The 57,671-nt window shown below is 31.2% G+C and carries 56 protein-coding genes and 2 pseudogenes (1 of these 58 running past the window's edge); 5 read left to right on the top strand and 53 right to left on the bottom strand.

All coding sequences use genetic code 11. The features are described 5' to 3' along the window. From buk to T473_RS0110440, 8 genes and pseudogenes are all read right to left on the bottom strand, one after another. A protein-coding gene (gene buk, locus T473_RS0110475) for a butyrate kinase (RefSeq protein ID WP_024621866.1) crosses the window boundary here: on the bottom strand, nucleotides 1–172 show its 5' end (the start). It extends 905 nt beyond the left edge of the window; the window shows 172 of its 1,077 coding nt (coding positions 1–172); it begins with the start codon at nucleotides 170–172; its stop codon lies beyond the left edge, outside the window. Nucleotides 173–393: 221 nt separating this feature from the next. Then, a pseudogene (locus T473_RS16630) lies at nucleotides 394–965 on the bottom strand (indolepyruvate oxidoreductase subunit beta). Between the two features lies 1 nt (nucleotide 966). Next, nucleotides 967–2,751, bottom strand: coding sequence for an indolepyruvate ferredoxin oxidoreductase subunit alpha (gene iorA, locus T473_RS0110465; RefSeq protein WP_024621865.1), 1,785 nt, complete (start codon nucleotides 2,749–2,751; stop codon nucleotides 967–969). A 29-nt stretch (nucleotides 2,752–2,780) separates the two neighbouring features. Next, entirely contained in the window at nucleotides 2,781–4,112 is a 1,332-nt protein-coding gene (locus T473_RS0110460) for a pyridoxal phosphate-dependent aminotransferase (protein WP_242825912.1), read from the bottom strand. A gap of 203 nt (nucleotides 4,113–4,315) precedes the next feature. Then, nucleotides 4,316–6,046, bottom strand: coding sequence for a sigma 54-interacting transcriptional regulator (locus tag T473_RS0110455; protein ID WP_278246359.1), 1,731 nt, complete (start codon nucleotides 6,044–6,046; stop codon nucleotides 4,316–4,318). A gap of 229 nt (nucleotides 6,047–6,275) precedes the next feature. Further along, on the bottom strand, nucleotides 6,276–7,751 hold the full coding sequence (gene spoIVA / locus T473_RS0110450) for a stage IV sporulation protein A (RefSeq protein ID WP_024621862.1): 1,476 nt from the start codon (nucleotides 7,749–7,751) through the stop codon (nucleotides 6,276–6,278). 412 nt (nucleotides 7,752–8,163) lie between these two features. Then, complete coding sequence (locus T473_RS0110445; RefSeq protein WP_024621861.1) at nucleotides 8,164–9,702, bottom strand: M4 family metallopeptidase; 1,539 nt, start codon at nucleotides 9,700–9,702, stop codon at nucleotides 8,164–8,166. Nucleotides 9,703–10,419: 717 nt separating this feature from the next. Further along, nucleotides 10,420–11,187 carry a glucose 1-dehydrogenase gene (locus T473_RS0110440; RefSeq protein ID WP_024621860.1) on the bottom strand — a complete coding sequence of 256 codons (768 nt, stop codon included), beginning with the start codon at nucleotides 11,185–11,187 and terminating at the stop codon, nucleotides 10,420–10,422. Nucleotides 11,188–11,530: 343 nt separating this feature from the next. Between T473_RS0110440 and T473_RS0110435 the strand changes: the two genes are divergently transcribed. Both T473_RS0110435 and T473_RS0110430 read left to right on the top strand, forming a co-directional pair. Beyond that, complete coding sequence (locus T473_RS0110435) at nucleotides 11,531–11,716, top strand: hypothetical protein (protein ID WP_024621859.1); 186 nt, start codon at nucleotides 11,531–11,533, stop codon at nucleotides 11,714–11,716. Nucleotides 11,717–11,811: 95 nt separating this feature from the next. Next, entirely contained in the window at nucleotides 11,812–12,252 is a 441-nt protein-coding gene (locus T473_RS0110430) for a hypothetical protein (RefSeq protein ID WP_024621858.1), read from the top strand. A 304-nt stretch (nucleotides 12,253–12,556) separates the two neighbouring features. Here the strand turns inward: T473_RS0110430 and T473_RS0110425 are convergent, their stop codons facing one another. From T473_RS0110425 to T473_RS0110250, 36 genes and pseudogenes are all read right to left on the bottom strand, one after another. Then, nucleotides 12,557–13,567, bottom strand: coding sequence for an NAD(P)H-dependent glycerol-3-phosphate dehydrogenase (locus T473_RS0110425; RefSeq protein WP_024621857.1), 1,011 nt, complete (start codon nucleotides 13,565–13,567; stop codon nucleotides 12,557–12,559). 57 nt (nucleotides 13,568–13,624) lie between these two features. After that, nucleotides 13,625–14,242, bottom strand: coding sequence for a glycerol-3-phosphate 1-O-acyltransferase PlsY (gene plsY, locus T473_RS0110420; RefSeq protein ID WP_024621856.1), 618 nt, complete (start codon nucleotides 14,240–14,242; stop codon nucleotides 13,625–13,627). Nucleotides 14,243–14,270: 28 nt separating this feature from the next. Then, nucleotides 14,271–15,596 (bottom strand): ribosome biogenesis GTPase Der, encoded by a 1,326-nt coding sequence (der, locus tag T473_RS0110415; RefSeq protein WP_024621855.1) that lies wholly within the window; start codon nucleotides 15,594–15,596, stop codon nucleotides 14,271–14,273. A gap of 24 nt (nucleotides 15,597–15,620) precedes the next feature. Continuing rightward, nucleotides 15,621–16,949, bottom strand: coding sequence for a DUF512 domain-containing protein (locus tag T473_RS0110410; protein WP_024621854.1), 1,329 nt, complete (start codon nucleotides 16,947–16,949; stop codon nucleotides 15,621–15,623). Between the two features lie 173 nt (nucleotides 16,950–17,122). Beyond that, a complete protein-coding gene (locus tag T473_RS0110405; RefSeq protein WP_024621853.1) occupies nucleotides 17,123–17,323 on the bottom strand; it encodes a capping complex subunit for YIEGIA in 201 nt (66 codons plus the stop codon). After that, the gene (locus tag T473_RS0110400) at nucleotides 17,324–18,262 is read right to left on the bottom strand and encodes a YIEGIA domain-containing protein (RefSeq protein WP_024621852.1); all 939 of its coding nucleotides are present in this window, start codon (nucleotides 18,260–18,262) and stop codon (nucleotides 17,324–17,326) included. 94 nt (nucleotides 18,263–18,356) lie between these two features. Then, the gene (locus tag T473_RS0110395; protein ID WP_024621851.1) at nucleotides 18,357–19,289 is read right to left on the bottom strand and encodes a YIEGIA domain-containing protein; all 933 of its coding nucleotides are present in this window, start codon (nucleotides 19,287–19,289) and stop codon (nucleotides 18,357–18,359) included. 198 nt (nucleotides 19,290–19,487) lie between these two features. After that, nucleotides 19,488–20,780 (bottom strand): HAMP domain-containing sensor histidine kinase, encoded by a 1,293-nt coding sequence (locus T473_RS0110390; protein ID WP_024621850.1) that lies wholly within the window; start codon nucleotides 20,778–20,780, stop codon nucleotides 19,488–19,490. Between the two features lie 145 nt (nucleotides 20,781–20,925). Beyond that, nucleotides 20,926–21,618 (bottom strand): winged helix-turn-helix domain-containing protein, encoded by a 693-nt coding sequence (locus T473_RS0110385; protein WP_024621849.1) that lies wholly within the window; start codon nucleotides 21,616–21,618, stop codon nucleotides 20,926–20,928. 14 nt (nucleotides 21,619–21,632) lie between these two features. Then, nucleotides 21,633–22,343 carry a peptidoglycan editing factor PgeF gene (gene pgeF / locus T473_RS0110380; protein ID WP_024621848.1) on the bottom strand — a complete coding sequence of 237 codons (711 nt, stop codon included), beginning with the start codon at nucleotides 22,341–22,343 and terminating at the stop codon, nucleotides 21,633–21,635. 1 nt (nucleotide 22,344) lies between these two features. Next, nucleotides 22,345–22,803 (bottom strand): transcriptional regulator NrdR, encoded by a 459-nt coding sequence (gene nrdR / locus T473_RS0110375; RefSeq protein WP_024621847.1) that lies wholly within the window; start codon nucleotides 22,801–22,803, stop codon nucleotides 22,345–22,347. A gap of 19 nt (nucleotides 22,804–22,822) precedes the next feature. Further along, the gene (locus T473_RS0110370; RefSeq protein WP_024621846.1) at nucleotides 22,823–23,086 is read right to left on the bottom strand and encodes a YlmC/YmxH family sporulation protein; all 264 of its coding nucleotides are present in this window, start codon (nucleotides 23,084–23,086) and stop codon (nucleotides 22,823–22,825) included. Between the two features lie 141 nt (nucleotides 23,087–23,227). Then, nucleotides 23,228–24,001, bottom strand: coding sequence for an RNA polymerase sporulation sigma factor SigG (gene sigG, locus T473_RS0110365; RefSeq protein WP_024621845.1), 774 nt, complete (start codon nucleotides 23,999–24,001; stop codon nucleotides 23,228–23,230). Between the two features lie 88 nt (nucleotides 24,002–24,089). Next, the gene (gene sigE, locus T473_RS0110360) at nucleotides 24,090–24,812 is read right to left on the bottom strand and encodes an RNA polymerase sporulation sigma factor SigE (RefSeq protein ID WP_024621844.1); all 723 of its coding nucleotides are present in this window, start codon (nucleotides 24,810–24,812) and stop codon (nucleotides 24,090–24,092) included. A gap of 16 nt (nucleotides 24,813–24,828) precedes the next feature. Continuing rightward, complete coding sequence (locus T473_RS0110355) at nucleotides 24,829–25,671, bottom strand: sigma-E processing peptidase SpoIIGA (RefSeq protein ID WP_024621843.1); 843 nt, start codon at nucleotides 25,669–25,671, stop codon at nucleotides 24,829–24,831. A gap of 231 nt (nucleotides 25,672–25,902) precedes the next feature. Beyond that, nucleotides 25,903–26,616, bottom strand: a complete 714-nt coding sequence (locus T473_RS0110350; RefSeq protein WP_051365902.1) for a LytR/AlgR family response regulator transcription factor — start codon at nucleotides 26,614–26,616, stop codon at nucleotides 25,903–25,905. Between the two features lie 176 nt (nucleotides 26,617–26,792). Continuing rightward, the gene (ftsZ, locus tag T473_RS0110345) at nucleotides 26,793–27,938 is read right to left on the bottom strand and encodes a cell division protein FtsZ (protein WP_024621841.1); all 1,146 of its coding nucleotides are present in this window, start codon (nucleotides 27,936–27,938) and stop codon (nucleotides 26,793–26,795) included. A gap of 173 nt (nucleotides 27,939–28,111) precedes the next feature. Beyond that, a complete protein-coding gene (locus T473_RS0110340; RefSeq protein WP_024621840.1) occupies nucleotides 28,112–28,456 on the bottom strand; it encodes a small basic family protein in 345 nt (114 codons plus the stop codon). Between the two features lie 104 nt (nucleotides 28,457–28,560). After that, entirely contained in the window at nucleotides 28,561–29,226 is a 666-nt protein-coding gene (locus T473_RS0110335; RefSeq protein WP_024621839.1) for a DUF881 domain-containing protein, read from the bottom strand. A gap of 3 nt (nucleotides 29,227–29,229) precedes the next feature. After that, the gene (locus tag T473_RS0110330; RefSeq protein ID WP_242825911.1) at nucleotides 29,230–29,913 is read right to left on the bottom strand and encodes a DUF881 domain-containing protein; all 684 of its coding nucleotides are present in this window, start codon (nucleotides 29,911–29,913) and stop codon (nucleotides 29,230–29,232) included. A gap of 31 nt (nucleotides 29,914–29,944) precedes the next feature. Continuing rightward, the gene (locus T473_RS0110325) at nucleotides 29,945–30,694 is read right to left on the bottom strand and encodes a cell division protein FtsQ/DivIB (protein ID WP_029791693.1); all 750 of its coding nucleotides are present in this window, start codon (nucleotides 30,692–30,694) and stop codon (nucleotides 29,945–29,947) included. A gap of 274 nt (nucleotides 30,695–30,968) precedes the next feature. Continuing rightward, nucleotides 30,969–32,182, bottom strand: a pseudogene (murG, locus tag T473_RS16625) (undecaprenyldiphospho-muramoylpentapeptide beta-N-acetylglucosaminyltransferase). A 17-nt stretch (nucleotides 32,183–32,199) separates the two neighbouring features. Beyond that, nucleotides 32,200–33,333 (bottom strand): stage V sporulation protein E, encoded by a 1,134-nt coding sequence (spoVE, locus tag T473_RS0110315; RefSeq protein WP_024621836.1) that lies wholly within the window; start codon nucleotides 33,331–33,333, stop codon nucleotides 32,200–32,202. Between the two features lie 50 nt (nucleotides 33,334–33,383). Further along, entirely contained in the window at nucleotides 33,384–34,748 is a 1,365-nt protein-coding gene (gene murD, locus T473_RS0110310; protein WP_024621835.1) for a UDP-N-acetylmuramoyl-L-alanine--D-glutamate ligase, read from the bottom strand. A 17-nt stretch (nucleotides 34,749–34,765) separates the two neighbouring features. Next, a complete protein-coding gene (mraY, locus tag T473_RS0110305) occupies nucleotides 34,766–35,731 on the bottom strand; it encodes a phospho-N-acetylmuramoyl-pentapeptide-transferase (RefSeq protein WP_024621834.1) in 966 nt (321 codons plus the stop codon). 134 nt (nucleotides 35,732–35,865) lie between these two features. Then, nucleotides 35,866–37,236: a UDP-N-acetylmuramoyl-tripeptide--D-alanyl-D-alanine ligase gene (locus tag T473_RS0110300; protein ID WP_029791692.1), complete on the bottom strand. Its 1,371-nt coding sequence runs from the start codon at nucleotides 37,234–37,236 to the stop codon at nucleotides 35,866–35,868. A 292-nt stretch (nucleotides 37,237–37,528) separates the two neighbouring features. After that, nucleotides 37,529–39,502, bottom strand: a complete 1,974-nt coding sequence (locus T473_RS0110295) for a stage V sporulation protein D (RefSeq protein WP_024621832.1) — start codon at nucleotides 39,500–39,502, stop codon at nucleotides 37,529–37,531. Between the two features lie 11 nt (nucleotides 39,503–39,513). After that, on the bottom strand, nucleotides 39,514–39,888 hold the full coding sequence (locus T473_RS0110290; RefSeq protein ID WP_024621831.1) for a hypothetical protein: 375 nt from the start codon (nucleotides 39,886–39,888) through the stop codon (nucleotides 39,514–39,516). A gap of 222 nt (nucleotides 39,889–40,110) precedes the next feature. Next, nucleotides 40,111–40,344, bottom strand: coding sequence for a hypothetical protein (locus T473_RS0110285; protein ID WP_024621830.1), 234 nt, complete (start codon nucleotides 40,342–40,344; stop codon nucleotides 40,111–40,113). Between the two features lie 3 nt (nucleotides 40,345–40,347). After that, nucleotides 40,348–40,851, bottom strand: coding sequence for a P-loop NTPase family protein (locus tag T473_RS0110280; RefSeq protein WP_024621829.1), 504 nt, complete (start codon nucleotides 40,849–40,851; stop codon nucleotides 40,348–40,350). Then, nucleotides 40,841–41,275, bottom strand: coding sequence for a MarR family winged helix-turn-helix transcriptional regulator (locus T473_RS0110275; RefSeq protein ID WP_024621828.1), 435 nt, complete (start codon nucleotides 41,273–41,275; stop codon nucleotides 40,841–40,843). Before T473_RS0110275 ends, T473_RS0110280 begins: the two co-directional genes overlap by 11 nt. A 243-nt stretch (nucleotides 41,276–41,518) precedes the next feature. Continuing rightward, a complete protein-coding gene (locus T473_RS0110270) occupies nucleotides 41,519–41,842 on the bottom strand; it encodes a DMT family transporter (RefSeq protein WP_024621827.1) in 324 nt (107 codons plus the stop codon). Continuing rightward, nucleotides 41,842–42,390: a TetR/AcrR family transcriptional regulator gene (locus tag T473_RS0110265; protein ID WP_024621826.1), complete on the bottom strand. Its 549-nt coding sequence runs from the start codon at nucleotides 42,388–42,390 to the stop codon at nucleotides 41,842–41,844. Before T473_RS0110265 ends, T473_RS0110270 begins: the two co-directional genes overlap by 1 nt. A 110-nt stretch (nucleotides 42,391–42,500) precedes the next feature. Continuing rightward, nucleotides 42,501–43,883 carry an MATE family efflux transporter gene (locus T473_RS0110260; RefSeq protein ID WP_024621825.1) on the bottom strand — a complete coding sequence of 461 codons (1,383 nt, stop codon included), beginning with the start codon at nucleotides 43,881–43,883 and terminating at the stop codon, nucleotides 42,501–42,503. Further along, nucleotides 43,883–44,389, bottom strand: coding sequence for a MarR family winged helix-turn-helix transcriptional regulator (locus T473_RS0110255; protein WP_200865890.1), 507 nt, complete (start codon nucleotides 44,387–44,389; stop codon nucleotides 43,883–43,885). The genes T473_RS0110260 and T473_RS0110255 overlap by 1 nt, the downstream gene beginning before the upstream one ends. A gap of 269 nt (nucleotides 44,390–44,658) precedes the next feature. Next, nucleotides 44,659–45,507, bottom strand: coding sequence for a flagellin N-terminal helical domain-containing protein (locus tag T473_RS0110250; RefSeq protein ID WP_024621823.1), 849 nt, complete (start codon nucleotides 45,505–45,507; stop codon nucleotides 44,659–44,661). Between the two features lie 496 nt (nucleotides 45,508–46,003). On the opposite strand from T473_RS0110250, the gene T473_RS0110245 reads away from it, so the two are divergent. After that, entirely contained in the window at nucleotides 46,004–46,312 is a 309-nt protein-coding gene (locus T473_RS0110245) for a hypothetical protein (protein WP_024621822.1), read from the top strand. 112 nt (nucleotides 46,313–46,424) lie between these two features. Here the strand turns inward: T473_RS0110245 and T473_RS0110240 are convergent, their stop codons facing one another. After that, on the bottom strand, nucleotides 46,425–47,267 hold the full coding sequence (locus T473_RS0110240; RefSeq protein WP_024621821.1) for an isocitrate lyase/PEP mutase family protein: 843 nt from the start codon (nucleotides 47,265–47,267) through the stop codon (nucleotides 46,425–46,427). Between the two features lie 140 nt (nucleotides 47,268–47,407). Here T473_RS0110240 and T473_RS0110235 point away from each other — a divergent pair, with 140 nt between their 5' ends. Further along, entirely contained in the window at nucleotides 47,408–48,115 is a 708-nt protein-coding gene (locus T473_RS0110235) for an ArsR/SmtB family transcription factor (RefSeq protein ID WP_024621820.1), read from the top strand. 122 nt (nucleotides 48,116–48,237) lie between these two features. Here the strand turns inward: T473_RS0110235 and T473_RS0110230 are convergent, their stop codons facing one another. The 5 genes from T473_RS0110230 to T473_RS0110210 all read right to left on the bottom strand — a co-directional run bounded on the left by T473_RS0110230 (nucleotide 48,238) and on the right by T473_RS0110210 (nucleotide 52,355). Next, the gene (locus T473_RS0110230; RefSeq protein ID WP_024621819.1) at nucleotides 48,238–48,921 is read right to left on the bottom strand and encodes a TVP38/TMEM64 family protein; all 684 of its coding nucleotides are present in this window, start codon (nucleotides 48,919–48,921) and stop codon (nucleotides 48,238–48,240) included. A gap of 146 nt (nucleotides 48,922–49,067) precedes the next feature. Then, nucleotides 49,068–50,057: a sulfurtransferase gene (locus tag T473_RS0110225; protein ID WP_024621818.1), complete on the bottom strand. Its 990-nt coding sequence runs from the start codon at nucleotides 50,055–50,057 to the stop codon at nucleotides 49,068–49,070. Between the two features lie 126 nt (nucleotides 50,058–50,183). Then, a complete protein-coding gene (rsmH, locus tag T473_RS0110220; RefSeq protein WP_024621817.1) occupies nucleotides 50,184–51,119 on the bottom strand; it encodes a 16S rRNA (cytosine(1402)-N(4))-methyltransferase RsmH in 936 nt (311 codons plus the stop codon). Beyond that, nucleotides 51,120–51,875, bottom strand: a complete 756-nt coding sequence (lgt, locus tag T473_RS0110215) for a prolipoprotein diacylglyceryl transferase (protein ID WP_024621816.1) — start codon at nucleotides 51,873–51,875, stop codon at nucleotides 51,120–51,122. Further along, on the bottom strand, nucleotides 51,876–52,355 hold the full coding sequence (locus T473_RS0110210) for a VanZ family protein (protein WP_024621815.1): 480 nt from the start codon (nucleotides 52,353–52,355) through the stop codon (nucleotides 51,876–51,878). Nucleotides 52,356–52,789: 434 nt separating this feature from the next. Between T473_RS0110210 and T473_RS0110205 the strand changes: the two genes are divergently transcribed. Then, nucleotides 52,790–53,359, top strand: a complete 570-nt coding sequence (locus tag T473_RS0110205; RefSeq protein ID WP_024621814.1) for a hydrolase — start codon at nucleotides 52,790–52,792, stop codon at nucleotides 53,357–53,359. A 699-nt stretch (nucleotides 53,360–54,058) separates the two neighbouring features. On the opposite strand, the gene yfmH is transcribed toward T473_RS0110205, so the two are convergent. From yfmH to T473_RS0110190, 3 genes are all read right to left on the bottom strand, one after another. Further along, the gene (gene yfmH, locus T473_RS0110200) at nucleotides 54,059–55,345 is read right to left on the bottom strand and encodes an EF-P 5-aminopentanol modification-associated protein YfmH (protein WP_024621813.1); all 1,287 of its coding nucleotides are present in this window, start codon (nucleotides 55,343–55,345) and stop codon (nucleotides 54,059–54,061) included. 14 nt (nucleotides 55,346–55,359) lie between these two features. Next, nucleotides 55,360–56,622, bottom strand: coding sequence for an EF-P 5-aminopentanol modification-associated protein YfmF (yfmF, locus tag T473_RS0110195; RefSeq protein ID WP_024621812.1), 1,263 nt, complete (start codon nucleotides 56,620–56,622; stop codon nucleotides 55,360–55,362). 454 nt (nucleotides 56,623–57,076) lie between these two features. Continuing rightward, the gene (locus T473_RS0110190; protein WP_024621811.1) at nucleotides 57,077–57,445 is read right to left on the bottom strand and encodes a phage holin family protein; all 369 of its coding nucleotides are present in this window, start codon (nucleotides 57,443–57,445) and stop codon (nucleotides 57,077–57,079) included. Between the last annotated feature and the right edge of the window lie 226 nt (nucleotides 57,446–57,671).

Below are 57,671 nucleotides of genomic sequence, written 5' to 3'. Positions count from 1 at the left end.
ATTTTAAAACAGAATCTTTTCTCATCTCAAATTGATCAAATACTTTTTCATATTTATCTACTTCTTCAGAAGAATACTCTATAGAACTCGACATCTTCAAAATATCATTATCGTAAACAGCTATTTTTGTAGATGTTGATCCTGGGTTTATGGCTAAAATTCTATATGACATATTTCTACTCCCTTTCAGTATTAATTAAGATATTCTAATTCAAATATATTTATTTAAGATATATTTGAATTAGAATTTATCTATATATTTTTTTAAAGAATACTTTTTATTATTTAACGCTGCATATTATTTTCATTATTTAATGTAGAATATATATTTTTATTATTTATACTACATATATTTTTAATAAAATGCTACATATACTTTATATCTATTAATTACTAAACAGCTAATTCCTTCCCTAAATTAAAGGCCTTTATATTAATATCTATAAATTTTTCTTTTACATTTTCTCTAATAATTTTTTCCCAATTTATATCTTCTAACTTCATTTTTTTACCAGACTACCTAAAAGAATTATGTTCATAACTTTAGAGTTACCTAGTTCTACAGCTTTTTCTCCAGCATCTATAATTGCAGCATTTAGTCTCTTTAACTCTTCATCGATATCTTTTTCAAGGTACTCTGCAGCTCCTGTCAAAACTGGTATCGAATTTATCCTAAAGTTATTTGAAATAATATGCCCATCTGGCTTTAGATACTCAACCCATCTAAGAGTTTCCATCTTTTCAAAAGAAACTAGAATATCTGCTCCTCCAACCTCTATAACTGGGGAGAAAACTTCTTCACCATATCTAACTTGAGAAGATACTGATCCTCCTCTCTGGCTCATACCATGAATTTCGCTCATTTTCACATCGTATCCAGCTTCTAATAGACCTGTAGTTAAAAGCTTACTTGCAAGGATTGTACCTTGACCGCCAACACCTACCAAAAGTATACTCTTAGTCATATTAATTCTCCTCCTTAACTATTGCGTCTTTTGGACAAACTTGTGCACAGACATTACATCCAACACACTGTTCTCTATCTATATTTGATTTTTTCTTCTCGTGATCAAATACTACTGCTGGACAACCTGTCTTAGTGCACATCTTACAACCTATACAAAGATTGTGGTCTACTCTATTTTTAGTAGTAAACAGAGGTTTGAACTCCTCTTTATCTTCTTCAGAGAATTTTTTAAGAGCACAAGGCCATCTAGTAATTATTACTGAAGGTTCATCTAGTGCGAGTGCCCAGTCAAGCGTATCATTTACTTCTTTTAGTATATTTGGATCTATAACTCTTATATGTTTAACACCGCAAGCTTTCACCATTGCTTCTATATCAACTTCTGTAGTTGGATCTCCTTGAAGAGTATATCCTGTTCCTGGATTATCTTGATGACCAGTCATTCCAGTTATTCTATTATCTAGAATTACAGATACTGAGTTTCCTTTATTGTAAACTACATCTAAAAGTGAATTGATTCCTGTGTGGAAGAATGTAGAATCACCTAAAACTCCTACGACTCTCTTTTTATTGTCTTTGTTCATATTAAATACCTTTTGAGCTCCATGTCCGGCACTCAAACTTCCACCCATACATATAATCCAGTCAAGTGCGTTATAAGGACCAGCAAATCCTAGAGAATAACATCCAATATCTCCTGAAACAACTACATTCTTTCTTTTTCCTAGTGCATAGAAAAAACCTCTATGTGGACATCCTGCACAGAAACTCGGAGGTCTTGGAACCACTAAATCTTTCTTGTAATCCACAGTCTCATTTGACTCCCCGTATAAAGATTTTCTTATAACATCTGGAGTCATTTCACCATAAGGAGGGAATAGATCCTTGCCTATACAGTCGATTCCATTTGCTCTCAATTGTTCTTCTATAAACGGATCATTTTCTTCTATTACATAAATTTTACCTACTTTGTTAGCGAATTCCTTAAGTTTCTCAATAGGCATAGGATTAGTAAATCCTAACTTCATATATGAAACACTGTCTCCAAATACCTCTTTTGCAAAGTTATAACACATCCCCGAAGTTACAACCCCTGTTTCTGAACTATTCATCTCAGAGAAATTTAGATTTGTTTTATTAGCAAAATCGTAGAGTTTTTTAGATCTCTCCTCTACAATTACTCTTCTTTTTTGAGCAATTGCTGGAACAGTAACAGTTTTTTGAACATCTTTTATGTATTCTTTTATTTCTACTTCTTCTCTATCGTAACAATCCACACCACTCTTAGAATGAGCAAGTCTTGTAGTTGTCCTAACTAAAACTGGTGTATCAAATTCCTCACTTATTTCATAAGCAACTTTTATCATATCTTTTGCCTCTTGACTATTTGAAGGCTCAATAAGCGGAATTTTGGCAAACTTAGCATAGTTTCTATTGTCTTGCTCATTTTGAGATGAGTACATACCTGGCTCATCTGCTGATAACAACACCATTCCACCATTTACACCTATATACGAATATGTGAAAAGAGGATCTGCTGCCACATTAACACCAACGTGCTTCATAGAAGCAAACGTTCTCGCTCCAGCTAGAGAACCCCCTACCGCAGCCTCGAGTGCAACCTTCTCATTCGGTGCCCACTCAGCCACTATATCGTCTTTATATAATGCTATATTCTCTAATATTTCAGTACTTGGAGTACCTGGATAAGCTGAAGCATATCTAACTCCCGCCTCATATACTCCACGAGCTATAGCTTCATTTCCCGTCATTAATTTTTTCATAATAATTCCTCCATCATCTTATAAATTAATTACATATTTCCACTTGCTACCATCTCTTCAAGTACACTCTTTATGACCTTTGGTGAAGCTTTGCATTTATCCTCTGCTACAGAACAAATAGCAAACCTAACACCCATTTCCAATGGAACTGCAAATAAATAATGTTTTGCCAATTCATCAACAACTGCCATTGGGTCTTCACAAGGGATACTTATAAAGAATCCAACTCTGTATGGAAGTATTTCAAGCCCTATTTTCTCAGCTTCATCTACAAAAGCCTTAGCGCGAACTTCTAATAGCTTTTTGTACTTCTCTTTTTCAGCCTCATACTCAATCATTTTTTCTGGATTGTTAATTATATTCGACAATAATGTCATTGCGCTTCTGTTACAGTTTGACCAAGTAGCCCTACAAGAGTGGGTACATGAGTAGTAGAATTCTTCAGCCACTTCTGAATTTGAGCTAATTCCAATTACAGCTCCCATTCTCATTCCATACGCTGTAAATCCTTTCGACATACTGTATGCTACAATTGTAAAGATATTGTCTGGCAAGTCTGAAAACTTCTTAAAGAAACTTCTACTTTGTTTATCATCACCCGCATAATCAATATATGCTACATCTACTAAAAATATTATCTTCTTGTTATCATCTTTAGAAACTTCCTTTGCAAGTCCTAAAATCTTATCCCACTCTTCCTCAGTTACAGTATATCCTGTTGGATTGTGAGCTGGTGTATTTATGATTGTAAATATTCTGTCTTGTTTCTGAGCTAAATTGAGGAAACTCTCTTTAAAAGACGAAAAGTTAAATTCCCCATTTTCATCAAAGAGCTTATAAGTTACAACACCTCTATCGCCCTCTTCAGCAATACTAGTGTAAGAACCCCAGAACCAATCTGATGTAAGAACATTATCGCCATAATTAGTATAATTCCAAAGAGCCAGCTTAATCGCTCCACTTCCTCCAGGAGATGCCACTGCTTTTATATATCCATTTGGAGTATAGTCTTTAAAACAAGCTTCTTTTACTGCTTCAAGATAGTCTGGCTGACCTTCAATTGATGCGTATGCACAAAATTCGGCATTATCAAATGATTTATATTCGTCATACACAGTTTTAAATGCAACTATTTTTCCATCATCTTCAACAATCGAACCAAGTGTAGCGTTAATAACGTTTTTTCTGCCAAACTTTTTTTCTGCTTCCTGTGCTCTTCCCGCTAAACCAAAGATTATATCCTTTTTTCTAGGCCATATTGCATGTTTTGCAGCCATACTTGAATTCATAAAATCACTCCTCTGTATAATAGTTTCATTATTTAAATGAGCAATTAGTATGCCATCTATTGCTTTCTCCATATAAACCTTAAATCTTAAATTAAATTTAGACTTATATCTTATAATAATTAATAGATTATACAATTTTCTGAATTTTCCAATTTATGTGTTAAATAATTATTTTAAATAAAAAAAATAATGTTTAAATTAATGAACAAATGTTAATTAATCTAAACATTATTTGTAAAAAATAGTAATTTTAGAATTACTCAAGCTTTTTATTTTTATACATTTTGATTGTATTTTTTCCAAAGAGAAGTTCTGCTTATACCTAAAATTTTCGCAATATCATTTTTAGATAATCCCTGTTCTATCATCATATCTATTATTTTAACTTCAACAGATTTCTGAATTTCCTTAATATCTATATTTAAACTATTTATATCGCCAATATCATATTTAGTCTCTTCATTATCGACATTTTCATTTTTTACCACATAAAGAGAGCTACTTTTGTATTTGCCTAATTTTATCTTCCCAGTAATTACATATTTTCTAGCAACATTTTTTAATTCTCTCACATTACCTGGCCATTTGTAGTTATTTAATATTTTTATCTCGTTATCAGTTAAATTGATCCCATTCTCTTCAACCAAATTATCCATACCATTTTCTAGCCTAGTCTCATAAACAAAATTTCTAAATAAAAGCAATATATCTTTCTTTCTCTCCCTCAGAGGTGGAATATTTAATTCCAAACTGCTCAAACGATAGAATAAATCCGCTCTAAATAACCCCTGCTCAATTTTATCTATTAAAGGTTCATTTGTTGCTGCAATAATTCTAATATCTAGTGGTATTAAATGATCTGAACCTATTCTCATTATTTGTCTTTCCTCAATTACTCTAAGCAACTTCGTTTGAATACTTAGAGGAAGGGTATTTATTTCATCCAAAAATAACGTTCCCTTATTCGCCAGCTCAAATATACCGCGTTTTCCTCCTTTTTTCGCACCTGTAAATGCACCTTCTTCATAACCAAAGAGTTCACTTTCCAGTAAACTTTCCGAAATAGCAGAGCAGTTTATTGGAACAAAATTATTCAAACCTCTCTTACTAATATTATGTATACTGTGAGCTATAATTTCTTTACCCGATCCACTTTCTCCGTAAAGAAGAAGTGTATAATCAGTTTGTCCAACAATTTTAGCCTCTTCTATAAATTCTTTTGTAACCCTATCTTTATATTTAAAATCCTGAAATGTATATCTAGAATTAAGTCCTTCCTTCCCCTGGTCGAGAGCAATTTTACCCTCTACTCTTTGAAGTTTCGTCATATCCAAAATAACACCTAATATACCAACTGTATCCCTTCCCACTTTTATTAAGTCCGTTTTCGTACATACTGACACATCGTTTATTTTTCTTACAACTAGTTTATCGCATTCATCTTGTGTTGATCTCTCTACTATCCAATTCATCTGTGGACAAACATTTAATATAAATTTATTTAAGATTCCTTTTTCATTCACATTTAGAATTTTTCTAGCATAGCCGTTACACATCAAAACCTTACCCTTAGAATCAACAAAAATTATGCCGGCATCGATTTTTTCAAAAATACCAGTTAAAACTTTATTATTCACTTCACAATCCGCTGCTTTAAGCATGTTTTTGCTATAGTTAATAAATTCTCTTATAGATTTTTCACCTACCTCGATAGTTGTATTATCTATACCATACTTTTTAGCTAAATCGCATACTTTGCTCTCTCCAACTATAACAACTTCATTTTTTCGGTCTAAATACTTCAATAAACTATTTTCTACTTCAGATTCAAGATCAAAGAATTCCTCCTCGATGTCAATGTATAATAATTCTTTCAACATCTTATAATCAGAGTTAATTTTATTATTATCTATTATTAATACTACTGTCTTGGAATATTTTTTTGACGTATAAAGTGCCTTTAAAATATCTTCTAATCTTACTCTTGACTCATTGTTACAGGCTATTATACCGATCTTACTACTTATAATAATCCCTCCCTAAAATCAATCTCCGATATCTTTGAAAACGTTTACTAGGATGATGTAAAATAGATGTCAAGTGAATGTTTTATCTATACATAAAAAATATATTGTATAGATAAAAACAACCTCCCAATTAGTATAATTTTATTTTACACTAATCAGGAGGTTTACACAAAAATTTAAGGTATGCAATTTCTACAACAATCGACAATTAAAGAATTATCGTTATAATATTCGAACTTCCCTCATTAACAATTTTTTGAAGAGTTTTTTGCATTTTACATCTAATCTCTTCAGGCATTGTATAAAGTTTACTTTGTAACTGTTCTTTAACAAGATCATTTAAAGACTTACCAAACATATTTGACTCCCATAAATCACTTGGATTTTGCTCAAACACATCAAGTAAATACGTAATCATCTCTTCACCTTGATTCTGATTACCAACAATAGGAGAAACTTCTGTAGAAATATCTGCTTTGATTATATGAAGAGACGGTGCATTTGCTTTAAGTTTTATACCGTATTGTTTACCCTGCTTCATAATCTCAGGCTCTTCAAGAGTAAGCTCATCTAAAGACGGAGCAACAACACCATAACCTCCAATCTTTGCATCTATAAGAGCGCTCTCTATTTTATCATATTCATTTTTAATCTTAGACAATTTGCTTATCAAACTCAAAAGTTGATAATCTCCCTCAATCTTAAATCCACTCTTCTCCTCAAGAACATTATAAAATAAATCCTGTTTAGTTTCCAAATCTATATTTACAACGCCCTCACCAAGCTTAACATTATCCACCCCTGGGCAATTTAAAAACTCAAGCTCAGAAAATCCATTCATAATATCATTTATATCTCTTATCTTATTTAAATCAGCTATATTTTGTTTTAGAGAGCATATAATCTCACTCTTAATCCAGTGGTCTTTTTCCAAACCTTCAATCCACTTAGGAAGATTTATTCTGACCTCAGTAATAGGAAAATCATTTAAAACAGCCTCCATAACACCCTCAATTTCCTTATCTTCCATCTCAATTACATTAAGCGGCATAATTGGCACCTCATATTTTTCTTCCAATTCCTTCCTAAGCATATCAGTCTCATCACTATTTGGATTTAGAGTATTTAAAACTACAGCAAATGGCTTATCAAGTTCCTTTAATTCTTTAATAACCCTTTCCTCAGCATTAACGTAGCTATCTCTTTCAATCCCAGTGACAGAACCATCAGTCAACATAACAATACCTATAGTAGAGTGATCTTTTATTACCTTCTTAGTTCCAATTTCAGCAGCTTTTTCAAAACTCATAGCTTCCTGTGACCAAGGAGTAGAAACAAGTCTTTGCTTTCCACCTTCCTCATGACCAAGAGCTCCATCAACTATGTAACCAACACAATCAACCATCCTAACATTAAAGGACATAGTTTCCCTTATCTTTATTTCTACACCATCTGCAGGAATAAACTTAGGCTCAACAGTCATAATGGTTTTACCAGATCCACTTTGAGGAATTTCATCTCTAGTACGCTCTCTTTTAAATTCATTATCAATATTTGGAATAACCAGCTTTTCCATAAACTTTCTGATAAAAGTCGATTTTCCTGTTCTAACAGGGCCGACAACACCTATGTAGATATCCCCTTGCGTTCTTTTTGCTATGTCTTCGTATATATTATTATTCATATTATTCCCTCCATGCATTTAATCTTATTAAAGTATATTTGTATGTAGGTTTTAATATTACAGTTTTTTTAGATATTGTGTGCTTGATGTTATCTGAGGTTCAATCACAAATTGTGTACGATGGGAATTCGACTTCATCGGCTTGTAAAATTGAGATTGTAGTTCTGTTGTTATCACTCCTCCAACTAAATAGAACTTACTATAGGATAATAAATATAACTAGAGTTCAGTACAACAAAAATAGTTGCTTAAATTTCAAAGCAACTATTTTATCATGACTTTTTAATTAAATTTTCTGAATTGTTGTATACTGTATACATTCCGGTATATTCATAAATATATGAACTACAAATATATTACAATATACGTTTTTCCGCTATTTTTGAATATATTGATTTAGTACCCTGCAATGTTAATTTACCCCAACTGCACTCCATGCTTGTTTAACAACTGAGGCTTCCTTTGCTCCATAAAGATCTTTTGCTGATTGAATTAAAGCTTGATTAGCTTCCGAGAAATTTGACTGTCTTGTTAGATATTTTGTAAGAGCTCTGTAATAAATTTGTTCTGATTTTTCTTTTCCTAAATTAGTAATAGTATTATATGCAGCTTTATTAGGAATACCACTATTAATGTGAACTCCTCCATAATCAGTATTTATATTGAGATTTAAATAATTTCTCATATGGTCTGGCTGATTATACTTTCTAGGTTCTTTTAAACTCCTCATAGCTGTATTAGGTGCTTTATATAAATCCTCACCCATTGTCCAATCTTCATTGTCTACAAAATAGCCAAAAACATCTGAAAAAGATTCATTTAATGCTCCTGGCTGGAATTCATAAACTAGGTCAGCTGTTGATGATGTAACTCCATGTGTAATTTCGTGTGCTACAACATCATCTGCTGCAGAGAAAGGATTTTCTGTTTTCGGATTACCATCACCATAAATCATTTCTGCACCAGTCCAGGCAGCATTACTCCAATTTCCGCCTGTCTCTGGATCAGGTACATTTACATAAGAATATATATCTGCTCCTTTTCCATCGTAACTTTCTCTATTGTGTACATCTTTATAATATTTATAGACATGATTTGTATAGTAATGAGCATCTACACCTGCTTTAAATTTTTCATCATTGAAAGAATTTAATGCATTAGAGATAATGCTTCCTATTATACTATTTTCTTGAAAATATTTAAAGCCTACAGTACCTATAGTACCTTTCTGAGTTTTATCTAATAAATAAAAGTTACCACTCTCCTCTGTCAAGTTTAACGGAGACTTTACCTTACCATCTGATCCTATTCCAGAACCTGTTGTTATCGTGGCATTTTCTAAGCGATTTTGTTTATTAACAATTTCACCACTTTCTGTATCTACTTTAATTATCCAATGAGCTGGTTCAGGTAAACTATATATTATTTCCAAACTATATACTGATCTGTTAGTTTCTTCATCAACAACAATATTGGCTTCTTTGATAACATCTGTACCTGATAAGTTTTTAACTTCACTACGTGATTTTTCTATTGACTCAAAAGCTAAATCAATAGCTTTGTTCTTATCTATTACAGTTTTGTTTTCGACCTCAAGCTTACCTTGTTCTAGGTCCCCATTTACAAAAATAACCTTTCCAGATTCATTTGTATGTATTTTAACTTCCGACTTTTCAGCAAAGTATCCATCAGCTTTAGGCCTTAAAGTATAGTGAGTAAATCCTAGCTCATCTTTTTCTTTTTTAACTAATTCATATTGATCAGAGTGATTTTTTACACTATATTCGCCTGAAACACCTTTTAATACGTCTTTTAAATCTTTTTCTGAGTTAATACTATATGTTTTTTGTAAGTCTACATTTGTTTGACTATCTGCATAACTAACTATAGGTGCTAAAAAATTAAAAGTTAAACCTGTTAATGTTAAAATTGCTAAATTTTTTTTAATCATTTAAACTTCATCTCCTTTAAAATTTTAATTATGTTATGTCCGTGATGTCAAATTTGTACTTTAAAAATATTCGTCACATATTTTCACCTCCATATGTTCACAAATATTAATTTAGTTTTAATGTCTTTATTTTAAGGTACTTTTTATATTGTAAAATTTTATATGGTCAGAGAAAAATATCCTAGAATGTAGTTTAAAATTTATAACTAAACTAATACGATTATCGTCTATATTAATTATACAAACGTCAAAATGATATTTCTTGCACTTGTAGCTTATAATTTGTGACAAGAATAAAAGATTTGTTTTGAATATTCAATAATTATGCTATATTCTCTTATTATAAATGTATTATACTAAACTTTTTCATCGTTAAGTTTAATTTAGCAAAACTGGTCATTTAATAGGCAAAACAGGGCAGTAATATTATTTCTTTTAAGTATTGCTACAATTTTAGAATAAAAATATACTCCTAAATAACAATTGATATATATTATGTGTTGGTAGAATTGATTTTGACCTTATCTTGGGGTTCACTTACTTCTAATGAAAATTAATTGGGGTTCGGTGGATTTAATTCTAAATAGTGGGATTTAAATGAGAATGCGACTACAGTTACAGCCTTTTTCCAAAGCTGTGGTAGTCGCGTTCTCAATCAAATACTGCTATTTTAAATTAAATCCATCGAACCCCAATTAATTCACCATTTCTATTCCACTATATAGTATTCCAGCCACCATCAACATTCAACAATTGTCCTGTCGTATAACTTGACGCATCAGAAGCAAAGTAAATAAGTGCTCCATTTAACTCACCTGGCTTACCTATTCTTCCCATTGGACTTCTAAATTTAACAAACTCATTAAATGCATCATTCTCTACTGCTCTTTTTGTCATCTCTGACTCAAAGTATGCTGGACCTATAGCATTAACCGTAATATTATGCTTTGCCCACTCTGATGCTAATGATTTTGTCAGCATCTGAACTGCACCTTTAGTTGCACAGTATGACGATATTGTATTAGTTCCTATAGCTAAGTTACTGTGTATAGATCCTAAGTTAATAATCTTACCGTATTTGCTATCAATCATTATCTTTCCAACTTCTCTTGCCATTAAATAAACACCAGTTAAGTTAGCATCTACTACTCTATTCCACTCATCAAGTGTTTGCTCTTCTGCTTTTTTTGCATTTGCAACCCCTGCGTTATTTACTAATATATCTATTTTTCCATAATATTTTTTAATTTTTTTTACTGCATTTATCACTTCTTCTTCATTTGTTATATCACATTTTACAGCTAGACACTTTCTTCCAGTTGAAGATATATCTTTTGACAATTCATCCAATTTTTCTTTTCTTCTAGCAAGTATCGCAACATCTGCCCCTTGCCCAGCAAGTGCTTTTGTAAATTGTATTCCAAGTCCTGACGATGCCCCAGTTATTACAGCAACCTTTCCACTAAGATCAAATATATTATTCATAATTAATTCTCCTTTTCATTTAATTTTAATATTCATTTACATACAAGTTTTTATACCCTTAGACAAAGATATATAAACCAAATATTTATAAATATATAAATTACCAATCCTCACACCATTATTATAATGAGCTTTTCCACGTTTTATACAAAGTTTCATTTTACAAAAATCTATTGTTAATAAAAGATCGACAGTAAAATAAAAGTAGATAACGACGATCTAACTGAAAAGATGCTCCACTGTGTATTAAATTTTTTATAAATGGAAACTAACCCCTACCATTGATAGGGGCTATATTTTTCTGTAAAATTAGTTATAATAAAGTTATAGGAGAAAAATTATTATGATTAGAAAAATTATTTCAGTGTTAGTATTGGCTAATTTTGCTATACTTACGTTAAATGTAATGCAGTATTTAATACCAGAGCTATATAGCTTTAACCAACTATTTTTTACTCTTTACGGAGTAGTATTCGGACTATTTACCCATCAGTATTATAAGTTTATAAATAGGTTTATTAGAAAATAGCTGCAAATTTTATTAGATATTTATATGTTTAATAATCTAAGGTTTAATAAATTTTGCTAATTTAGATAGTATTTAAATGAATGTGAGGTGATATTATGAAAGAAAATCATAAACTTGTGAGTATAAGTCTTGAGGAGCTAAAAGAAAAAAACTGCCTCTATATAGAGAGGATTGATAAAGGTTTTAATAACCTAAAACATCATTTTATAGAAGGAAATGATAATGAACTAAAAGAATACTTACTACAAAAAATTGATGAAAATGGTATAGAAAATACATATGTAGATTTTTATTATAGCAGATTGAATTTTGAAGAAAGAAATAGAGTCTATTCGGATTTAAGTCAAGATAATAAAGATTTTATAAATAAATATATGTTAGAAGAAGACGGTATCTATTTTCAAATGACTCCAGAGCTTTTTGAAATAACGTTTAAACTATCCATTACTGAGATGCTTTTTAGCACCTTTTATTTTAGTAAGTTTCCATGCACTGTATGGAGTAATTATAATAAAAAATTTATTGTATTTGAGTAAATTCTAAATTATAGAATTTTAATTACATAGTGAAAAAATTGAACTAATTTAGTTCAATATTTTTTTGCGAGTGGTTAGCCATTTCGCAGATTCCATAATTTTAGAGTTTCATCATATGCTCTGAAATAATCATTCTGACCTTTTTGAGTCTTATAATTTAAACCTTTTTTAATATATCAACTTCTTCTGTAAATAAAAAGGCAAGTAGCAAAGCGTCGATCACTTTACTATTTGCCTATATAACTTTTACACTATTTCTACTATCATTGTTGTCAATGATGAAGATATTTATTATCTAGTAACTTTATAAACTTATTATCTCTTCCATCTCATGCTTCTTCTGTCTAACCATAAGCTCAATTCCAACTTCTTTTGGATTCTTACCTTCGTCGAGTACTGCAAAAATTGCATTTGTAATCGGTACATCTACTCCAAGTTTTTTAGCTACTTCGTAAGCTACTTCAGTTGCAGTTATTCCTTCAACTACCATCTTAACTTCATCTAATGTCTCCTGAAGAGTTTTTCCTTGTCCGATTAAAATACCTGCTCTCCTGTTTCTGCTGTGCATACTTGTACATGTAACTATAAGATCTCCTATTCCTGAAAGGCCTGCAAATGTAGTCATATCTGCTCCCATAGCCACTCCTAGTCTGCTCATTTCACTTATTCCTCTAGTCATAAGTGCAGCTTTTGCATTGTCGCCGTAACCTATACCGTCACAGATTCCAGCTCCAAAAGCTATTATATTCTTGAAAGCTCCTCCAAGTTCAACCCCTACTATATCAGGGTTTGTATATACTCTAAATGCTTGAGCCATAAATAGATCTTGTACTCTTTCAGCTATATTTATATCCTCAGATGCTACTACTACTGTAGTTGGAATATCTCTAGCTACCTCTTCAGCATGTGATGGACCTGATAAAACAACATATGGATTATTTGGAAGCTCTTCTTTGAAAACCTCTGATAATCTAAGTCCAGTCCCCTTTTCTAATCCCTTTGCTACATCTATAATTATTTGATCCTCATTAATAAAAGGTTTGATAGTTTTGCAAGTGCTTCTAAAAGCTTGTGAAGGAACTGCCGATACTATCATATTACATCCCTTTACTGCTTCTTCAATATCTGAAGTTAAATTCAAATTTTCAGGAAATATTATCCCTGGAAGATAAGCCGTATTTTCTCTAGATTTGTTAATTTCTTTAGCTTGATCCGAATGTCTAGTCCACATACATACTTCATAACCCTTTTTCGCAAGAACTAGAGCTAATGCGCTTCCCCAGCTACCTGCACCTAATACACATACCTTTTCCACATCAAACACCCCTAATTTTAACTATTCTTGTTTAACTGTTATTTTATGTTTATTAAATTATTCTTCTTTTTTTCTTCCAACTTTGTTTTCTTCGCCTTTTATAAGTCTTTTTAAGTTGGCTCTATGTGTATACATTACAGATAGAGTTAAAAATAAAGCTACCACAAACCCAGGATTATTCTTACTTATCAACATAAACGGAGCTGAAAATGCTATTCCAACGACTGATCCAAGGGAAACGTACTTAGAAACTGCAACTACAACTATAAATATCCCAAGACATGATAGTGCAATAATAGGATTGATAGCTAGCATCGCCCCAAGAGATGTTGCAACGCCTTTCCCACCTTTAAATCCTAGAAAAGCTGGCCAATTATGTCCTAACACTACAAATATTACTGCTACATATCCGGCAATAATTCTGTCAACACCTATCAAGTTACCAATAATCTCGCCAATTAGCACTGATAATGTACCCTTTAATAAATCTCCAACAAATGTTGCAGCTCCTGCTCTTTTACCCATGGTTCTAAGTACATTTGTAGAACCTGCATTTCCTGAACCTTGTGTCCTTATATCCACTCCTGAAAATTTCTTGGCTATAATATAAGAAGTCGATATATTTCCTAAAAGATATGCAATTACAGCAATTGCAATATAACCAAATGTAACCACTCCAGTACCTCCTTAGGCTATAAGTCTATTATTTTTTTGCCTTTTGCTTATAATCAAATCTTATTGTCGTTCCTTCAAAACCAAAGTTTTCTCTGATCTTGTTTTCAAGATATCTTTGATAAGAGAAATGAGTTAATTCCTTATCGTTTATAAACAGTGTAATCTTTGGAGGTCTAATATCCGTCTGTGTTCCATAGTATATTTTAAGTCTCTTTCCTTTATCTGATGGCGGCTGATTTAACATTACAGCTTCCCCTATTACATCATTAAGAGCTGATGTAGACATTCTCTTTGAATGTTCATTTGATACGTATACAACTGTATCAAGCACTTTGTTCATTCTCTGATTCGTAATTGCCGAAACGAAGATTATAGGCGCATACATCATAAACGGGAATTTCTGTCTTATATCTATTTGATAGTTTTTCATAGTTTTATTGTCTTTTTCTAGCAAGTCCCATTTATTTATTACAAATATACAAGCCTTACCTTCATCGTGAGCGATTCCTGCAACCTTTGTATCCTGCTCTGTAGGTCCTTCAACTGCATCTATTACAATTAACACTACATCTGCTCTGTCAACGGCGCTCATAGCTCTTATAACACTGTATTTTTCTATTTTTTCGTATATTCTACTCTTTCTTCTTATACCAGCAGTATCTATAAGTAAAAACTTCTGATCGTTTTTCTCAAAGTAAGTATCTACTGCATCCCTAGTTGTTCCTGCTATCGAACTTACTATAACACGCTCTTCTCCAAGAATATTGTTTAGAATTGAACTCTTTCCTGCATTTGGCTTACCAGTAATAGCAACCTTTATTAACTCTTCGTCGTATTCTGTATCAAGTCCTGCCGGGAAATTTTCAACCACTTCATCAAGTAGGTCTCCTAGACCCATACTATTCGCACCTGAAACTGAGAATGGAGTTCCAAATCCTAGTTCGTAGAAATCGTATATATTGTTTATTTGGCTTTGACTGTCTATTTTATTTACAACTAAAATAACTGGTTTTTTACTTTTTCTAAGAATTTGTGCAATCTCTTTATCAGCAGGAGTAAGACCTGTTTTACCATCGACTATAAAGAGAATTACATGTGCCATATCCATAGCAAGCATAGCTTGATCTCTCATCTGTGAAAGTATAATATCTTCGCTCTCAGGCTCTATACCACCTGTGTCTATTAGTGTAAAATATTTGTTCAACCACTCTACCTCAGCAAATATTCTGTCTCTGGTTACACCTGGAGTATCTTCAACTATTGAAATTCTTCTGCCTGCAAACTTGTTGAATAACGTTGACTTACCAACATTTGGCCTTCCAACTATTGCGGCAATCGGTCTACTTACGTTCATATATTTATCTCCTTTTATACATATTTAATCGAGAATTTTATCTATAAAGTCTTTTCCCTCGTTTAAACATGGAATAATTTTTATTTTCATAATGTCTTGTAACTCTTTTAATGTAATATTATCTAAAAATATCTCTTCATCAGCTTTTAGCATACTTCTAGTAATGTATAAAACGTCTCCTATATCTTCGCCTTTCAACTGCTCTAAAATATCTTTTGCAGTTATTAAGCCTGATACAGTTATAGTTTCACCCCAAAACTTATTTTTTATTTCATAAACTTTAATCTCTATATTTTTGTATTTTTCCATTACTAAATTAGACATTTCTCTCATAAATTTATATGCAGAATGACCTGTTGCTATAGATATTTTTCTTTTTTCTACAGTTTTATTTAATGGCAGCGAATCTAGGTATTGTCTAATTTCAGCCCCCATTTTTTTAATCATACCTACTCCATCTTCAAACTGTAAAAATCCTTCGTAATCATCGTAATCTAATAGTTCTCTATCAGCTAAAACATAAAATTCATCTGATAAAAACACAAACCTTGTCCCAACTTTCTTAAGTAAGTCTTCCTGAATTTTATGTATTTGATCTATAGTTTTATTTGCACTTTCTTTGTCAAATATTTTAAGATTAGGAAGGTTGTCCCTGTATTTAGTTATTCCAACCGGAACCACTGCTATACTATTTACATATGGATATAATTCGATCAAATCGTAGACAGTCCTTCTTAATTCTTCTCCATCATTTACACCAGGACATAGAACAACTTGACAGTTCATAGTAATCTCAGCCTCTGCCAGTTTCTTCATGATACCGTAAACTTTTCCGGCGAACTTATTGCTTATCATTTTTTGTCGTAAATCTGGATTTGTCGTATGAACAGAGATATTTATTGGACTAATTCTATATTTTATAATATTTTCTATATCATCATCACTCATGTTAGTTAGAGTAACAAAATTCCCCTGTAAAAATGAAAGTCTAGAATCGTCATCTTTAAAGTACAAAGTCTCTCTCATACCCTCTGGCAATTGATCCACAAAGCAGAACATACACTTGTTTCTGCAACTCTTTGCCATATCGATAATAGGATTTGAAAACTCAATACCAAGATCCTCATCGTAGTCTTTTTCTATTTCATATAAATACAATTCCCCGTATTTATTTTCAATCTCGACCTCTAAATATTCATCACTTAATAGAAATCTGTATTCTATTATATCACGTATTGGTTGTTCATTTATAGATACAAGTAAATCTCCAACTTCAATACCTAATTCTTCTGCGATACTACCTTTAGATACCTTATTTATTATATTATTAGCATTTTTTACATTTACTTCCATCTTATTCACCACTCTTTTTATACATATCTTTTTATGTTATCATACTTCTTTATTTGACGTCAACTAGCCCTATATATCGACTAGTCTCATTTTAATCACAATTAAATCTATAAATAAAATTAGGTTGTACATTAGAATTAATACCCACCTAATATACAACCTAAATAATATGATTAATGTTTTACTATTATCAAAGTCCCATTTGTCATATCGTGCACCATTCCAGCAACGCACTTCGATATTAGCATCGCTTTATTCTGAAGTTCAGCTTCATCTTTTGCATAGAAAATCGGACATCCTCCACTGATTTTCATTTCTTTATCAGTTGTTATTATTGCTAGCGTGTAGTCATTGACTCCTATTTTAGTAGACATCTAATTTACCTCCTTATTTAAAGACCCTATTTTATAATTCTTTAGAGATAGATTTTTCCCTTTAGCTGTTTCTAGTATTGGGCAAGATTTAGCTGCCTCAATAACATCTTCTAAACCCCCATACACCGGAATATACCCAAGAACTATACTCTCTTTTTCTGCATTTCTTCTTATAATTGGAGTAAATGCTGGGTCATCACTATCGCCATAACGTCCGAGCCTTGAGTAAATATTAAATGCTATAGCTTGTCTTTGTCCCGAATTATAGAGAATTCCTGCATTTAAATAATCCTTATCTTTTGGAATTATTTCTATTCCGATACCTTTATTAATATACACATCTCTATCTTGTTCTAGACCTATATTTGTTATTCCTTTTACATCTCCTACATTTAGTATTGATACGTCGCTAAATTTAATTGGAACTACAACAACATCGGCAATGTCGCCAATGCTTTCCCTTGTAAGAAGTTTTTTAAGCCCGAATGCCAGTACAAGCCCAGCAATAGCACTTATAATAATACTTAATGTATCGTTAATTCCTGTCTCAACAGTTATCAATCTATTAAGACCTACTGTTATAAACGATGTAATAATACACATGTAGTTTCTAACTTCATAAGCTCTTGCTATCTCCTCTATAAGTGCTTCTCCTCTTTTTACCAATTGGACTGGTTCCACATTTTGAAGTGTATTTCTCCTATTTGCCCTAACTTGTCTAAATTGTTCGGCTGCTAGTGATAAAAAAGTTATAGATGTATAAGATCTAGCGACAAGTGCCGGAACGAGAAGTGCACCAAGTGCTGAAGCAACGAATGCAAGTATTAGCTGAGATATCAATATATTTGGATAGGTTGGGTATTGCTCTTGATCTGTGTTGAGCATTAAAATTCTTGACACTATGCCGACAATAACCCCCACATAAAATGCTAAATCCATATAATCACTCCTATTACAAATTTTTAAATTAGATACTTAAAGTTTTAATTTGAAAATATATCTAAAATTTTTAACTCTTCATTTAAGTTTTATTTTACTTTGCTTCTGTCTTTAAATATCCTTTTTTACCTTTTGATATTTCTAAAATAGGAGCACTTTTAGCTGATTTAATCATTACTTCCATATCTTTTAAAATAGGAACATATGGAATTACTATTGTGTGTTTTTTCGGGTCAACTTTTGACAATGCTACAATATCGAATTCATCCAAATCTTTATCAATCCCGAGATGAATAAAGATATTATGTATTATAGCCTGTCTCTGTCCAAGATCATTTATAATCCCAAACATCTCTTTATTTATAGGTTTTATCTCAATAGCAAGTCCTTTTTCAATATACTTCTTCTTCGTACTATCAAGACCTATATTAGTAATAACAGTATCGTTTACTTTTAGAAGCGGACCATCGAAAATTATTTCAGCTGGAACTACAGTTGCTACATCATCCAAACTCTTTCTCTTTAGAAACTTTCTAAATACCAATCCTACTATTCCACCTGCTACAATAGCCGAAACAGTGCAAACTAAAAATCCAGCATCAAATTTCCTAAATACTCCTATATACGCAACAGATGCCGCTAAAGAAGCAAATAAACTTATATAACTTCTCGATTCATATGTCGAAGCAATTTCCTCAACATACGCATCTCCTTTAGGAACTATCTCTTCATTGTCTGTATTTTTTAGTGTTATCCTCTCTTGATCTGCAAGCCCTTGAAACTGTTGTATTGCAATCGCAAAAAATGTAAGCGCCGCGTACTCTTTATCTAAAATTGCAGGCAATACAATCGCTCCAAGTGCAGCGGATAGTCCAGAAGATATTATTTGTTCTAAATAATCTTGAGGTCTTGAAGGGTATTGTTTGTTTTTAACCACTAAAACTAGACCTCTACATAAAATTCCTATTACTACTGAAACTAGTAACGATTGTCTAAATACAGTGGAACTAAGTAAACTTTCTTCCATTATCTCAACTCCTTTGTATATAGTTTGTTCAAAAAACAAAAAAAATTTCCTTTTTATCAAGGAAATTTTTAATATTATAATTTATATGTTTTTTTATTGCTATTTAGTTATCTTTTTATTGCTATTTATCAATCTTTACATTGATTTTTATATGTCTTCTTTACTAGTATTTATTGTCTTTATTATTCTTTATATTTTTTATTGTTTCTTTATCATCTTTTTAGGAATACTAAATACAAATTCACTACCTTCACCGAGTTTACTGTTTACATGGACACTTCCCTGTAGTGATTTAGCAATATGCTTAGTTATCGCAAGTCCAAGTCCTGTACCTCCGACATCCCTACTTCTAGCTTTATCTACACGATAAAACCTCTCAAATATTCTATCTACTTCATCTTCTGGTATACCTACCCCATTATCTTTTACTTTTATAGATATAAAGTCGACCTCATCTTCAATTTCTACATTTACGTATCCATTATTTTGAGTATACTTAATAGCATTGTCCATCAGATTCAATAAAACTTGTTTTAAGTAATCTCGATTTGTAGTTATAGAAAGTGTTTTATCTTCACAATCACAATTTACTTCTATATTTTTTGTTTCAGCTGCATGAGATGTAATTTGTTTAATTTCACTATATACATCGTACAATACTATCTCTTCAACCGGTACCCCGTCTTTTCCTTCAAGGAATGAAATAAATAGTATATCATCTATCAACCTCGTCAATCTATCAGATTCTCCTTCTATAATAGATAAAAATCTGTTTCTTGTATCCTTATCAATATTTTCATTTGACTTTAAAGTCTCAACAAAACCACTTATTGAAGTAAGTGGTGTCTTTAGCTCATGACTTACATTCGCTGCAAAATCTGTACGCATATTTTCTAGTCTTACTCTTTCTGTTATATCTTCAATATTTACAATAGAACCTATCATAACATTGCTTGAGTTTTGCAGATAGATTGGATCTTGCTTGATTTTGTAAACAATACCTTGTTTAGTAGTTATTTGAACTGTTTCACTTTTGTTAGATCCCATAAAGTTGAGTATTGATCTTAGAATTTGCTTTTCTTTAATTATAATATTGATATTGTAATCTTCAACTGGCAACTCTAGATCGCTTTTTATCATTCTCTTAGCTTCATCGTTTATCAACATAATATTGCCATTTATATCTATAGCGAGTATTCCATGTGAAATACTCTGTAATATGGATATAAGTTGTAAGTGTTTATTCTTTACTTCCTCAAACGCATTATCCATATTCTTTATCATGTAATTAAAATTTCTAGTTAACTCACCTAGTTCACCTTTTGCCGATATATTTAACCTAGAGTTGAACTCTTGATTACTTACTTTTTTTGATACAATCGTAAACTCTCTCAAATATTTTCTAAGTGTTAAAGTGTATCTCAATGATAGAATTGCTATTACTACAGAAAGCATCATCACAAGAATATATATATTACCTAATTCTTCCATATTATACACCTCTAAATTTCATTATGACCTATTTCACAGCCAACTGTTGTAACTATAGTATTAACTGACGTTACTATTATTTCAACCGTTGTTACTATTATTTTTACCGTCGTTACTATTTTTAAACTACGGTAAAAACTTAGTTTTAGTCTATTTTATATCCGACTCCTCTTATTGTCTCTATATATCTTTCTGCTTTATTTTCATCTTCTATTTTCTTTCTAAGATATCTTATGTGTACGTCAACTGTACGAGTTTCTCCATAATACTCATATCCCCAAATCTTATCAAGTAAATAGTTTCTAGAAAGTACTTTCCCTCTATTTTGAATAAGAAGTTTAAGCAACTCAAACTCTTTTAATGTTAGTTCTATTTTTTCTGTACCCTTTGTAACTTGATGTTTGTTTAAATCCAGCTCTAAATCACCTACTGTCAGTATATCTTGATCATCGCTACTCGTAGTATTATATCTTCTTAGAACTGAGTTTATCCTAGCCATTAATTCTTTTATACTAAATGGTTTTGTTATATAGTCATCTGCACCTATATCCAGACCTTCTACCTTGTCGTTTTCCATGTTTTTAGCTGTAAGCATTATAACCGGAACATCTTTTAAATCTTTGTCGCTTCTAATTTTTTTTAGAACTTCTATTCCACTGATATTTGGCAACATCCAGTCAAGAAGAATAAGATCTGGTTTATTTTCCTTTGCTTTGATAAATCCATCAAATCCGTCGTAAGAGTAGCTTACTTCATAGTTATCCACTTCTAAATTGAATTTCAGTAGCTCAACTATATATTTCTCATCGTCTATTACAAGCACTTTATTATTTTTCATTCGTTTTGCTCCTCCTATTTTATCTCTAGTATTGTACCAATTCTGCCTAAAGTTTTGTCATCTTTTCTATAAGAATGAAATTCATCCGATGTACAACTTGTGCAAAGATTCATATTGTGAATATTTTCCTCTTTAACTCCACTATTTTTAAGTATAGATTTATTAACTGACCATAAATTTAAAAAGACACTTTCATCGCGACTTTTGTATATATTATCGGTAGTTTTTTCAAATCTATTAACGAATTTGTCTATTAAGTCTTTTGATACCTCATAACAGCATGGTCCTATCGATGGACCTATAATACATACAAGGTCCTCAGGCCTCGATTTATACAGCTCCTGCATCTTTTCTATAGTCTTCCTGGATATTTGTTCATAAGTGCCTCTCCAACCCGCGTGAACAAGCCCTATCGCCTTATTTACATTATCTATAATTGATATAGGCACGCAATCAGCTGTAAATATTAAAAGCGGTACATTTTTTAAATTTGTAACAAGTGCATCTCCTTCTACTTTATTACAAATACTACTTTCATCCACTACATTAACTATATCTGAATGTATTTGGATATTACTAGTCATATTTTCGAAAGTGAAACCACATCCATCACATACTTTTTTCATATCTTCTTTTAATTTTGCATCTAGGCTTTTATGAGTTACGGCTAAATTAAAAGAATCATTTATTTCATCAATATAGTTTATGTTTATATAATCTTTCACTTTAGTCACCCTTTTCTATTAATATTGTTTCCAGTTCATTTACAAATGTATTTATATCTTTGAACTGCCTATAAACTGATGCAAATCTTACATAAGCTACTTCATCCAAGTTTTTAAGTTGATCCATAACCATCTCGCCAATTTCTGTCGCTTCGATCTCTTCAACAAAACCTTTGTTGAGTTCGTTTTCAATATTATTGACTACACCATCAATACTGTCTATTGATATAGGTCTTTTTTCACACGCTCTTATGATTCCATATTTGATCTTGTCTCTATCAAAAGGCTGTCTACTTTTATCTTTCTTGATTACCATTAGAGGTGTAAGTTCTATTTTTTCATAAGTTGTAAATCTTTTTTTGCAACTTTCACATTCTCTTCTTCGTCTTATTGACTTAGGATCTGTATGTCTAGAATCTATTACTTTTGATTCTTTGTATTTACAGTAAGGACATTGCATTGGTTTCCTCCTCAGTTAATTAAATTTCTAATTCATCGAGGCTAAGTTCAGAGCCTATATTTACTATTATTGTATCACATCCTATTTTAAGTATGTCATGCCAGAAAATAACTTCTTCAGCTCCACCTCTTGAAAAAAAACTTCTGCTATCATCGCCATAAATAGTAAATGATACTATCTTTCCTTCGTACACATCCATATCTATGTCTGTAATATATCCTAGTCTTTTTCCATTTTTAACATTTATTACTTCCTTCTCCATTATATCAGATACTCTAATCATATTATACTCACCCTTCCTATAAAAATAAATATGTACTAGCATAAAAAAAATGACCTTTACAGGTCATTTCTTGTTCATAAAATTATTTTCTACATTTTTAATCTATCTTTACGATATATTTCTATGCTTTTCATCAATTACTTAGACGTACTTTCGCATATTTTTAAGTGCGTTTTTCTCTATACGAGATACTTGAGCTTGTGATATACCAATCTCATCAGCGACCTCAATTTGAGTACGCCCTTTATAGAATCTCAGATCCAGAACTAACTTCTCTCTGCTATTCAATTTTTTTATAGCTTCTTTTAATGAAATTTCCTGAAGCCAATTTTCATCTGTATCTTTTTTATCTTGAACTTGATCCATTACATAAATTGCATCTCCATTGTCCTGGTATACCGGATCAAATAGCGATATAGGATCTTGTATAGCATCAAGTGCCATAACTACATATTCAACTTCCAGCTCTAATTCTTTGGCTATCTCTGTAACTGTTGGTTCTTTTGAATTTTCACGTATCAATCTTTCTCTAACTTGAAGTGCTTTATATGCTGTGTCCTTTAAAGATCTACTGACTCTTATCGGATTGTTATCTCTTAGATATCGTCTTATCTCACCTATAATCATAGGTACTGCATAAGTGGAAAATCTGACGTTTTGGCTTAAATCGAAATTGTCTATGGATTTTATTAATCCAATACATCCAATTTGAAACAAATCATCTATATTTTCGCCTCTGTTGTTGAATTTCTTTATAACACTAAGAACTAATCGCAAATTTCCCCTTACAAAGACTCTTCTTGCCTCTTTATCTCCATTTTTTATTTTTACAAGAAGTTCATTCATTTCCTTATTTTTAAGAACTGGAAGCTCGGATGTGTTGACACCGCATATCTCAACCTTGTTAACTTTCATTTATTTCAGTCCTCTCTTAAAAGTATTACTTAATGAAATTATTTACATTTCCCAATTTTTTATACTTTTAAAAGATATTTATTTCTTTTTATACAAATTTTTTCATCTCTTTCTGTAATCTGGAGATTATTTTCTTTTCTAGTCTAGATATGTAGGACTGAGATATGCCAAGCATTCCAGCCACTTCTTTTTGTGTTTTCTCATTGCCTTTATCTATAAGTCCAAATCTTAATTCCATAATTTGCTTTTCCCTGTCGTTTAATCGATCTAGAGCCATAAGAAGCAAGTCTCTATCTATCTCTTCTTCAATGATTTTGTATATTTCATCATTATCTGTTCCGAGCACATCTGACAAAAGAAGCTCGTTCCCATCTAAATCTACATTTAACGGCTCATCAAATGATACCTCTGTCTTTTTCTTGTTGTTTTTTCTAAGGTACATAAGTATTTCGTTTTCTATACATCTAGACGCATATGTAGCGAGTTTGATATTTTTATTGAGTTTAAAAGTATTTACAGCCTTTATTAGTCCAATTGTACCTATAGATATCAAGTCCTCTACATCTATGCCCGTATTCTCAAATTTTCTAGATATATATACTACTAATCTAAGATTCCTTTCTATCAATACAGACTTTACACTTTCGTCAGTTTCTAATTTTTTTAATAGCTCAATTTCTTCATGCGCTTTTAATGGTGGAGGGAGTATGTTTGCTCCACCCATATAGTAAACTCCTTTGGGCTTGATTATCTTTAGCTTAATTCCTATCTTTAGTATCACATTCTTTATTTTTTCTTTTAATCTAAACATCTCTTTCCCCCTATAATTAAATATTTGGTAATAAAGTTGGACTCATTATAGCTTTGTAATCAGATTCTTCTAAGTCTGCAATCCCAAGGACTATATCTCCGACTTTTTGGTCGTCAACTTCAATATAATCAGCCTTAAATCCAATTACTATTTTTGATTCTGAGCTTCCTGCATGTTTGTAAGGTATTAACCTGACTTTTTTTGAGATATCTTTGTCCAAATCCCGAATTACTTCTTCTGCTCTTTCGATATCTAGGTCAGCATAATCTACACCCAATAAAAAACTAGGCATAATATTTTTAACGACACTAGCATCTACCATAACAACCTCACTCTTACTAAAAGGATCCTTAAGCATATTTCCGCTGTCTACTAATGCCATACAGTCAAATTCATTATCAAATATTTTTATCCTTATGCTTTTAGTCAAATTGTCTATGTACTTGATCATCTTGATATCCTTGTAAATATGTTTAAGAAGTTCGCAGCTTGCATAAGCGCATACTATTAAAAATGATATCTTTATATGGCTTATACCAGTAAAATAAATAATAAAATATGTAGTCCCAGAAATAAATACATTCACCAAATAAAATACTAAAGATGTCTTAATAAAGTCTCTTTTACCATAGTGCTTAAATGATACAAAAATAATAAATGTCATAAGAAAAACTTTGAACGGTATTGTGAAAAGAATGCCAAGCGAAGGATACAAGTATGCAACTGCATATATTGCTCCTAAAGACGCTCCTAGTATTTTATTTTTTAGGGAATTATATTTTTTAGTAAGAATAGATGTACAACTTATAATAATATAATTTACTATAAGGTTTTCTAAAACATAGTACTCAAAATACATTTGTTTCATCCCCTTTTTCCATAAATCCATTATAGGATAGTAACATAAAATTTTATGTCACTTTTGATGGTCGAATTCAAAACAAATTCTTTATTAATCTGTCATTAAATTCCATCAAAATCTATTGCGCCTAATTTTTGCAATAAAAATGACACTTCTAGTTATATTGACTAGTTGCGTCATTTTTATATGCAATAATATAAACAAATTTATACATAAATGCCTTTACCTCTAATAAGTCATTTTTATTATTTTCTCTTGAAGATCTTTTACATTTTTTTTATTGAATGGAATAGTCTCTCCATTAATTAACTCAATAACATTTTCTTTAACCGAACATATATACTTTATGTTAATAATATAATTTTTCTTGCATTTAATAAAACTATACTTCAATAGCTCTTCTTCTATTAAATCAATTTTTTTCTTTATTGTAAATTCTCTTTTTAGGGTATGTATTATCATATCATTTTTTAAATTCTGTGTATATAAAATAGAATTTATACTTATCTTGTATACATTGTCTTCTTCAAATACTATTAATTCATTATTTTTTGACTCAATAATTTTCTCAATACAACTCAATAGATGTTTCTTAAGTTCTAAAATACCAACAGGCTTTGTCAAATAACGATACGCTCTAACTTCATATCCTTCCCTGACATGACCATGAAAAAAAGTAATAAATATAATTTCACAATCTTGATCTGTCTTTCTTATATTTTTAGCTACCTCAATACCATTTATCTCCTTCATATAAATATCTAGCAAAAAAATATCTATTCCTCGAGGGTAATTCTCCATAAGTTCTTCACCTGAACTAAAAATAAATAGCTCATAGTCATATTGAGATTCTTTAAATATTATGTCTAGATGACTTTTTAAAATATTCTGCTGCTCTTCTTCATCGTCACATATAGCTATACGAATAATGATACGCTTCACCTCCTATCAATCCTACTTATGATTATATAAAATTTAACGTAATTTTTCATCTAAAAATACATAAATTTCTACAGAAAATGCGGGTTACCGTTTCTAGAAACGTAACCCGCATAATTTATGTAAAGTATAAATATTGTTTTTATAATATACATCTGACAAAAAAATACTTGTTAGAACTATCTTCTTCTTCTCAAAAACGTTGGTATTTCCATACTGTCATCTTCAACAATATCTGTATTTTTAGCATCACCTAGTTTTTCTGATATTTCTTCATCCTCATCTATATCTCTGATTGAAGATTTGATTGTAGTGTCTAAAGATGATCTAACACTAGATTTTTTTGGTTTAGACTCTATAATATCATCTCTAATACCCTCAAAACCGGTTGCAATTACTGTAATCATTATTTCATCGCCTAAATCTTCTTTAATAGATGCTCCGAATATAACGTTAGCTTCCGGGTCACAAGACTCCATAACTAAAGTCGAAGCTTCATTGACTTCAAATAGACCTAAGTTAGATCCACCCGTAACATTTAACAGAACGCCTTTTGCGCCCTTTATTGAAGTTTCTAATAGTGGAGATTGTATAGCTTGTCTCGCTGCATCTACAGCTCTAGTTTCTCCACTTGCATTTCCTATACCCATATGGGCAAGACCTTTATCCTTCATGATTGTAGTTACATCGGCAAAGTCAAGGTTTATAAGACCCTCAACAGCTATAAGGTCAGATATCGACTGAATACCTTGTTTTAAAACATCGTCAGCAATAGAGAACGCATCTAACATAGATGTACTTTTTTGAACTATTTGCAATAGTCTATCATTTGGTATAGTTATAAGGGTATCAACTTTAGCTTTTAATGCTTCGATTCCTCCCTCAGCATTTTTCATTCTTATCTTACCCTCAAATGCGAATGGCTTTGTAACAACCCCTACAGTAAGTATTCCCATTTCTTTGGCCAATTCTGCTACTACTGGAGCTGCTCCAGTACCAGTTCCACCACCCATTCCGGCAGTTACGAAAACCATATCTGAACCTTGAAGTAAATTAACTATCTCATCTTTACTCTCTTCTGCTGCTCTTTTCCCAACTTCTGGGTTAGCCCCAGCTCCAAGTCCTCTAGTTAATTTTTCCCCTACTTGTACTTTATATTCAGCTTTAGATGTAACTAAAGCTTGTTTATCTGTATTAATTGCTATAAACTCTACTCCCTTTAGTTGGGCCTCAACCATTCTGTTTACAGCATTATTACCACCGCCACCTACACCTATTACCTTGATTTTTGCACTTTCATCTAATTCTACGTCAAAGTTTAGCATCTATAAACCTCCTTATATCATGATTCAAAATAATCGTATGAAATGATTATACCATTTTTTTGAGTTTTTTGTTGTTCTATAATTTTTCATATTCCACAAAAATACAAATTTTCCTCTTATTTTGTAACTTTATTTAATAAATACTAAATTGATAACTTTATGTAATAAATTAATTATTTTTTATTCGTTATAGTTTTTATAACATATCTTCTAATTATTGAGAAATTATTAAATATTCTCATCCCAAAAACTAAAACTGCCACATAGTAAAGTGGTACACCTAATTTTTCACCTATATATGTCATTATTACGGCTAAGAGAGTATTACCTAAAAAACCTGTAATAAAGATAATATTCTCAAACTTATCTTCGAAACTCGATTTTACTGCCCCAAAGACTGAGTCCATTATTGCAAGTATAGCTACAGAAACATATATTGTATAGTCAATTGGATACGTGAATGGGACAAAATATCCTACCGCTACTCCAAGTGCTAGACTTGATAATATCCAAATCATATTAGTCTCCTTCTTTATTCTACTTAAACTAGTAAAATTATACAATGGTTTTGTAAAATTTTATACAAATTTTTAAGTATTTTCTATAAATAGATTTTAAATTATTAACTAATTCGCTTAATCTTCATATTATTCATACTCTCAACTTCAATATTTATGCTGTATATTTCCTTAAGCGTATACGCGTATGAATCCGGAGATAAAACTGCAGCATTTAAATCATCTACATCACCTAACGCTCTAATTACAAAGGGTTGCCCATATGTAGTATCGTTCACTGTTATAGTTGATCCAGAGCATTTTATCTGAGTTTTACCTAAAACTCTCTCTCCATTTATCGAGATCGCTGTTGAACCTGATTTCCTAAGATCATTTATAAGCCTAAGAACGTCTATATCGTGAATTATTAAATCATTCGGGTCTTCTCCACTCTCTACGTCACGATCGCTGTCGTTCATAGTAATCATTATGCCAGCCCCTTCAATGTCTGTTCGTCCACTTCTATCTTTTAGGTTCGAAAGTTCATCTTCCATTACATCTTTTATTTCTTTGGATCTTGTACTATCATCATATTTTTTTAGATCATCTTTATATCTTGCCAGTTTTTTGTCAAGCAAGTTAATTTTTTCTTTTTTGGCATCAATTTCAGATTCAATTTTTCCAACTTGATCTAGAGTCATATATATGTTCTCTGGATCAAATGATTTTATAAATATAGAGATCAGTATTCCAAGTATAAATGTACCCAGTACAACAAATTTATTTTTCATATTTTATTTACCAGCCAAATTTATTTTTCCACTATGTGAATTTACTTTTATATTATCGCTCTTCTCAATATCCACCTTCGCACTGTAATGCTGCTCTATTTCCCAGACAATACCGTATTTGATGTTAAGTGCAGACGCTAGTGTATTTGAATCTCCAATAGCCTTTATTACTAGTGGACTCTTGAGCTTATTTTCATTTATGTAAAGTTGATCTCCTTTTAAATGCAGGTATGTATCTGAAACAATCCTATTTCCGTTTACAGAGATAGCACTCGCTTGAGCTGAGTTTAGTTTGTTTATAATAGACAATATTAAATCATAATTATACATTATATTTTTGCTATCGGCTAGTCTATCGCCTCGATTTATGGGATTTATGGTTACTTCTATACCTTTTCCCTCGACATCCGTAAATCCTGATAACCTTTCATACTTATCTAATTCTTGCTTTAGAGCATCTTCATTTCCGCTATTTTTATATGTATCTATTTTTTTCTTAGTCTCCAATATCTCTTCTTCTAATTTATCTTCTTTATCATTTAGCGATTTCAACTCACTTGTCAATTCTTCGCCTCTTCTATTCGTCGAAACACCTTTATTTTCTAAATTTATAGCTTTAAGCTGTGAAGTGACTAAAAATCCTAATACTACACACGCTATTACTATATATTTATTAGAAAACTTCATTTTCAAACCCTACCACGTCCTTACCATCCTATTATTCTGGACTATAAACTGCGTATTTGTTTTGTGTTAAGTCTACAGAACCCTTGCTGATTTTTTTGTTGTTCAAGTCTAAAACGACTTTACTAACTCTATGTATATTATAATCTAAATTGTCATCGTTAGGTAGTAAGATTTTTATATTTCCTCTAGTCAACATGTCTATTTTGCTATCTTTTTGCATATTTACTTGCTTTGTCTCGTTATACATACCATATTTTTCTAGAACAGACATAAGTAAAAAGAATTTATTTTTTGAATTTCTGTCCTTAAACTTTATAGTCTTATAGTCCTCTATAGAGTAATCTATTTCGATAATTTTATCGTTTCTACTCTCATTTGTACCTTTTAGCTCTTCTAATAAATTACCATCTCTATCTATATAGCAATAGTTGTCTCCGTCTTTTAATGTAACAAAAACCTTTTTTTCTACCACTTTTACAATAATTTTATTTGGTAGCTTTCTATCTACTTCTACAGTATCTATATATGAATTTTTCTTTATTCCCTCGATTATATCTTTTTTACTGTACATAAATATATTTTTATCTTTTTTTGTGCCTATTGTATTCAGTATACTTGATTTTGTTACTTTTTCATTTCCGCTTACTTCGATATACTTAACATTGAAAATGTCACTAACAAGTACTGCACATATTGAAAAGGAAAACATTAGTACAAACACCAACACTATCATTACCCTACTTGGATTTAGTCTTTTTTTAGTTTTTTGTTTTTTTTTCATTTTGTCATCTCCCTTCTGTAATTAAATACAACTTTAATAATTGTATCTCCTACAAAAAAAGGGCGTTATTTTCAGCCATATTGCGTCATACTTTGTTAAAAACACTTAAATATGCAAAAATACCCTTAAAATTTACACATATCTGAGTCTTAACAAACCGAATAATGTAAGTTTTAAGGGTATTTTCTCGAACTATTTTAAGTTTTTATTTTAGCTTAAATTACTACTAATAGTTTTAACTTGGTAATTAGCGATCTAATTCTTATTATATTATCTACTTCTTTTTTATTCCGATAACTTTAGGCTCTGATTCTGAATCGCTAAAGGTCTCTTGTACTTTCTCTTCTTTACTAACCTTACTGCTCGAATTAGAATTCTGTTTTTTATTTGATTTTACAATCTTCATAACTTCATCGAAAATCAAATCGATAGCTTCTGGTTTTCCAATATCTTTACTCGCTCTAGACATGTCTATTAACGCTTCTCTGTCTCCAAGCAATTTAAACACTGTAGTATTTAATTTTTCTGGTGTAAGCTCTTTTTCAAGTATGCAAACACCTCCACCTTGCTTTTCAATACTCTTTGCATTGTACTCCTGATGATTTTCTGCTGTATAAGCCTTTGGTATAATTACTGAAGGTTTTCCAAGAGCTGTAATTTCAGCTAAGGATATCGCCCCCGCACTACCTATTACTAAATCACTCGCTGCAAGGGCATTTGCCATGTCTTCTAAATACGGTACAACCTTTTGATAAGGCTTTAGATTCATATTTCCTATTTCTTCAATAAATTCATCATAAAATTTAGTTCCTGTAGCAAATACAAAAGCTACATCTTCATTTACCATATTCTTGATAAGTAGCTTCATGGCATTATTTATCTTTTTAGATCCTCCACTACCTCCGTAACAAAGAACCATCTTTTTATCTTCACTTATACCAAGATTCTTCCTAGCATTATCTTTTCTAGCGATAAGTATCTCTTTTCTAACAGGATTTCCTGTAAAAACAAGTTTATCTCTTGTAGATTCCGGAAATCTCTTGTGAGAATCTTCAAAACTAGTCAAAACTTTAGTAACAGTTTTGGCTAGTATTTTGTTAGTTACTCCTGGAAAAGAATTTTGCTCATGGACTATAGTCGGGATTTTTTTCATAGAAGCATTAAATAGTACAGGACCACTTACGTATCCACCAGTACCAATAACCACATCTGGTTTGAACTTCTTTATTACCCTTCTAGCCTGTTCCATGCCTTTAAAAAGCCTAAAAACTCTTTTTATATTCTCAAGATCTATTTTTCTATTAAAACCCTGAACAGTGACAGTTTTTAGCTCAAAACCGTTCTTTGGCACTATTTCGGATTCTATTCCTTTTTCTGTTCCAACAAAGAGTATTTCAACATCTGGATATTCGTCCTTAATCCTATTGGCAATAGATATCGCTGGATAAATATGGCTCCAGTGCCTCCTCCAGATAACATAACTTTCATTCTTTAATCATCCCCTGTTAATTATTAATTTTGACATGCTTTGAGATGTTTAGTACTATACCAACTGCCCCCATAAAGATGGTGAGCGATGTACCTCCATAACTTATAAACGGAAGTGCAACTCCTGTAGCTGGCATAGAAGAAGTTGCGACTGCAATGTTAAGTGCAGCCTGTATACCAATTTGTGCCCCTATTCCTATTACTACCATACAGGCGAATACATTAGTTGTTTTAAGTGCTACTCTAACGCATCGATATACTAATATTATAAATAACATAATTACTACTATACATCCTATTAAGCCTAGCTCTTCTCCTATTATAGCAAATATAAAGTCATTTTGTGGCTCAGGAATATAAAAATATTTTTGTTTACTCTGTCCAAGACCAAGACCAAAGATTCCTCCTGATCCTAATGCGTAAAGTCCCTGAATAACCTGATAGCCGCTTCCAAGAGGATCTTGAAACGGATCTAAAAACGATGTAACTCTACTAAGTCTGTATGGCTCAGCAATTACTAATACTACAAATAATGCCACGCCAAGCGCAATCATAGTAAAAATTATCTTCATATCCATTCCTGCAGCAAATATCATTACAAACGTAACGAGAATTACTGTTCCAGCAGTTGAAAGATTTGGCTGTAGGATAATTAGGGCGAAAAATACACACGGAACTATTAAGAGCGGTAAAACTCCCTTTGTCAGTGACTTAATCTGGTCATACTTTTTTTCTATAAGCTTTGCTGTAAGCAATATAGTTGCGAATTTGGCAATCTCTGCTGGCTGAAACGTAAGCGCTCCAATACCAAGCCATCTTCTAGCTCCATTTGCCTCTATTCCTAGAGGAGTTAAAACTAATACTAAAAACACTACTGCTATAATTCCCACATAGCTAGCGTTCTTTTTCCAAAATCTATAGTCTATCTTTGATGTAACCATCATTACTATAAATCCTAATGTAGCGTATACAATATTTTTCTTTAGAAAGTAGTATGAGTCATTGTGTTTAAATGAAGACTGTATATAGCTTGCACTAAACACCATAATTATCCCTATAAATACTAAGATCATTGTAGTATAAAAAATAACTCCATCGAACTCAATATCTTTTCCTATTCCTATTTGCTTTTTTAACTTTTCTCTAGGCAACTAAAAACCTACCTCCATTCTTGCATTTAAGTAAGTTTCGAGATAAGAGATTATTTTAAATTGTGCACATTATCTTTGAAGTCTTGACCTCTTACTTCAAAATTCTCATACATACCCCAACTTGCACAAGCTGGCGAAAGAAGCACAATATCACCTTCTTTAGATATCTGATGAGAAATCCTTACTGCTTCTTCCATATCATTTACGATATAGGTATCATTAATCCCTTTAATTTTAGCAGATTTTTCTATTTTAGTGGCCGTTTCTCCCATAAGAATGATGGCTTTGACATTTGCTTTTGCTACTTCTAGCATTTCATCAAAGCTACTTCCTTTATCCATGCCACCTGCTATTAATACTATCGGATTTTTATATGACTCCAATGCTTTTATACTTGAATCTGGATTAGTACCTTTTGAATCATTGATATAGTTTACTCCATTTAAAGTCTTCACAAACTCTTGTCTGTGTTCAACGCCTCCAAATGTTTTTACTGTATCTCTGATAACTTCTAAATCTATACCACATACATATGCAATCGCAATCGCAGCCATGCAGTTTTCTAGATTGTGATTTCCCGGTAAGCTAATCTCGTCTTTGTTTAATAATATTATTTTCTCATCTATATCTATAATTATATTATTATTTTCATCTAAATATACACCGCTAGATATTTTTTCTTTATGAGAGAAAAATATCACTTTAGCAGCACAGTCTTTTTCCAGATTTCTAGTATTTTCATCGTCATGGTTTAAAATGCAAAAATCATCTTTAGTTTGATTCATAAATACTTTAGATTTTGCAGCTATGTAATTTTCCATAGTTTTGTGTCTATTTAAATGGTCTTCTGTAATATTTAGAACTGCACTTACTCTAGGTCTAAATTCCTTTGTACTTTCGAGTTGAAAGCTGCTAAGTTCTGTTACTACATATGAATTCCTATTTGCTTTTTCAACAGTGTCTATAACTGGTGAACCGATATTTCCAGATACATAAGTATCCTTGTTTGCTCTTTTAAATATCTCTCCGACTAAAGTTGTAGTAGTCGTTTTTCCATTAGTACCTGTTATTCCTATAAAAGTAGGTTCTATTGAAAGCCTGTATGCAAGTTCAACTTCTCCTATGATTTCTTTGTTTAATTTGTATAGCTTTTGTATAAAAGGTAGATCAAGCGGGACTCCTGGTGACACTACAACCATGTCTATATTTTCAACACTCTCTGGGTGACTGCCTAATATGTATTCGTATTCTACATTTTTCAAAGAATCTAGTTCTTTAAGTATATCTTTTAAGTCTTCTTTTGTTTTTACATCATTGACTACAACATGTGCTCCTAATTTATCTAAACACTTAATCACAGATACACCTGTTTTAGCAAGTCCTACCAATAATATTTTTTTGTCTGCCAAGTCCATTTTTATTCCCCCTAAATCTAAAATACGGATATTATTCCTATCCAAGCTAGTATTACAGTTACAATCCAGAACACAAATACAACTCTTGTCTCTGGCCAACCACATTGCTCAAAGTGGTGGTGTATTGGAGCCATTTTAAATATTCTTTTTCCTGTCATTTTAAATGATCCAACTTGAAGTATTACCGATATAGCCTCAGCAAAGTATATACCACCTACAATTGGTATCAATAAAGCTGAGTTTGTAAGTACAGCGAATGCAACTACAGCGCCACCAAGTCCCATAGATCCAGTATCTCCCATAAATACTTTTGCAGGATATGAGTTGAATCCTAAAAATCCTAAACAAGCTCCTACTGTAGCAGCTGCTAGTACGGCGACTTCAGTGTTTGCTGATATAGTTACAGCAAACAACATGAAAAATGAAGATACTACTAGTGTAATCCCTGATGCTAGTCCGTCCAATCCATCAGTCAGATTTACAGCATTAACAGTCCCAATGATAACAAACATCATCACAGGTATATATAATACTCCTACGTTTATAAATAAATCTGTAAAAGGGACAACTAGCTGTGTCGCTCCAGGTGAAGAAGTATACTGATAGTATGCAATATAAAAAGCTAATGCTACTTGAAGTATTATCTTCTGATAAGCTCTAAGCCCCATAGATCTCTTCATTTTTATTTTTATAAAATCGTCCAAGAAACCTACAAATCCAAAGCCAGTGATACACAAAAGTCCTATTGCCATATCGCTGCTCACTCTGCTTCTTGTAAGCCCTGTTATAAGTATCGCTAAGATCATTATAACTCCACCCATTGTAGGTGTCCCATTCTTAGCTAAATGTGTTTGTGGTCCGTCGTCTCTTACTGTCTGCCCAAATTTGAATTTTGCAAGCATAGGTATAAATATTGGTCCTAATATTATCACTATTAGAAATGATATAATCGCCGTATACGTAAGCTCTGTTATTCCTAACATAGTAAACTCCTCTCCCTTGTCATAACTTCGTATATTTTAAGTTAAAGTTAATTGTCAATTGTTATTTATTGTTTTATATTTATTATCTTTTATTAATATTTTAATAGTTATTTATCAACTACAGATAATAAAATCTATTTATTATTTATATATTCTACCACAGTTTCAAGCTTCATTCCTCTCGAAGCCTTAACTAGTACTACATCGTTTATTTTAAGTAAATCATCTAGGTTGTCTATTGCCTCATCTCTACTAGAGAAATGATGTACATTTTTTTTATCGAAACCTAGTTCCACTGCCTCTTTTCCTATAAAGTCGGAATCTTTTCCTATAGTTATAAGAACATCAGAATTTTCAACTACTGATTTTCCAACTGATCTGTGTCCACTTTCAACGAAGTCACCCATTTCAAGCATATCGCCTAAAATAGCTATCCTTCTTTTTTTGTATCTACCTAGTATCTTAAGCGCAGCTGACATTGAGTCAGGGCTTGCGTTGTAAGAATCATTTATAACAGCATAATAGCCATTGTCATCAATATCCAGTCTCATTTTAGTACCTTCAAAATATCTAAGACCTTCTTTAATGTCTTCTATAGAAAGATTTAGGTTAAGTCCAACTAGTATAGCAGCCATGGCATTATATATATTATGTTCTCCCATTATAGGTATAAATATTTCATGTTTTTTGCCATTTATAACACAAGTAAATCTTGTGCTTTTCTCATCTAAAGTAAATTCCTCACAATATATGTCATTGTCTTCTTTAAAACCGAATGTTTTCAATATGTACGGTAATTTTTTGTTTTTTAATGTAGATAAATACTTATCATCACCGTTTACTATTAGTATATTATTCTCATCGAAGTTTAATGAAATTTCCATTTTTGCTTTTAGTATTCCTTCTTGAGATCCTAAGTTTTCTATGTGAGATAATCCAATATTAGAAATAACCCCAATCTTTGGATTTACAATATCTGCTAAGTATTTAATTTCATCAAAATGAGACATACCCATCTCGATAACTGCACAATCGTGGATATCGTCCAATTTAAATAAAGTAAGCGGCACTCCAAAATGATTGTTTAAATTTTTTTGATTTTTTAATACATTTAATTTTGAAGATAGCGCTGAGTATATCATATCTCTAGTCGTAGTTTTACCTACACTACCTGTGACACCAACAAAATCTATATCAAATTTTTCTTTATAGTACTTTGATATAGTTCCAAGCGCCAGAGTAGTATCATCTACTTCTATTATATTTATATTTTTCTCATTTAGATCTATTTCATAATTTTTATTTTTTATGATAGTCTTACAACCCTGTTTAATTGCAGAATTTATAAATGTGTGTCCATCTAAATTCTCTCCTATAATTGCTACAAAACCATTATTAACATTTGCTTCCCTGCTATCTATGACAATATCAGCAATAGTATCTGAAGGCTCTCCACATACTAGTTTACCATCGCTTGCTATTACTAACTCTTCTATGGTTAACATATTCACGCCTAATATTCCTCCTTACTAATTTCTATATTCTCTAGCAATAAAAGGCAATGTATACCGATATATACATTGCCCTACGATAAACTCTTAACTTTTTAATTATATACTATATTCATCATTTTTTGAAGGTGTTTATAGTGATATGTTAATTATCTGTTACTTTTTTACTAAATTACTCCAAATTTTTCTATAATATTACAATAATGATATAAAAAATTTGGAATAATTTTGAAACTTAATAATTAAACTTAAAAATTTAACCTATACATCTTAATTTGTTACAACTTTAAGTGTAGACTGTTATATTTGATCCTTCGTATACTTTTACACCTGGTTTTGGGAAAACATCTTTTACCTTTGCTCCCTTAGGAATAGTAATATCAGTATCTAAATTAGCCTTAAGTTTTGAATCTTCAAGCACTTTAACTGCATCTTCAATTGCCAAACCTCTAATATCTGGGATTTTAGTCTCTTTCTTTTCAAACTCTTTCTTCTCTTCACCTTGATAAACAGGCTTCACTCCGAAGTATTCCAGTGATTCGCCGAGTATTTCTTTTACTATCGGTCCAGCTGTTGTACTACCAAATGCGCTTACGCCATTAGGTTCGTCTACAATAGCTATAACAGCTATCTTCGGATCATCTGTTGGAGCAATACCTACAAATGAACAGATATACTTACCTTGTGCATAAGTTCCATCTATAACTTTTTGAGCTGTACCAGTCTTTCCACCTATCTTATATCCTGGTATATACGCAGCTTTACCAGAACCTTTACTTACAACTGATTCCGCTATTTCCATCATTCTATTTGCCGACTCTTTTGGAATTACCTCTCTTACCATTTTCGGCTTTACCGTTTTTGTTACATTACCTTTATTATCTGTGTACGACTTTACTAATCTAGGCTGCATTAACTGTCCATCATTTCCTAGTGCCGATATAGCAGTCAATAACTGTAGAGGTGTAACTGATATCGATTGACCAAATGACATTGTTGCAAGTTCTACAGGACCTACATTTTTTTGATTGTACACAATACCTTTAGCTTCTCCCGGAAGATCTATTCCTGTTTTATCCATCAATCCATAAGCATCTAAATAATGGTACATCTTTTTAACGCCTACTCTAGTCCCTAGTTCAACAAAAACTGGGTTACAAGAGTTTTGTACTGCTTCGTCAAGAGTTTGCGAACCATGAGGTCTGTAGTGTCTCCAACATCTTAGTTTTCTTCCACCAACGGTTACACTTCCTGTACATGTAAACTTTTCTCCGTCCTTAACAACTCCCTCTTCTATTGCAATTGAAGTTGTAAGAAGTTTAAATGTTGATCCTGGCTCATATGTATCATTTACAGCAGGATTTCTCCACATTTGGAATAATCCTTTTATCTTATCTTTATCGCTGTATTTTTTTAATTCCTCTTCATAATATGGGTATATCGGTGTTCTAGAATCATTTGGATCGTAATCGGGTTTTGATGCCATAGATAATATATCACCTGTTTTAGGATCCATTGCAATAACAGTTACTCTCTTTGCATTATTTAGTTCATAAGCTTTTTGTGCCGCTTTTTCTGAATAGTGTTGAATTGCTTCATCTATTGTAAGCACCAATCCATTTCCCTGTACCGGTTCATAGTATTTCTCCATTCCCTGTGGAATTTCTCTACCAGAAGCATCTGTACTGACTATCAACTTTCCATCCTTGCCTTTAAGTTTCTTGTCGTACTGCATCTCAATACCAGCAATACCTGTAGCATCATCTGAAGTATGCCCTAGTACATACGATGCAAAATTTCCATAAGGATAGTATCTTTTATTGTCCTCAGCAACCCAAATTCCAGGTAGTTTAGCATCCCTTATTTCCTTTGCCTTGTCGTCATCAATCCATCTCTTTACTTTTACAAGCGCCATATTCTTTTTATTAACTAAATCGTAAACTTTTTTGTAATCTTCATCTATAATACTAGATACTTTTTCAGCCGCCCCTTTTTTATCCTTTACTTCTACTGGTTTACACCAAACCGTATACTTAGTTACACTTACTGCCATTTCCTTCATATTTCTATCGTATATAGTACCTCTCTTAGGCTCTATTGGAATATCTCTCGTCTGTTGCTCCATAGCTTTTGATGTGAGCCAATCTCCTTTTATAAGTTGAAGATACCCAGTTCTAAGAACTAAAACAAAAAATAGTACGCACGCCAAAACGAGCACAAGAACAAGTCTCTTTTTGCTAACTCGATTAACTTTTTTCAAACCTTTACCCCCTACTCACTTAGATTGATGTATTCAATCTGCTCTTTTTTAGGATAGTCCATACTTAATGTCTCTTTAGCATTATTTTCTACTTCAGTAATAGATTCATCTTTTTTGTGCTCTGTTTCTAATTCATCAAGTGTAATCTCTTTCTTCCTAAGATCTTGCTCCAAATAGTGAATGTCGTACTTCATTTCTGAGATTTTTGCATATCCACATAAATTTAAAATGATAACTCCGAATGTTGCAACAAAGATTAAAAATTTCAAAAGTTTCCTCATAGGTTTATTTCCTTTTCTTTTTTTATAATTATTCTTATTACCCTTTTTATATTCATCTATGTTTCTTACTTTACTAGTACTATTTAATTTCTTTTCCCTACTCATTTTACTTCGCCCCAATGCTAATCACCTCTGCTAAAATTATTTTATATCTATAATTATATTTGTGTATTTAGGTGCTTCTTCCTCTAATAACTTATCGTTAAATTAATACATTATTTTTAGTACTGTATGAAATATTGTATTAATTTGTTTTTTAATTCTACAAAAAAAGGACTTTTATCTCTCATTTTTGAGATCAAAAATCCTTTTTAGAATTATATTTTTTTATACAAGTATACTCTTACTTTGAACATATTGAACTATTCTATCTTTAGTAAAGGAATTCTGACAGTGCACAAAATTTTCTAAATAACCCATGAACATTATCTGACCGCCTTTAGAACCTCCCTTTGGCCCCAGATCGATAATCCAATCTGCTTCACACATAACTGATAGATTGTGCTCTAAAACAATAACTGTTACACCTCTATCTATAATTCTTTGTAACAGCTCAATCAAACTCTACTGAATAGCTCCTTCATTCAGACTTTTATCAAAATTAATAAATTTATGCAAGTTTATTTCTTTTTTTACACCAAGCCCTTGACAGTTGGGACACATACCTTGTTTATTGTTGAATGAATAAGCCATTGAGTAGCCTACAAAAGGTGCTCCGATTTTTGAAAACAATAAGCGTAATAATGTATAAATATCAGTAACCGTTCCCACTGTAGATCGAGCATTTCCCCCTAGTTTCTTTTGATTGATAACAATTGATACAGGCAAATTACTGATTTTTTCTACATCCGGACGGATGTAATGTGGTAATATTTGCTGAACATAGCTAGAATAAGTTTCATTTAACATCCGCTGTGACTCTGCAGCTAATGTATCAAAAACTAGAGATGATTTTCCTGAACCAGATACTCCAGTAACTACTGTTATCTCGTTTTTAGGTATTTTAAGTGAGATATTTTTCAAATTATTTTCATTGGCATGAACGATCTCAATTATTTCATTTTTCATTAGAAAGCCTTCTTTCTTTTAACGCCTGAGTGATTTTTATCGATAATTCAGTATAGATCAATTGTTCTTCACTTGATAATACTTGTTCTACTGTATCTTTTAAATCATCATGTGCAATATCAATTTTATTAAACAAATAAATTCCTTTCGTTGTAAGTCTTGTTATCATCTCTCGACCATCATCTTCTCCCTTTTGTTGCACAATATAGCCTTTATCTTTCAGCCCTTTTAATCCTTTTGACAACTTTACACGAGTTACGCCCAATCTTTGACCTAAGTAAGCTGGTAAGCAAGACCCTTCTTCCTTTAAAATAGCAAGTATGTCATATTGAAACCATGTGATCTCTTTAGGGTTGACCATATTTCTTTCAGCTACAAACTCACATTGCAGATTTGCCAAGGCTGTTTTTAAAAATTCATTCAAGATATATCCCTCCGTAGTGAAAATGATTTCCTTTTAGAAACTACTTTATCATTATTATACATCTGTGTGTCAATTATCTTAAGTATAGAAATAGCGAGAGGGATATTCTAAGTATAAATGCTCAAAATATCCCTCTCGCTATTTCTATTTCTATTTCTATTTCTATTTCTATTTCTATTTCTATTTCTATTTCTATTTCTATTTCTATTTCTATTTCTATTAAATAAAGTATACACGATAATCCTAATGACTAGGTCCGTATAAATTTAAAACAATAACTCCTACAAGTATCAACCCTATACCTGCAAAACTTGCGAAATTAATGCTTTCCTTCCATAAAAATACAGAAACCGCTGTTGTAATTACAATTCCTACACCTGACCACATTGCATATGCTGTGTTTAGCTGAATTGATTTTAATGACATTGATAAAAAATAAAACGACAATAAAAAAGAAGTCATAGATGATATGGTAGGTATTAACTTTGTAAAACCATCTGACATCTTTAATAGAGAAGTTCCAAAAATCTCACCTATAATTGCAAAAAATAAATGCATGTATCCCATTAGTTATCACCTTCTTCAATAATATTTTGCAATTTGTTGAATACCTTATTTCTTAAATCTTCATCGATTGGAGCTAGACCGAAAATCTCTGCAAACCACAATCCATCAGATGCCAATCTGACTATAGTTGATGTTACTGGATCTATTCCGTCATTTTCTATATTGTGTTGCCAGTTTTCAAACTGAATTTTTAATTTATTCAAAAGATCTGGATTTGAAAAAACTGAGGCTATTAATGCGGTACCCATATCTTTGTCTTTGATCATATCCTTAAATGTATATTCCATATAAGCTTTGCTCCACTCGCCCTTCCCATGTTCAAATTTATCTATATGTTTCTCAATCTCATTATCATAACTATCGATTAAGCGATCTAAAATCCCTGTGATCAGCGCTTCTTTATTTGGGAAATGGTACAAAAGACCACCCTTACTTACACCGGCATGTGATGCAACTGATTCTAAAGTAAAGTGTGCCATACCTCGATTTTGAATAATAAATGACGCTGAATCAAGTAATTTTTCTTTTGTAACATTCTTTTTATCCATCTTTTATGCTCCTATCCTTTTTTGTTATCTTTACTTTACCGTCCAGACGGTTCTTTGTCAATAAAAAAAGATATTTATTTACAAGTTAGTTTGTAAATAAATATCCTCTATTATCCTATCTCCTCTGCTGTTTCAACTTTTGGCAATCTGTCATTTTTGCCAAGATTTTTAATCCCAAAGTAGAAGAAAGTTCCTGTAAGTATTGCAGAACCTAAATCTGAAAATGGAGCTGAATGTAGTAATCCAGTTATTCCCCAAACATTTGAGAATATAAGTATTGCTGGTATCAATAGTATTACCTGACGTGTAAGAGTCAAGAATATTGCTGTTTTTGATCTTCCTATTGATTGGAAGAAGTTTGAAGCAAGTATCTGGAATCCTATTACTGGTAAACTCATAAACCAAGTTTTAAGTGCATAACTTGAAAACTCAACTAATTTTGGATCTTGGTTGAATAAGGAAACCAGTTGTACTGGGAATACTCTTGTTACAACGTAACCCACGACAACAATTATTGTAGCAACTGTGATTGCAAGTTTTTCTGCTTCTTTAACCCTGTGGTACTTTTTAGCTCCAAAGTTAAAACTTACGATAGGTTGAACACCTTGGTTAAGCCCTGTAACCGGCATAAGTAAAATTGTCTGTAAACTGTTAACTATACCCATACCTGATACTGCAAGGTCTCCACCAAAAATAAATAAGCTCTTATTTAAAATTACATTTAGTAAACTGTTGACTAACTGCATTAAAAAACCAGGCATACCTAGCGAAGTTATCTTTACTAAAATACTGCGTTTTAATATCATATTTTTAAATTTTATTTTAGTATTACATCTCTTTCCAAAGAAATATGAAACAATCCAAACTGATGATATAAATTGAGCTGTAATAGTACCTATCGCTGCTCCAGCCATTCCCATTCTCAACCAATTTATAAGTATAGCGTCCAAAATAATATTAGACCCTGCACCCATAAACATAGTAATCATTGCAAGTGTTGGCTGACCATCAGCACGCAAAAAGCTATTCATACCCATGCTCACTACTTGGAATACTGCACCTAAGAAAATTATTCTCATAAATGTCATTGAATACGGAAGCACTTCTTTACTTGCACCGAACAAAATTAATATTGGCTCTAGAAATAATTCACCTACAATCATAAAAACTATACCGCTTATAATTAAAATTGCAAAAGCATTTCCTAAAACTTCTTCGGCTTCTTCTTTTTTTCCTTCTCCTAGCTTAATTGAAAACAACGTTGCTCCACCAACGCCAAATAAAATCCCTATAGACATAAGGATTATCATAATCGGAAAACCTATTGTTATACCTGCCAGACCATTAGCCCCTAAGTCAGGACTATTGCCTATAAATATCCTGTCAATAATATTGTAAGCAGCATTTACCATCATACCTACAATAGCAGGGACTGAAAATTTCATTAATAATTTAGATACTTTATCTTCTCCTAGTGGATTGACTATCTCCATTATTTATCCCTCCATTTCTTTTTAAAATCTGTACTTTCAACTTTTAAAACCATATTTTCTAGTGCCGAATACACAAAGTCTTTTGAATCCTCATCCATATCTTCGGTCAAAAAATCATTCCAATTCCATAATTGCTGTATGATCTCTAACTTGATATCATCTGCTTTAGATGTAGTATATATTCTGTTGCATCTCTTATCATTAGGATCTTTTTCTTTTGTAACATAACCTTTTTCCATAAGCGACTGTATTACTCTCGTCGTTGCAGCTTTGTCTATATTTAGATGACTTGATATATCATCTTGTGTTGCCCCGTTTCTAATATACAGACTTGTTAAAAAGGGCTGTTCAGCCGATGTAATCCCATATTTTTTTAGAGCTATATTCATATAAACTTGATTTTTTCTATAAAGAATAGAGATTAATCTTCCTATACTTCTAGCATTTCTACACCCCCTCTTAGTTGATATATCAACTATTATACACTCGATTGATTGACATGTCAACTAACGTTATCAAATTTGTAATCTTCATGGATATTATGCAATTTTTTGGCAATTCATTTATTCAATATTACAAAATAAAAGACCCGCTATAAACGGGTCTTTAGTATATGTTAATTTTATACAACTTAATCAGATTTCGATGTAAAATTGCTTTATAATTTTATTTACTTATATATCTTAATAGGATATCTATGTTTACAAGAATTAAATTTTAAAATAAAAATAAAGAGCAGAGAAAAAACTCTACTCTTTATAAAGTATATTATAGATTATTGCATTAATTGTAATACACTTTGTGGTTGTTGATTAGCTTGTGCTAACATTGATTGAGATGCTTGAGCTAAAATGTTTAATTTTGATAATTGAACCATTTCACTTGCTACATCAGTATCTCTAATTCTTGATTCAGCAGCAGTAACGTTCTCTACAGTATTAGATAAGTTTACTTGTGTTGACTCAAGTCTATTTTGTTGTGCACCAATAGTTGATCTAGCAGAGTTTACTTTAGCAAGAGCTTTATCAATATTTGACATCATATCTCTAGACGCAGTTGTTCCGGCAGCATCGCCAGTTTTCATTTTATCCAAATTAGCTTTAGTTATACTAGATTCAGCCATTATAGAAGAAGTATTTACTAATGATACTGAAATTTGATTATTTGTACTACCGCTTGCACCAACTTGTAGACTTAATGAAGTATTAGTTCCATCTAGTAATTGTTTACCGTTAAATTCTGTAGTTTTTGACATTCTAACTACTTCGTCATTTAATTGAGTTAATTCATTAACTATTTTTTCTCTTTCTGATTCTGTATTTGTCTCATTTGCAGCTTGAACTGATAATTGAGACATTCTCTTTAGAATGTTTCCTGTTTCTTCTAAAGCACCCTCTGCTGTTTGTACTACAGATATACCATCTTGTACATTTAATCCAGCTTGATTTAATCCTTTAATTTGATTTCTCATTTTTTCAGATATTGCTAATCCTGCTGAATCGTCTGCAGCTCTTTTGATTCTTAGACCAGAAGATAATTTCTCCATTGATCTACTTTGTAAAGCTGTATTCTTATTCATTTGATTGTTTGCTATTAAAGCATTTACGTTGTTGTTAATTCTCATTATGTTACCCTCCATAGTTTATTATCGGCATCCTTGCCATTTATTTTGTAAGTTAAAATTCCCTACAATATTATATTCGTACTAAACTGTAAAAACATTATAGTATTTTATAAAATAAATTTGAAATACATTAAATAATGGAAGAATGTAATTAAAAATATGGCATTTATATGTATAGTATTATCACCAGTCCTAATAATAGTGGATATATTGTAAAAATCAACATTATCATTAGAAATTATAATATATATAGATATTTAAACAAAAATTTAGATATTAGAAGTTAACAAATGAAAAATATGCTAGAAATATAGATAAAAAGATTAGAAATTGAAGAAAGTAATTAGTAATTTTTTTAGATATATAAGAATATAATTATACAGTGAGTTATCAGCTACTAGGTTATAACATTTTAAAACTAACTGAACACATGTCTTTATAGAAATAGACCCAAATCTTTCTAAGAATAAAATAAAATTTATTACGGAGGACACTTATGAAAATATGGGAAGTGTTAAATGAAAAAAATATTGGCAAGCTAGTTTCTATCACAAATCAAAATGAAGTTTTGTATCAATACAACGACAGATATCTAATAGACAAAAATGGGCATAACAGTATAGGATTATTTAGTTTAAACGCTAGAGATAGAGGTTATTGGGCTGCAAAAATTCACAGCGCTGATATCATGACATTAGATTTTAAATCCGATAATCAATTAGATTTATTATATTTTGAGAAATATAATAAAGAAGATAATAAAAACACTCGTAATAGATTAATTCATAGACTCTTTATAATGTAATAGCTTATTATGCTATCCTTATTTTTTATTTGAGTTATATCAAGAATTTCCAATATAAATTTAATATAAGTAGTTTAAATTTATATTGAAAATTAAAAGATTTAATTATCTGTTAACGTTCAAATAGTTTATTTGCTACATCGTAAGTAAAATCGTGATCAACTAATTTTGAAATTTTGTTTTCATCCTGTATCTGTTTTGTTGTTTCAATTAAGTTTGAATAAGCAGATCTAACTGGAGCAGAACCAAGGCTCAAACGTCTAACCCCTAATTGCTCTAATTTTTTTAGATTATTTGTTGTAGACGTAGCAAGGAGATTAATTGGGGAAGATATATTATCAATTAATTTTGAAATATTACTTTCTTCAATTGCTCCAGGTATAAATATACAATCAGCTCCTGATTTATGATAAACTTTACCTCTTTCAATAGCAATTGATAGCCTTTCCTCATTATCTTTTCCTGCTTTAATGAAATAAACGCAAGTTCTGGCGTTAATAACAAAAGGAATATTCAACTTATCTCTAAGCTTAGATATAGCTCGTATTTTTTTTATTTGAAAATCAAGATTTTCTAGATGAGGGGTTGGTTTGGAATATCCATCTTCAATGTTAATTCCAACTGCGCCAGCTTTTATAATTTTAGTAACATTTTCCACTATTCCATCAGTTGTGTCAGCATAACCTAATTCAATGTCTACACTTACAGGAATAGATATTCTTTGAGTCATTTTGCTTATAGTTTGAACAATTTGTTCAAAATCAATTTTTTCTCCATCAGAATAGCCTAAACTATAGGCAAACCCAGCACTTGTTGTTCCAACTGCCGGAAAATTAAGTTTTTCGTATATAACTGCACTACCAACATCCCACGCATTAGGAAGTATAAACATCTTATTGCTACGGTGCATTTCTTGAAATTGTTTTGCTAAGTATAATTGTTTTCTAATATCCATATCTTTCATCCTTTCATGATTAGTAGAATTAAGAAATTTATTTTTCATAATCCCAATCCTTTTACAATTTATATAAGCTATTATATACTATAGATATATCAATTCTCATCGATATATGAAATCATTAGGAGGAAATTAATATGGCTGGAACTCCACAAATATTACAATTAGCAGAAATTTTGGCTGACAAATCACGATCTACCATTCTCATGGTGATGATGGATGGAGAATTCCATACAGTTAATGAGTTGGCCAGAGCTGCTGGAATAAAATCTCATACTGCTTCTTATCATTTAGCAAAGCTTAATGAATTACAATGGATAGTAATGGAAAAACATGGACGATTTCATTATTACCAAATGAATAATAATGAATTAGCTCAAATGCTTGAAAATTGGCTTCAGATTTCTCCTTTAAAACCCTCAAGATCATTAAATCAAAGTATTGAAGACCAGAAGTTATATTTTGGTAGGACTTGTTATGATCACTTAGCTGGCAAAATAGGCGTACAGATTACGGATTGGTTGCTTGATAAGAATTATATACTAAAGACATTATCTGGTTGGTGTTTAAGTATAGAAGGGGAAAATTTTTTTGAATCCAATGGAGTAAATATTGATTTATTAAAAAAAGAAAAAAGAAGCTATTGTCGAATGTGTTTAGATTGGAGTGAGAGAAAACATCATGTAGCTGGTAGTATAGGAAAAGCCCTGATGGATATGTTTTTTAAGAATCAATGGATAGAGCGTACAGGAAATAGTAGAGCTGTTAAGTTGACAGATAAGGGGAAAAAACAACTGTCTGAAAAGTGGAAAATAGATTTTGAGTTTGAAAATAAATTTGTATAACTACAAATGTCATTCGATGCGTTTTGTAGTTATACAAAGACATGAGAAGTTGATGAGACTATTGTACTTTATTTTAATTTCATTAAAGAGCCAAAGTATTATATAAGATCTGTTCCATAATTTTATTTACTTATATCCCTTACTCTCTTTAATAATATAATCAATATAGACAAAGCTATTAAAATACACGCTCCGTATATAGAATATTTTATACTGTAAGTTAAATTTGCTCCAAAATAAGAATACATCGCTAGATATGGAACACATCCTAAAGCTGTCGATCTTATATAAGATTTGAAACTAATACTAGTCAAACCGAGGATATAACTTATAACATCAAAAGGTAAAATAATTAACATTCTAGATAATAGCACTATACCATCTCCATTTTTAAGTACGAAATCACCTATTTTTTCAAGCTTAAACTTTCCACTTAAAAATCTTATAAAATCTCCTAACAAAAACTTAGCCAATAAAAAGCAAACTGTCGATCCAGCTAAAAGCCCTATCCACGAAACTACGACCCCTATTCCCATACCATATACATTGGTATTCGTCTGCATAATTGCTGTAGATGAAAGAGGAATAAGCACCGCTTGAAATACCATTAAAATCATTGACATAACGTAAGATGTTGATTCAAAAGAAGCTATATACCCATTCATAGCATAGATATTATCCATACTCAAATAAAATACAACCTGGTTCACAAATGACTTTACTGAAGGCAATAGTAAATACATACCTAGTACGACTAATATAAAGACGATTTTTTTAATATAAATTTTATATATATGTTTTATCAAAATCACACTCCTTATAATTTCGTTCAAAAAAGGTTGTACAGGGATGCACTTTACATACACCCCTGTACAACCAACAAGAAAACTATTGTAATACGGCTTTCTATATTTCTATATTTCTTTATATATTTATATACTTCACTACTTCACTACTTCACTACTTCATTAGATTCATCAGCAGCCCACTCGTAGAATGAAGAATCATAGTTTCTTACATTTTCAAATCCTGCATTTTTAAGAGCTAAAGCCATATGAGCTGATCTTATACCAGCTGTACAATAAGTTGCTATACTGTCCTCTTTTTTAATTCCAGCCTTCTCTATTATCTTAACTATTTCATCTTTATTTTTTAGAGTTCCGTCTTCATTGTATAACTCAGTAAATGGAACATTTATTGCATCTGGTAAATGTCCGCCTCTCGCTTCACCGAAATTAACAGCGCCTTCGTACTCGTCTTTTGCTCTAGTATCAATAATCTTTAGGTCTTTGTACTCTTTCTTTAAATCGTCAGTAGATATATTCATATCTGGTTTAATTTCAGATACAGTCATTTCTACAGGTTTTACTTCTGGTACATCTTTAGTAGTTTCTTTCTTTTCAGAAGACCATAGATCAAATCCTCCGTTTAACATTCTCGCATCTACACCAGCTCTTTTAAGAGACCAAGTAACTCTACCATCTTCTCCCCAAGCATCTTTGTTTGCATAAACAACTACTTGACTGTCTTTAGATATTCCTAAAGCACCTATAGTTTTAGATAGATCTTCTTCGCCTTGAAGAGTTCCCCAGTCTTTATCTCCTGCTTTACCTTCCATTTTAGAAAGCCCTTGCCATGCAACGTTTACTGCACCAGGTATATGCCCCTTTGCATAGTCTTTATCACTTCTAGCATCTATTATAACTAGATTTTTATTATCTTTCATATTCTTCTCTAACCAAGATATACTTGTAAGATACTCGTTGTTATCGTATGTATATTCATCTTTTGTCGTTACACTCTTTTCGTCTTTAGATTCTGTTTGTTGCGTTTTTTCCTCTTTAGGTTTATCAGCTTCTTTATTTGAACACGCTGCAACAGAGATACCTAACATTGCAACAATCAATAAAGATACAATCTTTTTACTTGTCTTAAGTTTCATAAATATTCCTCCAATAGTTTAATATATCTATTTAATTATATCAAAAAATTTGTTGAAAATTCAGATATTGTTAATCATTTTTATCTATATCTAAAAAAAGATATAGATTTTATCTATATCTAAAATCTATATCTTCTCTGCTACTCTTAGCTTTGCACTTCTTGATCTAGGATTTACTTCTACTTCCTCATCGCTTGGAAGTATAGGTTTTCTAGTGATTACCTTTACTTCTTTTTCCTTGTCACATTGACACATAGGAAGTTCCGGTGGACAAATACAGTCTATTGCTAAGTATTTAAATTCATTTTTTACTATTCTGTCTTCTAAAGAGTGGAAAGTGATTATACAAATCCTGCCACCTTTATTCATAATTGACGCTACATCCCTTATCAAACTAGTTATTACACCAAGTTCATTGTTTACCTCAATTCTTATAGCCTGGAAAGTTCTCTTTGCAGGGTGAGGTCCATCTATTCTGGCTTTTTTAGGTATAGCCTTTTTTATTATCTCTACCAATTCTCCAGTATTTTGTATAGGTGATTCTTCTCTTGCTTCGACTATAAACTTTGCTATACGTCTTGACCAGTTTTCTTCACCATACTCTTTAATAATTCTATTTAACTCATCTTCACTATAGTTATTTACAACATCATAAGCACTGAACTCGCTTCTAACATCCATTCTCATATCTAAAGGAGCATCTTGCATATATGAAAAACCTCTATCTGCTTCATCAAGTTGATGAGAAGAAACTCCAAGATCTGCCAAGACACCATCGATTTTTGTAATTCCTAGTTTTTCAAGTTCAGACTTTATATTTTCGAAGTTACTGTGTACAAATTTAACTCTGTCACTGTATTCACTCAGCCTCTCTTTAGCTGTATTTATTGCATTTATATCTTGATCAAATCCTATAAAAAGACCTTCACTCGATAAATTCTTTACTATCTCTTTTGAGTGTCCCGCTCCACCCATTGTACAGTCCACATATACTCCATCTGGTTTTATGTTTAAACCGTCTATACATTCGTTTAAAAGCACGGATACATGATGAAATTCCATCTAATTATCTCCTTTTTCTTCTTTATTGACTTTACTTTTATTGCTTAGATAAAAATGAGCTATTACCCCACCTATTATTCCAATTAAACTGATTACTTGGGCCATTCTAAGAGGACCAAACATCAAGCTATCTGTTCTAAGCCCCTCTATAAAAAATCTTCCTAGAGAGTAAAGAACTATATAATTAACTATTATCTGACCTTCGTACTTCTTTTTCTTCCTTGTAAGAACTAAAAATGCAAATACACATAAATTCCACACAGATTCATATAAAAATGTTGGATGTACCTTTATTCCATCTACCATAATTCCCCAAGGTAGATCAGTAGGCCCTCCATGTGCTTCTCCATTGATATAATTTCCCCAACGACCAATCGCTTGAGCTAATGGCATTCCTAGCATCACAGAATCCGCTGTTTTAAAGAAATTCATCTTTTTGAATTTAGTATATAAAAACCCTGCTAAAATTCCTCCGATAAGACCCCCATGAATTGCAAGACCTCCACCTCTGACATTTATCATCTCCATAAAGTTTCCAGCGTAATCACTCCAATTAAACACTACATAGTAAACCCTTGCGCATATCAATCCTACAGGAATAGCAATTATAGCGATATTGATTACATCATCTTCGTCTATTCCAACTCTTTTGGATTCCTTTAATGCTATTATTATAGCGGCCATCATTCCTGCTGCCATCAAAATCCCATACCACATTACATCTATGCCAAATAAACTAAAAGCTACTCTATCCATCTATACACCTCTTTGACCTATTTTTTTATTCGATTTATGTTTATATATACTTAATACAATCCCTACAATACACATACCCATAACTACGCCGGACATATCAATAAAGACATCTCTTACTGTAGCCGTCCTCCCGGGAATAAATAACTGATGCACTTCATCTGATACCGCATAAATAAAAGATATTATAAATGCGTTTCTGTATGATCTTAGCTGCGATTTTGTAATATATGTACTTGCTGTAAATATTAATATAGAAAGTATTAAATATGAACACACATGAGCTGTCTTTCTAATAGAAATTGTATATCCAAATCCAGTTTTCTTCTTCTCATTTGACAGCGTATTACTAATACCTTGTAACGCTTTTAAAACTGAAGCTGATTTGTTAGAAGATATATTGCCCGGTTCGCTAGAAAACTTAAAAATTAACCCCATCCAAGCAACTACTAGTACTATCATGATTATACTCTTTTTCTTCATAAAATTTCTCCTTCAACATGATTGGGTTCAATAAACTGATTAAATTTATTAAATTCAATACTAATAGTTCAACCTCTAAATCATAATAACATAACAGACAATCTTATTACAAAAAAATTTCTATAATTTATTTATAACCTAAAGCGATACTCTAAAATAATATCTTCCAATAAATCTATTCTACAACTATACAAAACTATATCAATATTATTATCTTTGATACAAGTTTATAATCCATTTTTTACGATGTTTTTATTGGTTTAAATCAGATTTCATTTTAATACACATTCTAATTTCAGAATATTTTCACTAAACATTGATTTTGAACAACTACTATGTTAGAATTACATTCAATATTTATTATCTGAAAAATTATTTACAAATATTTAAATAGTTTATAATACAAAATTTTTAGTACAAGTAGGAGGCATAATATGGCTTATATACCAAATTACGATCAAGCTGTCGAACTATTAAAGAAATACAATAAGGATGAATTTCACATCAAACACGGACTTATAGTTGGTGGAGTTATGAAGTATTTCGCTGAAAAATACGATCCAGATAATGCGAACTTTTGGGAGATTGTCGGGATACTTCACGATCTAGATTTTGAACTTTATCCAGATGAACACTGTGTAAAGCAAGTTGAAATTATGAAGTCCGAGGATTTAGATGACTCAATAATATATTCTACGACTTGTCATGGATACGGACTTACTGGTGCAGTAGCAAAGCCAGAAAAGCAGATGGAAAAAATTCTTTTTGCATCAGATGAACTTACAGGATTAATAGGAGCAGCCGCGATAATGAGACCTACAAAAAGCGTTGTAGATATAGAACTCAAATCAGTTAAAAAGAAATTTAAAGATAAAGGCTTCGCTGCCGGATGTTCTAGAGATGTAATTAAACAAGGTGCTGAAGAACTTGGCTGGACATTGGACGATCTTATCTCTGAAACTATACTCGGAATGAGAACTTTAATTCCTACACTAAATATTTAAAACTTCGTTGGCGGACAAGCTTTCCTAGTTTATTAAGCAAATACAAAAATCCCTGTAGATTTCAACTATAAATTTACAGGGATTCTTTTAATTATATAGTTTTTCTAAAGACTATAACTTCTTCATAATTACTTCATAATTTTATTGTAAATTTAAATATATATTCATAAACCTTAACCATAAATCATGGTTGTTGGTTTACTCCAAAGTGATTGGGCGTCCCGAGATGTTACAAGCCCAATCACAATCCTTTTTTTCACTTCTTTATTTCTTGATAATCCGTTTATTTTAATAATTTATATACGAAACAAAATTTATAATAAAATTATACAACATATGTAAAATAATATTGTATTTAATATCTTCTGTTTTTAAATATACAAATACGAGTAATGTTGAGACGTTTTTTATTAACGTTCTATACTAATTTATTGTACTCCCTGTTTGTATTAAATATTAACATATTGCTTTTTTTATCTTTCCTTTTGTAATGGAATGCCTCTTTTTTGTTGTGAAATAGACCAATTTTCAAAAATAGTTATTTTGCTGATAAGTATTATTCTAAAAGTTCAGTTTCTTTATTAAAAAAATTAACCTAAAAAAGCACAAGTTTTAATATTGTCACAAAAAACGTCAGTATCCCAATTTTGATTAGATATATCTAATCAAAATTGGGATACTGACGTTTTTTAATTTCGCTTATTTAGGTTCAACTATAGATATCACGCTAAGCTCTTCTTTAAGGTGATTATTTAATCTATCCACAATATCCTCAAAACTAACTTCTTTTATTACATCTACATAATCAAGTATATTTATACCTTTAAAATTATTAGAAATAAAACTGTTTGCTATATTAGTTATTGAATCAAAGCTCTTAAGGAGCTGGCCTGTATTCTTCTTTTTAACTCTGTCGAAATCTTCTTTTGATAATCCTTCTTTTTTTAATTTCTCTATTTGATCAAATACCGCCCTTTGAACTTTTCTTGGATCTTTAGAATCTCCCACAACTAATGAGAATCCATAATCTACTTGTGATGAGAATCCTGCTCCAAAGTTTTCATTTATAAGACCTGTTTTATAAAGTTCTTCAAAAAGCTCTCCGCCTTTTCCAAATATGATATCAAGTAGTATATCTGTAGTTACTTCTTTTTTAAGAAGTTCTCTTCCACTTATACCTACTTTATCGTCCTTGAATCCCATATAAAACATAGGCATTGATATAGGGAATTTCTGTACAACTTCTTTTTGAGCTACTGTTGTAGGCTCTTCTGGATAAAATCTCTCAATTTCGTGATTTAATTTCTCCACATAGTAGTTATTAGACTGTTCCACTACTTCTAAAATTTTATTTTCGTCTAAATCTCCCACTACAAATAATGCCATATTTCCTGGGTTATAAAATGTGTTGTAGCACTTGTATAATTCATCTTTAGTAATTTTATATATACTTTTAACTGTTCCAGCTATATCGATTTTAACTGGATAATTTGCATACATAGCTTTAAGGCAATTGAAGTAAACATTCCAATTTGGATCATCGTCGTACATTTTTATTTCTTGTTCTATAATTCCCTTCTCCTTTTCTACATTTTCATCTGTAAAATAGGGTGTTTGAACATACTTGATCAAGTGTTCAAGGCTTTCATAGAAGTTCTCTGTTGCTGTAAATAAATATGCAGTCATAGTAAAGTTTGTAAAAGCATTTGCACTTGCTCCAAGCTTTGAAAATTCATCGAATGCATTTCCTCCATCTGGCTGCTCAAACATTTTATGTTCTAGAAAATGGGCTATACCTTCATTTACTCTAAACTTTTCTTTTTCTCCTATTGGAACAAACTCTAATTCATTTGATCCATAATTAGTGCCTAATATTGCGTATTTTTTTGTAAATCCCTTTTTAGGCATATAGTAAACATCTAAACCGTTTTCTAGCTTTTTATAATAAATTTCTTCTTTTAATATATCGTTGACTATTTTTTTCATAAAATCCTCCTCATCTAGTTTCTAAGAAAGTAAACTGTGTCAAGCTCTATGTCTTTTACAGCATTTACTATATCGTCTACTGTAACTTTATCAATACTCTTGATTAAATCTTCAACTGTTGAGTTAGTTTTAGCTAAAGATTGTGCAAAAGAAAACTCTGACATGCCGCCAATATTATCTGTAACAGATTTCGCCGAGTTGATTAGTGCGCTTTTGCTGTTTGAAATTTCCTGATCAGTTATTTTTCCATTTTTTAAATCTTCAAGTTGCTCTTTTATTATTTTAACCGCTTTTTCGTAATTTTGAGCTTCTATACCAGATGAAACAAACATTATACTTTTGTACTTTTCAACTGATGAATAAACATAGTAACATAAGCTTTCCTTTTCTCTTACATTATTAAACAATTTTGAGTGAGCGCCTCCACCAAAAACACTATTACCTACTACTAAAGAATAGTATTTATCGTTGTCCATATAATCTACATTTGCTCTGTATCCCATAACCAACTTACCTTGTGTAATATCCATTTTTTCTTCGACTATTTTTACTTCATCGACCTTTTTGGAAAACTCACCTCTAGGTATTTCGATTATTTCTCCTCTTTCAAACTTAAAGTTTTGTTTTATAGCTTCTGATACAAAATCCTCATCAAAATTTCCTTCTACCACTATATCGATAGGAGATGTTTTAAGAATATTTTTGTAGTGATTGTATAGATCAACCGCTGTAATAGAGTCGATGTCATCTTCATAACCATTTTCATCTATACTATATCTTTCATCTTTACACATTGTTTCAACACATTTATTTTGTGCATATGATTTTTTATCATTTATAGCTGCCTTTATTTTATCCCTTAAGTTCTGCTTTTCCAAATCAAGATATTCTTCTTTAAATCCTTTACCTTCTATAAATGGATTATTTATTATCTCATTTAAAAACTCAATCATGTCTTTAAATATATCTTCATCAATAAATCTATCATTAATACCAAGTATCTTAAACTCTAGTATTTGTTTTTCTGATCTCTTCCCTGCATTTGACAGAAGTGATGCACCATAAAGACTATCTAACTTATGTGATATTTCTCTTAAAGTTGGATATTTATTGCTACCACTTGTTATTACAGATGGCAACAGCGCATTTTTAGTAACATCTTCTCTATCTAATTCTCTTTGAATATAAACACTTACTAAGTTCGTTTTAAATTTTGAAGTCTTTATCAACGTCAAATTTATATTATTACCTAAATCTACTCTTTTTAAATCGCTCATAGCTACCTCCTATATCTTTATATATTAATTATAACCAATTATTATAATATTTAATATGATAGTCTTTATATTTACTTATTTATACCCATTTTTAAATTTAAAACACTACAATATTTTAATCAAATAAGCGCGAATTATTGACTTTAAGCCAAAACATCGCGCTTTTCTCTATATCTTTATCTGTAGAAAGTTTTAAAATCTATTCTACAGATTTATTCGTTTTCCTCTGACTTAGATGATTTTTTGTTTTCACCAAACTTAAAAATACACTGCTTCTTTATAATAAATAGAACCGTATCACTTACCTATGATACGGTTCTCAACATTAAATACAAATGATATCTTATTTTGTTAAGCTATTTTCTTAACAATTTTTATAATCAATTTAATTTTCAATAGTATAGCTTCACGCATTTTCCATAGAACTTATAATTTTATACATAGGTAATTAAAATTACATAGCTCTAGCGGGAAATATTGCATCTAAAATTCCAATAACTACAGCAGCCAATATTGCACCCATAATAGATACATTCATATGAGGAACTAAAAATTGTGCTAAATATATTATGATTGCTGCAATCACGAATCCTTTTATTCCCTTTCCAAAAGGAGACGCATCGACTCCTATAAACATCTCTACTAAAAAATCTATCCCTGATATCACTACCGCAGCTACTAGATACGACCACATTCCATATATTGAGAATCCTGGAGTTACAAATGATGTTATTGCTAAAATAATTGCAACTAATATAAATCTTCCTAGCCATCTCAACACGCTATTATCTTTACCTGTTTTTCTTTCATGTTCATATTCCATATAATCTACTCCTTTTATAAATACAATTTTTGTTTTACACAAAATTTCTTAACTTACATTTATATATTTACCAATATTTCAAATAATATTCCCCACAAAAAACAAAATAGGTTACTATTGCTTTAAGCAACCTATTTTTACAAAATAATCTTACTACATCGCAATGTATTTTTAGCAACTTATAATTGCTATAAATTTTTTGCAATTTATAATAATTATCTTATTT

The sequence above is a fragment of the Clostridioides mangenotii TR genome (genome assembly GCF_000498755.1).
GTDB lineage: Bacteria > Bacillota > Clostridia > Peptostreptococcales > Peptostreptococcaceae > Metaclostridioides > Metaclostridioides mangenotii_A.
Note: the sequence above shows the minus strand (reverse complement) of the source record. Positions and strands in the feature narration are given on the sequence as shown.

Bases quoted from the DNA above. Each gene is read 5' to 3' on its own strand.
- yfmH (WP_024621813.1), bottom strand. From the start codon at position 55,345: ATGAAAAAAATAGTCAACGATATATTAAAAGAAGAAATTTATTATAAA.
- T473_RS0110460 (WP_242825912.1), bottom strand. From the start codon at position 4,112: ATGGAGAAAGCAATAGATGGCATACTAATTGCTCATTTAAATAATGAA.
- T473_RS0110240 (WP_024621821.1), bottom strand. From the start codon at position 47,267: ATGGATATTAGAAAACAATTATACTTAGCAAAACAATTTCAAGAAATG.
- T473_RS0110390 (WP_024621850.1), bottom strand. From the start codon at position 20,780: ATGGAAGAATTAGGTAATATATATATTCTTGTGATGATGCTTTCTGTA.
- yfmF (WP_024621812.1), bottom strand. From the start codon at position 56,622: ATGAGCGATTTAAAAAGAGTAGATTTAGGTAATAATATAAATTTGACG.
- T473_RS0110385 (WP_024621849.1), bottom strand. From the start codon at position 21,618: ATGAAAAATAATAAAGTGCTTGTAATAGACGATGAGAAATATATAGTT.
- T473_RS0110330 (WP_242825911.1), bottom strand. From the start codon at position 29,913: ATGAAGTTTTCTAATAAATATATAGTAATAGCGTGTGTAGTATTAGGA.
- T473_RS0110325 (WP_029791693.1), bottom strand. From the start codon at position 30,694: ATGAAAAAAAAACAAAAAACTAAAAAAAGACTAAATCCAAGTAGGGTA.
- T473_RS0110410 (WP_024621854.1), bottom strand. From the start codon at position 16,949: ATGGAAGTAAATGTAAAAAATGCTAATAATATAATAAATAAGGTATCT.
- T473_RS0110250 (WP_024621823.1), bottom strand. From the start codon at position 45,507: ATGAGAATTAACAACAACGTAAATGCTTTAATAGCAAACAATCAAATG.
- T473_RS0110245 (WP_024621822.1), top strand. From the start codon at position 46,004: ATGAAAATATGGGAAGTGTTAAATGAAAAAAATATTGGCAAGCTAGTT.
- T473_RS0110205 (WP_024621814.1), top strand. From the start codon at position 52,790: ATGGCTTATATACCAAATTACGATCAAGCTGTCGAACTATTAAAGAAA.
- T473_RS0110270 (WP_024621827.1), bottom strand. From the start codon at position 41,842: ATGGGATACATGCATTTATTTTTTGCAATTATAGGTGAGATTTTTGGA.
- T473_RS0110300 (WP_029791692.1), bottom strand. From the start codon at position 37,236: ATGTTAACCATAGAAGAGTTAGTAATAGCAAGCGATGGTAAACTAGTA.
- iorA (WP_024621865.1), bottom strand. From the start codon at position 2,751: ATGAAAAAATTAATGACGGGAAATGAAGCTATAGCTCGTGGAGTATAT.
- sigG (WP_024621845.1), bottom strand. From the start codon at position 24,001: ATGAAAGTTAACAAGGTTGAGATATGCGGTGTCAACACATCCGAGCTT.
- T473_RS0110370 (WP_024621846.1), bottom strand. From the start codon at position 23,086: ATGATTAGAGTATCTGATATAATGGAGAAGGAAGTAATAAATGTTAAA.
- lgt (WP_024621816.1), bottom strand. From the start codon at position 51,875: ATGGATAGAGTAGCTTTTAGTTTATTTGGCATAGATGTAATGTGGTAT.
- T473_RS0110395 (WP_024621851.1), bottom strand. From the start codon at position 19,289: ATGGAAGAAAGTTTACTTAGTTCCACTGTATTTAGACAATCGTTACTA.
- T473_RS0110340 (WP_024621840.1), bottom strand. From the start codon at position 28,456: ATGATTTGGATATTATCAAGTCTAGCACTTGGAGTAGCGGTAGGATAT.
- murD (WP_024621835.1), bottom strand. From the start codon at position 34,748: ATGGACTTGGCAGACAAAAAAATATTATTGGTAGGACTTGCTAAAACA.
- rsmH (WP_024621817.1), bottom strand. From the start codon at position 51,119: ATGGAATTTCATCATGTATCCGTGCTTTTAAACGAATGTATAGACGGT.
- T473_RS0110405 (WP_024621853.1), bottom strand. From the start codon at position 17,323: ATGTCTACTAAAATAGGAGTCAATGACTACACGCTAGCAATAATAACA.
- T473_RS0110210 (WP_024621815.1), bottom strand. From the start codon at position 52,355: ATGAAGAAAAAGAGTATAATCATGATAGTACTAGTAGTTGCTTGGATG.
- T473_RS0110235 (WP_024621820.1), top strand. From the start codon at position 47,408: ATGGCTGGAACTCCACAAATATTACAATTAGCAGAAATTTTGGCTGAC.
- sigE (WP_024621844.1), bottom strand. From the start codon at position 24,812: ATGTTTAGATTAAAAGAAAAAATAAAGAATGTGATACTAAAGATAGGA.
- T473_RS0110280 (WP_024621829.1), bottom strand. From the start codon at position 40,851: ATGAAAAATGAAATAATTGAGATCGTTCATGCCAATGAAAATAATTTG.
- T473_RS0110290 (WP_024621831.1), bottom strand. From the start codon at position 39,888: ATGAGTAGGGAAAAGAAATTAAATAGTACTAGTAAAGTAAGAAACATA.
- T473_RS0110265 (WP_024621826.1), bottom strand. From the start codon at position 42,390: ATGGATAAAAAGAATGTTACAAAAGAAAAATTACTTGATTCAGCGTCA.
- nrdR (WP_024621847.1), bottom strand. From the start codon at position 22,803: ATGCAATGTCCTTACTGTAAATACAAAGAATCAAAAGTAATAGATTCT.
- T473_RS0110355 (WP_024621843.1), bottom strand. From the start codon at position 25,671: ATGTATTTTGAGTACTATGTTTTAGAAAACCTTATAGTAAATTATATT.
- T473_RS0110225 (WP_024621818.1), bottom strand. From the start codon at position 50,057: ATGAAACTTAAGACAAGTAAAAAGATTGTATCTTTATTGATTGTTGCA.
- T473_RS0110335 (WP_024621839.1), bottom strand. From the start codon at position 29,226: ATGAAAAATAAATTTGTTGTACTGGGTACATTTATACTTGGAATACTG.
- der (WP_024621855.1), bottom strand. From the start codon at position 15,596: ATGAACGTAAGTAGACCGATTGCCGCAATAGTTGGAAGGCCAAATGTT.
- T473_RS0110435 (WP_024621859.1), top strand. From the start codon at position 11,531: ATGATTAGAAAAATTATTTCAGTGTTAGTATTGGCTAATTTTGCTATA.
- mraY (WP_024621834.1), bottom strand. From the start codon at position 35,731: ATGTTAGGAATAACAGAGCTTACGTATACGGCGATTATATCATTTCTA.
- T473_RS0110430 (WP_024621858.1), top strand. From the start codon at position 11,812: ATGAAAGAAAATCATAAACTTGTGAGTATAAGTCTTGAGGAGCTAAAA.
- T473_RS0110260 (WP_024621825.1), bottom strand. From the start codon at position 43,883: ATGGAGATAGTCAATCCACTAGGAGAAGATAAAGTATCTAAATTATTA.
- T473_RS0110400 (WP_024621852.1), bottom strand. From the start codon at position 18,262: ATGGATTTAGCATTTTATGTGGGGGTTATTGTCGGCATAGTGTCAAGA.
- ftsZ (WP_024621841.1), bottom strand. From the start codon at position 27,938: ATGCTAAACTTTGACGTAGAATTAGATGAAAGTGCAAAAATCAAGGTA.
- spoIVA (WP_024621862.1), bottom strand. From the start codon at position 7,751: ATGAATAATAATATATACGAAGACATAGCAAAAAGAACGCAAGGGGAT.
- T473_RS0110445 (WP_024621861.1), bottom strand. From the start codon at position 9,702: ATGATTAAAAAAAATTTAGCAATTTTAACATTAACAGGTTTAACTTTT.
- T473_RS0110190 (WP_024621811.1), bottom strand. From the start codon at position 57,445: ATGGAATATGAACATGAAAGAAAAACAGGTAAAGATAATAGCGTGTTG.
- T473_RS0110440 (WP_024621860.1), bottom strand. From the start codon at position 11,187: ATGAATAATATATTTGATCTTAGTGGAAAGGTTGCTGTAATAACTGGG.